General features: G+C 44.5%; 39 protein-coding genes and 2 tRNA genes (2 of these 41 cut by a window edge). 22 read left to right on the forward strand and 19 right to left on the reverse strand.

Annotation, left to right across the window (positions count from 1 at the left end; genetic code table 11):
* Both ACVBDY_RS00810 and ACVBDY_RS00815 read left to right on the forward strand, forming a co-directional pair.
* Nucleotides 1-3,061, forward strand: partial view of an alpha/beta fold hydrolase gene (locus tag ACVBDY_RS00810; protein WP_447173576.1) — the 3' portion only. 1,697 nt of this gene lie to the left of the window's left edge; only the last 3,061 of its 4,758 coding nucleotides appear in the window; its start codon lies off the left edge, out of view; it ends in the stop codon at nucleotides 3,059-3,061.
* Nucleotides 3,062-3,137: 76 nt separating this feature from the next.
* Nucleotides 3,138-3,584: a lipocalin-like domain-containing protein gene (locus ACVBDY_RS00815; RefSeq protein WP_447173577.1), complete on the forward strand. Its 447-nt coding sequence runs from the start codon at nucleotides 3,138-3,140 to the stop codon at nucleotides 3,582-3,584.
* A gap of 1,227 nt (nucleotides 3,585-4,811) precedes the next feature.
* Here ACVBDY_RS00815 and ACVBDY_RS00820 read toward each other — a convergent pair.
* From ACVBDY_RS00820 to mutS, 3 genes are all read right to left on the reverse strand, one after another.
* Nucleotides 4,812-4,897 (reverse strand) — tRNA-Leu (locus ACVBDY_RS00820).
* Between the two features lie 91 nt (nucleotides 4,898-4,988).
* Nucleotides 4,989-5,061 (reverse strand) — tRNA-Gly (locus ACVBDY_RS00825).
* Nucleotides 5,062-5,242: 181 nt separating this feature from the next.
* The gene (mutS, locus tag ACVBDY_RS00830) at nucleotides 5,243-7,813 is read right to left on the reverse strand and encodes a DNA mismatch repair protein MutS (protein ID WP_447173616.1); all 2,571 of its coding nucleotides are present in this window, start codon (nucleotides 7,811-7,813) and stop codon (nucleotides 5,243-5,245) included.
* Nucleotides 7,814-8,131: 318 nt separating this feature from the next.
* Between mutS and ACVBDY_RS00835 the strand changes: the two genes are divergently transcribed.
* Together ACVBDY_RS00835 and ACVBDY_RS00840 are read left to right on the forward strand one after the other, a co-directional pair.
* On the forward strand, nucleotides 8,132-8,671 hold the full coding sequence (locus ACVBDY_RS00835; RefSeq protein ID WP_447173578.1) for an RNA methyltransferase: 540 nt from the start codon (nucleotides 8,132-8,134) through the stop codon (nucleotides 8,669-8,671).
* 12 nt (nucleotides 8,672-8,683) lie between these two features.
* Nucleotides 8,684-9,247: a pentapeptide repeat-containing protein gene (locus tag ACVBDY_RS00840; RefSeq protein WP_447173579.1), complete on the forward strand. Its 564-nt coding sequence runs from the start codon at nucleotides 8,684-8,686 to the stop codon at nucleotides 9,245-9,247.
* Between the two features lie 9 nt (nucleotides 9,248-9,256).
* On the opposite strand, the gene ACVBDY_RS00845 is transcribed toward ACVBDY_RS00840, so the two are convergent.
* On the reverse strand, nucleotides 9,257-9,997 hold the full coding sequence (locus tag ACVBDY_RS00845; protein ID WP_447173580.1) for a DUF4488 domain-containing protein: 741 nt from the start codon (nucleotides 9,995-9,997) through the stop codon (nucleotides 9,257-9,259).
* 194 nt (nucleotides 9,998-10,191) lie between these two features.
* Between ACVBDY_RS00845 and ACVBDY_RS00850 the strand changes: the two genes are divergently transcribed.
* Together ACVBDY_RS00850 and ACVBDY_RS00855 are read left to right on the forward strand one after the other, a co-directional pair.
* Nucleotides 10,192-10,983, forward strand: a complete 792-nt coding sequence (locus ACVBDY_RS00850) for a HipA family kinase (protein WP_447173581.1) — start codon at nucleotides 10,192-10,194, stop codon at nucleotides 10,981-10,983.
* Entirely contained in the window at nucleotides 10,961-11,344 is a 384-nt protein-coding gene (locus ACVBDY_RS00855) for a DUF3037 domain-containing protein (RefSeq protein ID WP_447173582.1), read from the forward strand. Before ACVBDY_RS00850 ends, ACVBDY_RS00855 begins: the two co-directional genes overlap by 23 nt.
* 211 nt (nucleotides 11,345-11,555) lie before the next feature.
* On the opposite strand, the gene folK is transcribed toward ACVBDY_RS00855, so the two are convergent.
* Nucleotides 11,556-12,689: a 2-amino-4-hydroxy-6-hydroxymethyldihydropteridine diphosphokinase gene (gene folK, locus ACVBDY_RS00860; protein ID WP_447173583.1), complete on the reverse strand. Its 1,134-nt coding sequence runs from the start codon at nucleotides 12,687-12,689 to the stop codon at nucleotides 11,556-11,558.
* Nucleotides 12,690-12,935: 246 nt separating this feature from the next.
* On the opposite strand from folK, the gene sppA reads away from it, so the two are divergent.
* The 3 genes from sppA (at nucleotide 12,936) to ACVBDY_RS00875 (ending at nucleotide 18,266) form a co-directional block, all read left to right on the forward strand.
* A complete protein-coding gene (sppA, locus tag ACVBDY_RS00865; RefSeq protein ID WP_447173584.1) occupies nucleotides 12,936-14,699 on the forward strand; it encodes a signal peptide peptidase SppA in 1,764 nt (587 codons plus the stop codon).
* A 126-nt stretch (nucleotides 14,700-14,825) separates the two neighbouring features.
* Complete coding sequence (locus ACVBDY_RS00870; protein ID WP_447173585.1) at nucleotides 14,826-15,527, forward strand: queuosine precursor transporter; 702 nt, start codon at nucleotides 14,826-14,828, stop codon at nucleotides 15,525-15,527.
* A gap of 84 nt (nucleotides 15,528-15,611) precedes the next feature.
* A complete protein-coding gene (locus tag ACVBDY_RS00875) occupies nucleotides 15,612-18,266 on the forward strand; it encodes an AsmA family protein (protein WP_447173586.1) in 2,655 nt (884 codons plus the stop codon).
* A gap of 304 nt (nucleotides 18,267-18,570) precedes the next feature.
* On the opposite strand, the gene bamG is transcribed toward ACVBDY_RS00875, so the two are convergent.
* Both bamG and ACVBDY_RS00885 read right to left on the reverse strand, forming a co-directional pair.
* Nucleotides 18,571-19,815, reverse strand: coding sequence for a BamG family beta-barrel-assembly machinery protein (gene bamG / locus ACVBDY_RS00880; RefSeq protein WP_447173587.1), 1,245 nt, complete (start codon nucleotides 19,813-19,815; stop codon nucleotides 18,571-18,573).
* A gap of 49 nt (nucleotides 19,816-19,864) precedes the next feature.
* Nucleotides 19,865-21,193, reverse strand: coding sequence for a DUF4270 family protein (locus ACVBDY_RS00885; RefSeq protein WP_447173588.1), 1,329 nt, complete (start codon nucleotides 21,191-21,193; stop codon nucleotides 19,865-19,867).
* A 217-nt stretch (nucleotides 21,194-21,410) separates the two neighbouring features.
* Here ACVBDY_RS00885 and ACVBDY_RS00890 point away from each other — a divergent pair, with 217 nt between their 5' ends.
* The 5 genes from ACVBDY_RS00890 (at nucleotide 21,411) to ACVBDY_RS00910 (ending at nucleotide 25,787) form a co-directional block, all read left to right on the forward strand.
* Nucleotides 21,411-22,286, forward strand: a complete 876-nt coding sequence (locus tag ACVBDY_RS00890; protein WP_447173589.1) for a hypothetical protein — start codon at nucleotides 21,411-21,413, stop codon at nucleotides 22,284-22,286.
* A gap of 12 nt (nucleotides 22,287-22,298) precedes the next feature.
* Nucleotides 22,299-23,303 carry a Kelch repeat-containing protein gene (locus ACVBDY_RS00895; RefSeq protein ID WP_447173590.1) on the forward strand — a complete coding sequence of 335 codons (1,005 nt, stop codon included), beginning with the start codon at nucleotides 22,299-22,301 and terminating at the stop codon, nucleotides 23,301-23,303.
* 178 nt (nucleotides 23,304-23,481) lie between these two features.
* Nucleotides 23,482-23,817: a DUF4907 domain-containing protein gene (locus ACVBDY_RS00900; protein ID WP_447173591.1), complete on the forward strand. Its 336-nt coding sequence runs from the start codon at nucleotides 23,482-23,484 to the stop codon at nucleotides 23,815-23,817.
* A 12-nt stretch (nucleotides 23,818-23,829) separates the two neighbouring features.
* Nucleotides 23,830-25,056, forward strand: a complete 1,227-nt coding sequence (locus tag ACVBDY_RS00905) for a sensor histidine kinase (RefSeq protein ID WP_447173592.1) — start codon at nucleotides 23,830-23,832, stop codon at nucleotides 25,054-25,056.
* Nucleotides 25,053-25,787, forward strand: coding sequence for a LytR/AlgR family response regulator transcription factor (locus tag ACVBDY_RS00910; protein ID WP_447173593.1), 735 nt, complete (start codon nucleotides 25,053-25,055; stop codon nucleotides 25,785-25,787). The genes ACVBDY_RS00905 and ACVBDY_RS00910 overlap by 4 nt, the downstream gene beginning before the upstream one ends.
* A gap of 52 nt (nucleotides 25,788-25,839) precedes the next feature.
* Here ACVBDY_RS00910 and ACVBDY_RS00915 read toward each other — a convergent pair whose 3' ends face one another.
* Complete coding sequence (locus ACVBDY_RS00915; protein ID WP_447173594.1) at nucleotides 25,840-26,634, reverse strand: DUF2797 domain-containing protein; 795 nt, start codon at nucleotides 26,632-26,634, stop codon at nucleotides 25,840-25,842.
* A gap of 64 nt (nucleotides 26,635-26,698) precedes the next feature.
* On the opposite strand from ACVBDY_RS00915, the gene ACVBDY_RS00920 reads away from it, so the two are divergent.
* Nucleotides 26,699-28,255, forward strand: a complete 1,557-nt coding sequence (locus ACVBDY_RS00920) for a GH3 auxin-responsive promoter family protein (protein ID WP_447173595.1) — start codon at nucleotides 26,699-26,701, stop codon at nucleotides 28,253-28,255.
* Nucleotides 28,256-28,411: 156 nt separating this feature from the next.
* Here the strand turns inward: ACVBDY_RS00920 and clpX are convergent, their stop codons facing one another.
* The 11 genes from clpX to ACVBDY_RS00975 all read right to left on the reverse strand — a co-directional run bounded on the left by clpX (nucleotide 28,412) and on the right by ACVBDY_RS00975 (nucleotide 47,308).
* A complete protein-coding gene (gene clpX / locus ACVBDY_RS00925) occupies nucleotides 28,412-29,644 on the reverse strand; it encodes an ATP-dependent Clp protease ATP-binding subunit ClpX (protein WP_447173596.1) in 1,233 nt (410 codons plus the stop codon).
* Between the two features lie 157 nt (nucleotides 29,645-29,801).
* Nucleotides 29,802-30,476, reverse strand: coding sequence for an ATP-dependent Clp endopeptidase proteolytic subunit ClpP (gene clpP, locus ACVBDY_RS00930; protein ID WP_447173597.1), 675 nt, complete (start codon nucleotides 30,474-30,476; stop codon nucleotides 29,802-29,804).
* Between the two features lie 81 nt (nucleotides 30,477-30,557).
* Complete coding sequence (gene tig / locus ACVBDY_RS00935; protein WP_447173598.1) at nucleotides 30,558-31,880, reverse strand: trigger factor; 1,323 nt, start codon at nucleotides 31,878-31,880, stop codon at nucleotides 30,558-30,560.
* 387 nt (nucleotides 31,881-32,267) lie between these two features.
* The gene (locus ACVBDY_RS00940; protein WP_447173599.1) at nucleotides 32,268-32,624 is read right to left on the reverse strand and encodes a phage holin family protein; all 357 of its coding nucleotides are present in this window, start codon (nucleotides 32,622-32,624) and stop codon (nucleotides 32,268-32,270) included.
* A 208-nt stretch (nucleotides 32,625-32,832) separates the two neighbouring features.
* Nucleotides 32,833-34,917, reverse strand: a complete 2,085-nt coding sequence (locus ACVBDY_RS00945; RefSeq protein ID WP_447173600.1) for a TonB-dependent receptor family protein — start codon at nucleotides 34,915-34,917, stop codon at nucleotides 32,833-32,835.
* A gap of 125 nt (nucleotides 34,918-35,042) precedes the next feature.
* Nucleotides 35,043-36,560, reverse strand: coding sequence for a RagB/SusD family nutrient uptake outer membrane protein (locus ACVBDY_RS00950; RefSeq protein WP_447173601.1), 1,518 nt, complete (start codon nucleotides 36,558-36,560; stop codon nucleotides 35,043-35,045).
* Between the two features lie 10 nt (nucleotides 36,561-36,570).
* Nucleotides 36,571-39,654: a SusC/RagA family TonB-linked outer membrane protein gene (locus tag ACVBDY_RS00955; RefSeq protein WP_447173602.1), complete on the reverse strand. Its 3,084-nt coding sequence runs from the start codon at nucleotides 39,652-39,654 to the stop codon at nucleotides 36,571-36,573.
* Nucleotides 39,655-39,996: 342 nt separating this feature from the next.
* Nucleotides 39,997-41,430, reverse strand: coding sequence for an alpha-amylase (locus ACVBDY_RS00960; protein WP_447173617.1), 1,434 nt, complete (start codon nucleotides 41,428-41,430; stop codon nucleotides 39,997-39,999).
* A gap of 92 nt (nucleotides 41,431-41,522) precedes the next feature.
* Nucleotides 41,523-42,587: a SusE domain-containing protein gene (locus tag ACVBDY_RS00965; RefSeq protein WP_447173603.1), complete on the reverse strand. Its 1,065-nt coding sequence runs from the start codon at nucleotides 42,585-42,587 to the stop codon at nucleotides 41,523-41,525.
* 93 nt (nucleotides 42,588-42,680) lie between these two features.
* Entirely contained in the window at nucleotides 42,681-44,249 is a 1,569-nt protein-coding gene (locus ACVBDY_RS00970) for a RagB/SusD family nutrient uptake outer membrane protein (RefSeq protein ID WP_447173604.1), read from the reverse strand.
* A gap of 119 nt (nucleotides 44,250-44,368) precedes the next feature.
* Entirely contained in the window at nucleotides 44,369-47,308 is a 2,940-nt protein-coding gene (locus ACVBDY_RS00975; protein WP_447173605.1) for a SusC/RagA family TonB-linked outer membrane protein, read from the reverse strand.
* A gap of 524 nt (nucleotides 47,309-47,832) precedes the next feature.
* On the opposite strand from ACVBDY_RS00975, the gene ACVBDY_RS00980 reads away from it, so the two are divergent.
* From ACVBDY_RS00980 to ACVBDY_RS01010, 7 genes are all read left to right on the forward strand, one after another.
* The gene (locus tag ACVBDY_RS00980; RefSeq protein ID WP_447173606.1) at nucleotides 47,833-48,855 is read left to right on the forward strand and encodes a LacI family DNA-binding transcriptional regulator; all 1,023 of its coding nucleotides are present in this window, start codon (nucleotides 47,833-47,835) and stop codon (nucleotides 48,853-48,855) included.
* A gap of 202 nt (nucleotides 48,856-49,057) precedes the next feature.
* Nucleotides 49,058-50,407 carry an MFS transporter gene (locus ACVBDY_RS00985; RefSeq protein WP_447173607.1) on the forward strand — a complete coding sequence of 450 codons (1,350 nt, stop codon included), beginning with the start codon at nucleotides 49,058-49,060 and terminating at the stop codon, nucleotides 50,405-50,407.
* 22 nt (nucleotides 50,408-50,429) lie between these two features.
* Entirely contained in the window at nucleotides 50,430-51,080 is a 651-nt protein-coding gene (gene pgmB / locus ACVBDY_RS00990) for a beta-phosphoglucomutase (protein ID WP_447173608.1), read from the forward strand.
* 74 nt (nucleotides 51,081-51,154) lie between these two features.
* Nucleotides 51,155-53,464, forward strand: a complete 2,310-nt coding sequence (gene mdxK, locus ACVBDY_RS00995) for a maltose phosphorylase MdxK (RefSeq protein ID WP_447173609.1) — start codon at nucleotides 51,155-51,157, stop codon at nucleotides 53,462-53,464.
* Between the two features lie 32 nt (nucleotides 53,465-53,496).
* A complete protein-coding gene (locus ACVBDY_RS01000; RefSeq protein ID WP_447173610.1) occupies nucleotides 53,497-55,332 on the forward strand; it encodes a glycoside hydrolase family 13 protein in 1,836 nt (611 codons plus the stop codon).
* A 41-nt stretch (nucleotides 55,333-55,373) separates the two neighbouring features.
* Complete coding sequence (locus ACVBDY_RS01005) at nucleotides 55,374-56,762, forward strand: alpha-amylase family glycosyl hydrolase (protein WP_447173611.1); 1,389 nt, start codon at nucleotides 55,374-55,376, stop codon at nucleotides 56,760-56,762.
* A 292-nt stretch (nucleotides 56,763-57,054) separates the two neighbouring features.
* Nucleotides 57,055-57,671, forward strand: the 5' portion of a protein-coding gene (locus ACVBDY_RS01010) for a glycerophosphodiester phosphodiesterase (RefSeq protein WP_447173612.1). It continues 136 nt past the right edge of the window; only the first 617 of its 753 coding nucleotides appear in the window; the start codon lies at nucleotides 57,055-57,057; the stop codon falls past the right edge of the window.

Below are 57,671 nucleotides of genomic sequence, written 5' to 3' on the forward strand. Positions count from 1 at the left end.
AGAGCCGGTGTTTAAAGAGGTCATAGAAGCCTGTGCCCGGGCTTTCCGTTCCTACACGGACTGGAACCTGGTGGAGGTGCTGCAAGCTACTCCGGAGATCAACCGTTTACAGGAAATCGATGTCATCCAACCTGCCTTGTGCGCCATACAAATAGCGCTGGCCAGGCTTTGGATGTCCTGGGGCATATACCCGGATGGAGTGGTAGGACATAGTATGGGGGAGGTGGCAGCTGCACATATTGCGGGGATATTATCCCTGGATGATGCCGCCCGTATTATCTGTAAGCGTAGCGCCCTGATGAAAACAGTGAGTGGTAAGAGAGGGGCGATGATGGTCACGGAACTGTCCTATAAAGAAGCCAGTGGATGGATAGAAAGGGAATACCCGGAATTGTCCGTTGCCGTAAACAACAGTCCCAGGTCTACCGTATTGGCGGGAGACCAAAAAGTTATGGATAAGGTCAAATCCGTACTGGAGCAGCGGGATATTTTCTGTCGGCAGGTAAAAGTGGATGTGGCTTCCCACAGTAGGCAAATGGACCCGCTTACAGGAGAACTCAAGGAAGCACTACAGGATATTAAACCACAACCCGGAACGATCCCGGTTTTCTCTACTTGCCGGAATAAGATAGTAGACGGGGAGGAACTTCATGCAGATTACTGGGTGGATAACCTGCGAAATACGGTACAGTTCACTTCTGCTATGACATATTTGATGAATGAGGGATATACGATTTTTATGGAGATCGGACCCCATCCCGTGTTGTCGAACGCGATAAAGGAGTGTGCCGGAGATTTTAAAAAACAAATAATTACGGCAGCCTCGCTTTACCGGGAAGAACCGGAACTGCCATCACTGTACAGAAACCTGGGAAACTTATACGAACAGGGGTATACTATAGATTGGACCCGTTTTTACGGTACCACCAAGGCACCGGATGTGGTATTGCCGAATTATCCTTTTCAGCGCGAACATTTTGAGATCAAAGACAGGTCTCACCTGGTGACCGATACCGGAAAAAGTCCCCGGTTCCCGTTAGAGGGGAAGGCCATACCTCTTGCCGATTCCGAAGATACCCGCTACCTGGAAAGGCAAATCAGCCTGGAAATGTTATCTTTCCTAAAAGATTTCAGGATTAATGATGCTTTTGTCATCCCCGAATCGGTTTATATCGAAATGCTCTTACAGGTAGTAGGCAAAGAGAACACTACAGATGTTCCAGTTATTACCGGGCTACATTTTTTGAAATCCGTTATTTTACCACTAGAAGGATGTATAACCATACAATGCAAGTTAGATCGTCAGGATAAAGGTTTTTCGTTTAAATTCTTTGTAAAGGCCGATCATATATATGATGACGGTCAATGGGAACCGGTTGCTATGGGAAAGATTGTTTTCCGGTCACAGGCTGAATTACATTTCACAAAAATTGTAGAGCTCCTCCGGACGGATGAAATTCCCGAGGCATTATCTTATTACAATGCCCTTCGAACACTGGGATTAGATTATCAGGGTTCGTTCCTGGGACTTCGGGAGATCGGCAAGAATGACAGGTTCCCGGAAGAGGTACATTTTCGTATCCGGCCGGACAAGCACATCCTGGAGTCCGCAGATAGCTATCGGGTACATCCGGGATTACTGGATGCTTGTTTTCAGCCGATATACTATGCAGCCATAGAAAATACCGGAATACAACCCGGGCGGGCTGCATTTCTTACAGCTGCGGAAGAAATAACAATAGCCGGTATTCCGGATGGTGCCCAGGAGTTGTATGGAAGCATTGTATTCGGAATACTGAAAAATGAAGAAGGGGGAGGGACGACCATTTCCGCAGATATAGCTATTTATGATTATACCGGAAATCCGGTACTGAAAATAAAAAAACTGGAAGGAAAACTACTTGGAGAACAGCTTGCACAAGACCATTATTTAGGGACCTTTTCTCATCCGGAACAAGATGAAGAACAGGATAGTGAAGAATTCCTCTCCCGTTTTCAATCCCTTTCTTCCAGGGAGGAAAAGCAGGAAGCGGCAGAGCAGCTGTTGGTGAAGCATGTTGCGGGAATCACCAAAATACCCCCGGGCCGTATCCGCCCTTCCGTAACATTTAAAAATGTCGGCGTAGATTCGCTTATGACCCTACTGCTGCGCAATGACCTGGAGGAAGAACTTTCCTTGAAGTTACCGGTCTCCGCCTTCTGGTCTCATCCCAGCATAGCGGCTTATGCAGCACTGATTGTAGATACTATGGATAATCAGGAAGATAAGGAACATTCCGTAGCTGCAGGCACAAATAAGGCAGCTATGGATATTACGGATTGGTTTGTTATTTCCCGACCCCGGCCAGAAGCCAGGTATCGGTTGTTTTGCTTTCATGATGCCGGGGGGGATTCTTCTTTGTTTCAGGGATGGGAACACTTGTTAGGGACAGACATAGAACTGGTAGCTTTGGAACTGCCGGGGCGGGGAACGAGGTTAACTGAAAATACCTATACGGACATATATCGGCTTGTTACCGATATCATATCGGAACTTTTACCGATCCTGGATAAACCTTTCCTGTTTTTTGGTCACAGTATGGGGGGATTACTGGCATTTGAGATTGCAAGGGAACTTAGAATCTTACATTATAACTTGCCCGAAAAACTGATTCTTTCGGGAATGCCCGGGCCTGTGAATTATTTCCCCCGGGAAGTAATGAGTACATTTAACGATACAGAACTCACCGGGATATTTCCACATCTAGAAAAAATTCGACACCAGGATAAGGAATTGTTTCAATTGTTGATAAAACGCTTACGGGACGATTTGCTTCTACTGAATCGTTACCGTTATGTCCCGAAGCAAAAGTTGCCTGTTCCCCTGATAACCATTCATGGCAAGGAAGACCAGCGTGTTAACAGGGAACAGGTCGAAGAATGGCGTTTTGAAACCTCACAACCGGTTAAAGTGATTTCCAGGCCGGGAGGACACCGCTACCTGGAAAATGATCGTTTGTACCTAACCGCTATGATAGCGGAGGAAGTAAGAGCGCTGGTACCGGATAAAATAATATTATAAAGAATATGGCAACTATCGAAGCACATGTTTTTATTCAGGCATTTATTGAATGAATTATGTAAATAACTGACCAATTATGACAAATAGATTTATTAAGGAAGAAATTGTAGGTACCTGGAAACTGCTTTCATGGGTATATTACGATAATGATAACAAACCCGTTCACTATTTCGGAGAAAGTGTTGAGGGGATATTAATGTATGATAAGAGTGGCTTGATGAATGCGCAGTTAATGAGGCCGGAACGCCCTCTTTTCAATTCCACTTCAATCAATAGTGGTACTCAGGAGGAAATACGCATGGCTTTTGATGGCTACCTGGCTTATTACGGGAAGTATGAGGAAACACGCCCCGGTGAAATTGTACATACGGTTGAGGGCAGCCTGCTTCCCAATTGGATAGGAAGTAAGCAAGTGAGGTATGTCCGTGTTGAAGGGGAGGAACTTCTTATATGTACGCCTCCCATATCTTCCCAACAGGGAGAGGTTGTTTTTTACCTGAAATGGGTGAGGATTTCCGGGTAAGGTATTTGGAAATTAAGGGAGGCTTTTTATTGCGATCTATCGAGACCCATTGCTTCGAAGCAACAGGTATGCGGATAAGTTTAAAATCAGGGGTGACTTTATAATTTAACTGTTGGTCCCATAGTTGTTTGTGGTCATTCGAGCGTAGTGGTCATGAGGCGTTTGATTGATCTGCTGAACATTGAATTGGTCCGATCGTTCATGAAAATGCAAGATCAAAAATACCTGGACAATCTCAGGATAAAGACAGAAGACGGGAACCAACATAATAAAGGGCGTTTGCCAAATGAATGCTACGGGAGCACACCAAAATATCATTTTCAGTTTTAGTAGTTTCTTTTCTATAATGCTCAGACACCATGCAGACTATTTTAAAAAATATATAAGGTTGTGGGCACAATCGTTTATCTGAACTGTGTTTCCCGGAATCCCCAAATCCGAAAAATATCTTTAATAATTCTTATTTAAAATGATAGTTACTTATTGATCCCGAAAGCGAAGGGGCGATAAGAAGATGAAAGAGGAGAGGATTTGTCTTTTGGATAAGCTTATCTATACTTACTTTAAGAAGGGGGTCGGGAGCTATAAGGGGCGAAACATAGGCATGTCCGAAGTCCACCTGTTCCCAGGAAAGTTGTAGGTAATCTTCAGGACGTACAGTTGGTGGTGGCGATAATACTACTAGACCCTGGAGCCTTGGATGTTATGGAATAGGAGGCTTCCGATGGCCCTAATACCTTCATAAGGCCGGCCACACCTTCCGATAACTCACTACCTCTCTGGTCAAAGTCATAGCTATAATGAAGTTGCGGAGCTTTTCCTTTTAAAGGATAGCGGGTATATGTGGTGATGTAAACAGAAGGTATTCCCCCTTAATGGCGAAGGAATTTCATTTTTGGTATAGGTCCAACCTGCTTTGCTGAAGTCCGGCTGTAAATCATAGACTTCATTATCTTTCAAAGACAGTAATTCCAAGAGTTCCGGGTCCGTTTCTGTAATCTTTATTTGAACTCGTCTTGAGTTGTTGTATTTGAGCGAAAAGTCATGCTTTTGTTCACTAATGAAGTAATTTTGGATCCCGATTTTATCGGGAGCATAGCAGCGTTACGGTTCGAGAAAATTACGAAATTAGGGGAGGCAGGAACGTTAAGAAACTAATTCTGTCAGTGAAATTGTCAGTATAAAAACAAAAACCCTGTAAAATAAATACTTTACAAGGCTTTTCTGTACTCGGGGCGGGACTTGAACCCGCACGAACATTGCTGCTCATTGGATTTTAAGTCCAACGTGTCTACCAATTCCACCACCCGAGCGTGAAATTAAACTATTTCAACAACTCCGGTGATTGAGTTCTTTGACTGCGCTTAGTGCAGATGAACCTAGGGTAAACTGGAGCCGATATCGAGCGAAAAACGGGATTCGAACCCGCGACCTCCACCTTGGCAAGGTGGCGCTCTACCAACTGAGCTATTTTCGCGTTTTATAAGAACGTACCCTTCCGGGGATTATCGCGGATGCAAATTTAACGCTTTTCTATAAATAGCAAAGAATTTTTTTAAAAAAGACTGCTTTTTTAACCGTTGCTATCCCGCTTTTTTACACCAGATATACAAGACTGTTGAAAGTGAAATGATTATACTTCTACCCTGTACCTGTCATTATTTGGTTTTGATAAGCATACGTTTTATTTCGTTCAGTTTCATCAATGCTTCCACAGGGGTCAGCGTATCGATATCCGTATGCAATATTTCTTCGCGAATATCTTCGAGAAGGGGATCATCCAGGTTAAAGAAACTCAGTTGCATATCGTCGTGGGCCGATTTCAAGTTGTCGGACAATTCGCTTGCGGAATGCGATTTTTCCAATTTCTTAAGAATTTTATTTGCTTTCCGGATGACCTGTTGCGGCATTCCGGCCATTTTGGCTACGTGAATACCAAAGCTGTGTTCGCTACCTCCCGGAACCAGTTTGCGCAGGAAGAGTACCTTGTCTTTCAGTTCCTTTACCGATACGTTGTAATTTTTTATACGGGGGAAGGTCTCGCTCATTTCATTGAGCTCGTGATAATGCGTGGCAAAAAGTGTCTTCGCCTTTGAGGGATGTTCGTGCAGGTATTCGGAGATGGCCCATGCTATGGAAATTCCGTCATACGTACTGGTTCCCCGGCCTATCTCGTCCAGGAGTACCAGGCTGCGTTCCGAAATATTGTTCAGGATGGAAGCCGTTTCGTTCATCTCTACCATAAAAGTGGATTCTCCCATAGATATGTTATCGCTGGCACCGACACGGGTAAAGATCTTGTCTACAATACCAATACGGGCTTCATCGGCAGGGACAAAACTTCCCATCTGCGCGAGGAGAACAATAAGGGCGGTTTGCCGTAATATGGCCGATTTACCACTCATGTTGGGCCCTGTGATCATAATGATCTGCTGCTGTTCCCGGTCAAGGAAAACATCATTGGCTATATACGCTTCGCCTATGGGTAGTTGCTTTTCGATAACAGGATGCCTTCCGTTTTTTATCTGCAATTCGAAAGATTCCTCAATCTGCGGGCAGGCGTAATGGTTTTCCCCCGCAAGTCGGGCGAAGCCGCTGAGGCAATCCAGTTGCGCTATCAATGCTGCATTGGCCTGTACGGGAGAAATGAACTGTTTCATCCACTCCACCAGTTGTGCGAACAATTTTTGTTCCAACTGGAGTATTTTTTCTTCGGCTCCCAATATTTTCGCCTCGTATTCCTTAAGTTCTTCCGTGATGTAGCGTTCCGCGTTTACCAGTGTCTGTTTTCGGGTCCATTCTTCGGGAACTTTGTTTTTGTGTGCATTGCGGACTTCGATATAGTAGCCGAATACATTATTGGAATCGATTTTCAATGAAGGGATACCTGTCCTTTGTGATTCCCGTTCCAGCATCTGGTCGAGATAATCTTTGCCCGAAAAGGCGAGGCTTCGTAATTCGTCCAGTTCTGTGGAGAACCCGGAAGCTACGGCATTGCCTTTTTGGATGTTTACCGGTGCTTCTTCGTTCAGGGTCTCTTTGATCTTTGCACGCAGGGTATCGCATAAGTGTAGTTTGTCCCCCAACAATTTCAACGCTTCTTCCCCGCTTTCCGATGCCAGTGCCTTTATCGGTATGATGGCTTCGAGGGAGTTTTTGAGCTGAATGACTTCCCTCGGGTTGATCTTTCCCGTAGCTACTTTGGAAATAAGCCTTTCGATATCGCCGATCTGCTTCACCTGGTTTCGTATTTTCTGCAATACGACGTCGTTGTCCAGGAAATACCGGACCACGTGGTGTCGTTGTTTTATTTTTCCGGTATTTTTAAGCGGTAGGGCCAGCCATCGTTTCAACATACGGCCTCCCATGGGCGAAATGGTTTTGTCTATAATGTCAATGAGCGTTACGGCATTGGTGGCGGTGGAACTGTACAATTCCAGGTTACGCATCGTAAAGCGGTCCATCCACACATATTCGTCCTCCGCTATCCGGTTTACGGAAGTAATGTGCTGGAGCTGGTTGTGCTGGGTTTCCGAGAGGTAATGCAAAGCCGCACCAGAAGCAACGATGCCTTCTGTAAGGTGGTCTATTCCGAAACCCTTTAGCGAACTTGTTTTAAAATGGTTCATCAGGGTTTCCAGGGCGAAGTCTTCCTGGTATACCCAGTCTTCCATAAAAAAGGAATGAAAGTCGTTACCGAATACGGAAAGGAACTCCTGTTTGTTTTTCTTGGATACCAGGACCTCACTCGGATTGAAGTTCCGCAACAGCTTGTCCGCGTATTCCGTACTTCCGCGGGAGGTCAGAAACTCCCCCGTGGAAATATCCAAAAAAGCAAGCCCGATCTGTTTTTTACCAAAATGCAGGGCGCAGAGAAAATTGTTGGTCTTGGCATGTAAAATATCATCGTTCAGGGCCACACCCGGGGTTATGAGTTCGGTTACACCCCGTTTTACTATCTTTTTGGTGAGTTTGGGATCTTCCAGCTGGTCGCAGATAGCCACGCGCTCACCGGCTTTTACCAGTTTGGGCAGGTAAGTGTTGAGGGAATGGTGTGGAAAACCGGCCAGTTCACTACGATCCCCGCCATTGTTGCGATGTGTCAGTACAATGCCCAGTATGCCGGCGGCCTTTACGGCATCTGCCCCGAAGGTTTCGTAAAAATCTCCCACACGGAACAGGAGCAGGGCATCCGGATATTTTGCCTTGATCTGGTTGTACTGCTTCATTAACGGCGTTTCCTTCTTACTTTTTGTAGATGCCAAGCTGTTTATAGTTTATAGGTTTAATATACAAAGCTTAAGGTTTTTAACTTTTCTGCATTGATACTTTCTGTCCTCAACGATCTTAAAGTTGTGTGTCAAAATAAGGCCTGTCACCTTGTTTTCTCCTCACTCTATCTTCCCGTCACTTTGATAAGGGCGAATTTATGAATAATTTTATCCGTTTGAAATTTTTGTTCGGAGGAAAAGACCCCATCCCCGGGTTTTATATTGGATGACAAAAGATTAATTTTGCTTTGCATAGTGTAACGAAAAACAGGAAGTATGCGAAAACTGAAGAACAGCGAGCTGGGACGTTTACAGGTGGAAGAATTTAAAAGCACGGTAAAAACGCCTTTGATCATCATCCTTGACAATATAAGAAGCCTTAATAATACCGGGTCCGTATTCCGCACAGCCGATGCCTTCCGGATCGAAAAGATATATCTGTGCGGTATAACAGCCACCCCTCCGCATAAAGACATCCATAAAACCGCTCTTGGTGCTACGGACAGTGTAGATTGGGAATATGTGAAAGATACCCTTGCACTTGTGAACAAATTAAAAACGGAAGGTGTTGTTACTGTGGCTATAGAACAGGCGGAAAATGCGGTGCTACTTAACGATTTTGTTCCGGAAACCGGGAAAAAATATGCAGTGATCTTCGGGAATGAGGTAAAAGGGGTGGCGCAGGAAGTCGTGTCCGATTGCGATGAAGTTATAGAAATACCGCAATACGGCACCAAGCATTCCCTCAATATTTCGGTAAGCGCCGGGGTAGTGGTATGGGACCTTTTTAATAAGATGGAAACGGCACATAAATAACAGGAGGGAAGCATGGTCTTTTATGATAAAACTTTCGAGAATACGGATTTTTCCGTGAAGCCGCCGGAAAAGGGAGAATATGAGGACTGCTCGTTTGTACGCTGCAACTTTTCGCGTGCGGACCTGTCCGGGATCGATTTTTTCGAATGCCGTTTTTCGCATTGCGATCTCAGTATGGCAAAGCCGGTACATTCTGCCTTTCGGGATATTTGTTTTGAACATTGCAAGCTATTGGGAGTTTCTTTTGACCGATGTAACGACATACTGCTTGCTTTTCGCTTTGAAAATTCCGCTTTGGATTTTTCTTCTTTCCACCGTATGAAGTTAAAAGGGACTTACTTTAAAGACTGCAAACTTGAAGGTGTGGATTTCCGTGAATGTGATCTTCAAAACGCCATTTTTGAAAACTGTGATCTCACCGGGGCGGTTTTTGAGAACACCAACCTGGAAGGCGCCGATTTCCGGACCTCGTTCAATTTTTCGATAGACCCCGACGGGAACCGCCTTCGAAAAGCCAGGTTTTCTATGGATGGGGCAGCCGGGTTACTGAAGAAATACGGGGTTGTCCTGGAATAAAAGAGTTTCTTATTCTTCCGGTGTATAGGCCTCGTGGTATCCGGACCATATTTCGTAGATCGGTTTTCCGGCAGAGCTTTTTCCACTATGGTGCCATTTGCCGTCTTTAACTTCGTAATTGAATTCCAAAGAAGCGCCGACCCTGCTGTTATCCCTGGAAAAAAATGTGATCTGCTCCGTATACTTTCCGTCCCGGGCGGTGTAAGTACCACCACCGGTACCGTGGAATTCTTTGGTTTTGGAATTAAAGGCAATCCATTGAAACCTCGCGCCACTCAATATTTTTATCGTCCGGCGATCGCCAGGGGTCATTTCACTAACTTCTCCTTCCGGGTTGGCTCTTCCGGTAATGACCCAGTTCCCGGTAAGGTCGTCTTTCTGGTCGGAAACCCTGGTCCATGTTTCGGTGTCGCCGTTTGCCTGTTTCAAAACGATCTGCTTACCCGTACCGGCCAGTAAATAGGTTTGTTTCTTACCTATCTTTTCCGGATCGGCTGTATAAAAATCCGGTATTTCCATGTATTGGTCTCCTTTCAGGATATATTCGCCTCCACCGGTATCCGTAAACTCGTTGCCCTCCATTTTTTTGCCTCCGAAGGCAAAATATCCGTCCTGGTATATGCGGATGTATTCCATATCGTTGATTTCCGTTCCGTTTTTGTGGGTCAGTTTCCATGTACCCTCCAGTTTCTGGGCGTACAAGGTTCCGAGAGAAAAGAATATCAGTAGTAAAGTGGGTATATGTTTCATGTTTTCAGGTGTTTGCTGTGAAGAGTAAAGATACGTTTTTTTATTTTTTTTACTCATGATGAAAAATTAATCCTTAAGGAATTCCATTATTTTGACAGATGTCCTTGAGTAAACATCTAATTTCCGGGACATGATATGCTTTTCCGGATAAAGTTTGGAGAATACACTATTTTTGTCAGAGAAAACCGGAAAGAATGTCTTCTGTGGAAATTAGAAATGTAAAAGTCACCCGTTACGTCACTCCCCTGAGAGAGGGTGGGTCTCTGCCGGCAATTGCCGAGGCCGACGACGGATTTAAGTATGTGGTGAAATTCCGCGGTGCCGGTCACGGGGTGAAAGCCTTGATCGCGGAGTTGCTGGGGGGCGAAATTGCCCGGAAACTGGGATTTAAAGTTCCGGAGATAGTATTTGCGGAATTGGATGAAGCCTTTGGCCGAACCGAGGGAGATGAAGAGATCCAGGACCTGCTCCGTGAGAGCCACGGGCTTAACATAGGAATCCATTTTTTGTCCGGGGCCATTAACTTTGATCCCGTAGCCGTTAAGGTGGATGATGAACTGGCGTCGAAGATCGTCTGGCTCGATGCCTTTATTACCAATATAGACAGGACTTTCCGGAATACCAACATGTTGCTCTGGCACAAAGAAGTATGGCTTATAGACAACGGGGCCGCGTTTTATTTCCATCATTCCTGGAACAATTGGGAGCAACAGGCAAAGACGCCTTTTGTCTACATCAAAGATCATGTATTGCTTCCGCAGGCTGGTATGCTGAATGAAGTAGACGGAAGCTTCCGGGAAATACTTACGGATGAAATACTGAGGGAAATCGTGGACCTTATACCGGAAACGTGGTTGCTATGGGAACAATCGGAAGAAACACCGGAGCAGATACGCGAAATATACTTTCGCTTTTTAACAACGAGACTGGCCAATTCCGGAATTTTTATAAACGAAGCAAAGAATGCGAGAAATGCTGTTGTATGAATATGCGGTAATAAGACTGGTACCCCAGGTGGAGCGGGAAGAATTCCTCAATGTCGGGGTCATACTTTATTGCAAACAAAAGGCGTTCCTGAAAACGTTATACCATATTAATGAAGAGAAACTAAAGCTCTTTACGTGTGAAACAGCCGTAGAGCAACTGAAGGAAAATCTGGAATCCTTTGATAAGATAAGTGGGGGAAGTGAAGACGGCGGCCCGATAGCCCGGCTGGACCTGGCTTCACGTTTCCGATGGCTTACAGCAATGAGGAGTTCCGTTATCCAAACCTCAAGACCACATCCCGGTTTTAGCGCCGACCCGGAAGAAACCTTGCAACGATTGTTTGAAGAACTGGTGCTGTAAGGAAAGTAAAAGTTGCGGAGTTTTTAGTTCTGAGTTTCATCTTCTCCTCCATGACTCCAAAACTCCCAACTCCAAAACTAATAAAAAAAGGGACTCAATTGCTTGAATCCCGGGGGTTGGATTATGAAAAAGTTAGTTAGCTTCAATAGCGGTACTAATTTAAAATAACCTTTTTAAAAAATGCAAATAAAAGTTAAAAAAGTTGTAATTTTTACATTTCATCCTTGAAATTGTGTATTTTGTCGATAAGGTAATAGTAATCATTCTTGTTTTGAACAAAATCCAGTTCTGAAACATCCAGTATCAGTACATTTTGATACTGGTGGGTTTTAATAAAATCCAGGTAGCTTTTGTTTATGTTTTCCAGGTAATCGGGCGGAATGTTCTGCTCGTATTTTCTTCCCCTTTTTTTGATGTTCTGCAATAATTTGTCCGTGTTCTGATGGAGATAGACGTATATATCCGGTTTGGTAACCTCCCTGTACATGAGGTCGAATAATTTCCGGTACAACCGGAATTCGTCTTCGGCCAGGGTAACATTGGCAAAGATCAATGATTTGAAAATATCGTAATCGCTTACCATAAAGTTGGTAAACAGGTCGGGCTGTGAAGTATCGTCCGTGAATTGCTGGTAGCGATCGGCCAGGAAAGACATTTCGAGGGGAAAGGCATAACGGTTCCGGTCTTCGTAAAACTTTGGCAGGAACGGATTGTCCGCAAAGCGTTCCAGGATAAGCTTACCGTTAAAATCTTCTGCTATTTTAGTGGCCAGGGTAGTTTTTCCTGAGCCTATGTTGCCTTCGATAGCAATGTAATGAAGCGAAGCGAAAGGGGTTTTCTTTATCGGTTGCAAATCGTATGAAGTCCTGTCAATTTCACTGTTATCCGGGCATTCTTCCAGTAGCTGTGTCACTGTTTTTTGTAGTTTCGGGTGTATCTTTCCGGGGGCGATATCTACCAAAGGACGTAACACGAATCGTCGGTTGGGGATCTGTGGGTGGGGTATGATAAGATTATTTTGCTCTATAGTTTCGTCCTCGTAAAACAGAATGTCAATATCTATACTCCTGGGTTGGTACCCTTTTTCCCCGGAGCGGAGCCTTCCCAGCTTTTTTTCCGTTTCCAGGATGTGGAATAGCAATTCCTGAGGTCGTATGGAGGTTTCTACGGCAATACACGCATTCAGGAAATCTTCACCCGAAAAACCCCAGGCCGGTGTCTGGTACACTCCGGAACAGGCCGTGACTTTCAACTCATTGCCTTTTTCCAGGTACGTTACAGCGTTTTGAAGGTTTTGTATTTTATTCCCGAGATTACTTCCTATGGATAGATATGCGCGTTTCATTATGCAAAATAACTAAAAGAAACCAACATAAACGAGATAATAGTCGCGTAAAAAGTGGAAAACGATTTTGTTTATGAACCGGTTTTAAATACGGAATACAGTATACGAAGCCCTGTATTTGTCATAAGTATTAAATCCGCCCGTCCTTATCACAATTCATAAACCGAAAAGATTATCTTTGTGAAGCATAGTATGTAAGTACGGTGCCAAACAAGTTTTTTACTGCAAGTAATACGTGATTGAACAATGAAATTTTTAAGAAATCTTTTAGCGTCCATTTTGGGATGCATTATAGCTCTAGGTGTATTGTTTTTTATGTTCCTCATTTTTGTCAGTCTGGCCGGTAGCCAGGACAATACAATAACCGTGCGGGATAAATCCGTACTGGAAATAGGTATTGACCAGCCCCTGAAGGACTATGGCGGTAAATTTGATTTTACTGATTTCGGAATGAAATATGAGAAATACGACGGGTTGAACCATATGCTGGAAGCGATAGAACAGGCGAAAACCGATACTAAGATCCAGGGGATAAGTATTAACAGTAGTTATCTCCCCGCAGGTATGGCACAGGCCAGGGCCATACGAAACGCGCTGAACGATTTTAAGTCCTCCGGGAAATTTGTGTATGCCTACGGAGATTTTTATTCGCAGAAGGATTATTACCTGGCTTCTGTAGCCGATTCGGTTTTTGTTAACCCCGTGGGAGATATAGATTTTAAAGGACTCTCCTCCGAAGTGTTGTTCTTTAAAGACCTGCAGGAAAAAACCGGTGTAAAGCTGGAGGTGATCCGTCACGGTAAGTACAAAAGTGCTGTGGAGCCGTTCCTGGATAATAAAATGAGCCCGGAAAACAGGCACCAGATATCCGAATTGTTATTTTCCGTGTGGAATTCCATGTTGGAAGATATTTCCGATAGCAGGAGCATAGTTCCGGACAGCCTCAATAGCATAGCCGATGATCTTGCGGCAAGGACACCGATTATGGCGCTTAACGCGAAAATGATAGACAGGATCGCTTATTTTGATGAGTATGAATCTTCCCTGAAACTGGCAGGAGGTATAAAGGAGGATGAAAAACTGGAATATATAAGTATGCAGGAGTATGCCGAATATGCCGCAAAAAAGGTTAAAAAAACAGGAAAAGACAAGATCGCTGTGATCTATGCCGAGGGGGAAATTGTTTACGGTGAAGGCGGTAAGGATTATGTAGGGCAGGGGATTATTATAAAGGCCCTCAAAAAAGCCAGGAAAGACGATAAGGTGAAAGCCATCGTTCTCCGTATAAATTCACCCGGGGGAAGCGCACTGGCTTCGGATATCATATGGAGGGAAGTGGAGATCACGAAAAGGGATAAACCCGTTGTCGTATCTATGGGGAACCTCGCTGCCTCGGGAGGATATTACATCGCCTCCGGTGCGGATAAGATATTTGCCGAGCCCACCACCATAACCGGATCGATAGGGGTATTCGGTATGCTGCCCAATTTCAAGGAACTGGCAGACCGGATGGGTATACATGCGGAACATGTAGTTACCAACAACCAAGCTCTTGGGTATAGCGTTTTCCAGCCTTTGTCCGAAGAATACGCAGAAGTGACCAAAGAGAGTATCGAAAATATATACAGTACCTTTATTAACCACGTTGCCGATGGCAGGGAAATGACGGAAGAAGAAGTGGACTCCATTGCCCAGGGAAGGGTTTGGAGCGGGGCGGAAGCATTGGAAATAGGTCTTGTTGATGAAATAGGCGGACTGGAAAAAGCTGTAGAATATGCTGCGGAAGTTGGTGGAACAAAAGAATATACCGTACAGGATTTTCCGGTGTATACCACAAATATCCAGGATATTATGGATAAGTTTATCGGTGTTTCCATTGCTAAGAGCAAAGAAGATATCTTAAAAGAAGAAATAGGAGAACAGGCTTACCAGATATTGCAAAAGATAAAAGTATTGTCCAGGCAAAAAGGAGTACAGGCCAGGTTGCCGTTCGAACTTATCATGCATTAAGTTATTTAGGTAAAAAAACATCTTACGGCAAAGCCGGAAAACCTCCATAGGTTTTCCGGCTTTGAATAGTAGTTCAGATGGTATTACAGACACTTTTTTCGTGTTTCTCTCACAAAAATCATTTGCATGCAAAAACATAAAGCCGCATACCAGCTATATTTATATCTCGCTGCTTTGTTTATCACTTCCCTGGTGGTTTCCAATCTTATTTTTCAAAAATTCTTTTACTGGTACCCTTTCGGGGAAGTTAATATTTTCGGGTCCCGGATATTTGAGATTTCCGTAGGGATATTGCTGTATCCCGTTACTTTTTTGATCACTGACCTCATTTCGGAAATATTCGGTAAGAAAAAAGCGAACCAGGTGGTTACCGCAGGTATTTTCGCTTCGTTATTCTCCCTGCTTATCATTTATGTTTCCACAGCTGCCCCTGCAACGGACTGGTCGCCTATAGGAGATGAGCTGTTCCGTGATGTTTTCGGGCGCACTATACTGGCTGTAATGGCTTCTATGCTTGCTTACCTGGCGGCACAGTATGTGGATATCCATATATATCATTTCTGGAAAAACTACACCAAAGGGAGACATTTGTGGCTGCGGAACAATTGTTCGACCATTTTGTCGCAGTGTATTGATACCATGACCGTACTGCTCCTGCTTTGTTCTTTTGATGTCATTGCCTGGGAACGGTTTACCGGTCTACTGATAGGAGGGGTCTTGTTCAAAATGTTAATAGCCTTGCTGGATACTCCTCTTTTGTATTTTTTTGTATATCTTATCCGTAAGCGATTTGACCTGGAAAAAGGGGAGGAAATCCAGTTGCCCTGATCGGATCGTATTTATATATAAAGAAAGCCCTGAAAAGAAAAAATAAAACATACTCTAGTGTTAACTTAAACAAAAATAAAAGCAATGAAGATCAAAAAGGGATTAAAGATAGCCGGGATCACTCTGGGGATAATCATTATCCTGCTCGCGGTAACGCCACTTTTGTTCAAGGATAAAATAACGGCACTTATCAAGGACAGCATCAATAAGAATGTAAATGCTAAAGTCGATTTTAAAGATTTGGACATCAGTCTTTTGTCCGGATTCCCGAAAGCCAGGGTCGCCCTGAATGAAATATCCGTGATCAACCTGGCTCCTTTTGAAGGAGATACCCTGTTCTATGCCGATGAAGTTTCCATAAAAATGGGAATTGGAGAATTGTTTAAGGGAAGCGGAATGCAGATAAGCAGTTTTGCCGTAGACAAGGCTAATGTGAATATCCTGGTGAACAGCGAAGGGAAGGCCAACTATGATATAGCGAAGGAAAGTACAGATGATATCGGTGGAGAAGAAACTCGGGCAGAAGGAGAAGATTTCAGTTTCTCCGTGCAACAATACGACATCAGGGACAGCCGTATCTCTTACCTGGATGAAGAGGGGAAAATGCAGTTTGTTATGGACGAACTCAATCACTCCGGTAGCGGGGACCTTTCCCTGACCAAATCGGAACTAAAGACCAAAACAAATGCCCTGGTGTCTTTTATGATGGACAGTACGGCCTATGTCAGTAAAAACAGGGTGGATCTCGATGCGGTTATCGGCATAGACCTGGAGAAGAACCGCTATTCTTTCCTGGATAATACTTTATTGCTAAACCAGCTCCCCCTGGTGTTCGACGGCTATGTACAGCTCAACGAAGACAACCAGGAGATCGATATAACCTTCAATACCCCATCATCCGATTTTAAGAATTTCCTCGCGGTTATTCCCGAAGCTTATTCCAGCAATATAGAGAATGTACAGACGACCGGGAATTTTGAAGTAAAAGGAGAAGTGAAAGGCATTGTGGATGATACGCATATCCCCGCTTTTGATATAAAAATAGCTTCGGACAACGCCTCCTTCAAATATCCTGACCTGCCCAAATCGGTTTCAGATATAAAGCTGGCTACGGAAATAGTGAATAAAACCGGACTCACCAAAGATACCTATGTGGATATTCAAAAACTGTCTTTTCGTATAGACCAGGATGTGTTTAATGCCAATGCCCGGTTGAACAATGTAACCGAAAATATGCGTGTAAATGCCAGAATAGATGGAAAACTGAACCTGGCCAATCTTTCTAAAGCATATCCTTTTCCTATGGAGGAAGAACTCAGCGGTATTTTGGTAGCGGATATCACTACGGCTTTTGACATGGCCTCCATTGAAAACCAAAAGTATGAGAACACCAGGAATTCAGGAACGATGGATCTTACCGGGTTTACCTATGCCTCTTCGGAAATGGCTAACCCTGTTAGTATCAGCAAAGCCAATGTAACCTTTAATCCGGCAACAGTAAAGCTCAATACTTTTCAGGCAAAAACCGGGCAGACCGATCTGAACGCCACAGGGACCATTAACAACCTGATGGGCTTTATGTTCAATAAAGAGAAGATAGAGGGTAACTTTACACTGTCGTCCGATACCTTCTCCCTTAACGACTTTATGGTAGCTGAAGCAGAAGGCGAAGGAGCGCCGGAAGACGGAGCGGAAAAGCAGGGAACAGGAGAAAAAAGCGATGCGAAAACCGAAGAAAAGATCAAGATTCCTTCATTCCTGGATTGTACGGTGGATGCATCGGCCAATACGGTGATATACGATAACCTGAAACTAAAGGATGTAAAAGGAATCCTCATAATACAGGATGAAAAAGCTACCCTGAAAAACCTCAGATCCAATGTTTTCAACGGGCAACTGGCCATAAACGGGGATGTGTCCACAAAAGAGGCTACGCCTACCTTTAATATGAAGATGGATATCAGTAATTTTGATATCGCCGAGTCTTTCCAGGGACTGGACCTGCTGAAAGCCCTGACCCCTATTGCGGGTATATTGCAGGGTAAACTGAATACGGACCTGTCCCTTTCGGGTAACCTGAATGATGACCTGACGCCTGTGCTGACTTCTGTTTCGGGAGATGCCCTGGCCGAGGTGCTGACTTCGGGGATTGATACCAAGGATTCCAAATTACTCAACGGACTGACCAGTAACCTGAGCTTCCTGGATGCGAATAAATTAAATCTGAAAGATATTAAAACACATTTGTCCTTTGACAACGGAAAAGTAAATGTAAAACCGTTTCATGTAAAATACCAGGATATAGACATCGAGGTCGCGGGAAGTCATGGTTTTGATAAAACAATGGCCTATAAAGCCACGTTCAATGTTCCTGCAAAATATCTCGGGAAAGAAGCAAGCAACCTGCTCGCCCAACTGAATGAAACGGAAAAAGAGGAAATGACTGTTCCGGTTACGGCGACCATAGGCGGAACCTATACCAGTCCGTCCGTTTCTACCGATATGAAATCTGCCGTTACGGCATTGACACAACAGCTCATTGCCAAGCAAAAGGACAAACTGGTCGGCCAGGGCAAGGATGCGGTAGGTAATGCGCTGGGGAACCTTCTGGGAGGAAAAAGCAAGGACAGTACGGCAACGGATACTACGGCAGCCAAAAAGCAGGAATCCGTAAAAGAAACTGCGAAGGATGTTTTGCAGGGACTGTTCGGGAAAAAGAAAAAGGATACGACCAATTAAGGGCGGAAGTCAGAAGTACGAAGTTAGAAGTATGAAGCGTTTAAAATAACGTGAGTTTCGGTTTTTATTTGATAATCAAATATTTGACTTAATAAGTGAGATTTTATTTCCAAGCCCGTCCTGAATTTAACTAAGGATTTGCATCGGGAATGAATTAATGTTTTGTATCGTTTGATGCCTCGTGCCCCGATCCCGATAATTATCGGGATTATCGGAATGCCCCGAGGTAGCTGATAGTTGTTGTCTTTGAAATCGGATTTACATTAAAATCCTTCTAACTTCGTGCTTCTGACTTCGCGCTTTTTCAATCGTACTTCCTTTTTATAAACCACAGATCTTCCAGACTGATGTTCAGGCTGATAAAATGATAATTTTCCTTGATGAGAATGTTGGATAATTGCCCTTTTTGCCCGTAAGAATACGAGATGTTAAGCATGGAATTGGTGTTTGTGTTCAGGGGAAGTCCAAGTCCCGCCGTAATAGCATAACCGCCTACTTTTTTCTGATTGATGGAAAGGTAACCGTTATCTGAGGTAAAACCGCCACGAAACTGCACCCTGTCTATGTATTCCAACGACCTGGCGTTTTTCATGTATTCCACTCCCACACTGAAAATGTCCTGATCTTCGTATTGGCCGATATTGTCTGTCTGGTTGGTGGAACTCCAGAAATTTCTTTTATAGTCCGCATTTACGGAAAGCCCTTTGAAGGGAGTAAAATAAACACCGACCCCCAATTCTGTAGGTAGTTTGAAGTCGGAAATATTTTCACCTTCTTCATCCTCGACCGTTACACTGGTGCCGTCCAGGGTCTTCGTAACGATCCTGTCCATACTACCGTCAAGGGAAACCGGTAACTGTACGGTACCTCCGACAGAGAAATTCTTCAGGATGTCGTACTGGAAACCCAATCCCAGGCGTACACCGTGATAGAATGACGTCTCGTTCATGTCAAAATAACTGCTCCCGATATAAAAGAATTCATTTTCTTTAATACTTCCGAATAAATAAGAGGCATTTACCCCCAATCGTATTTTATCCGAAAGCAAATAGCCGTAGTTGACCTTGATATCATTCAGTCCGCCCGAGCCGTTGATCGTGCTCTCGAATTCCTGGTCCGATCCCTCTATGTTCGAAGTAACTCCCAGCAATGTATATCCCACATTGGTATACGGAGTAAGGGTAACTCCTATGCCCGATCTTTTTGAAAGGGAAAAAGCAAAAGCGAGGTTCGAAAAATTAAAACTCCATTTGTTCTCGTCGTTTATTTTATTTGAATAATGATTGTATTCCGATTGGAACCCTACATCAAAAAAGAATGATTTATCCTGTATGGAAGCATAGGATGCGGGGTTGAGGTTGTTTATTCCGGAGTTCCCGGGCATAGCGATTCCACCATGCCCCAGGGCGTTGTATTTCCCTACATTGGCCTGGTTGATTATACCAAGGCCGTACATGGAGTACGGAGAGCCGGTCAGACCTTCGGATTGGGCATTTGCAGCAAGAAAACAGCATGTAAAAACACATACGGAAAAAATGATCTTCTTCATACGAATAGTTGGTTTTTGACCTCCGGAATTGCGGAGTACTGTTCTGTGATTATTCCTGGTCTTCATCATAAATAGCATACAATACTTGCAGTGTGGCCTCATAATCCCCGTTGTTTTCCCCGTTGAGTACCATACGGTCTACAGAAGAACTGTATTGAGATGGTATAAGGATTAAAGAGCTCCGGTCTTCCCGGGTGGCTGTCATAAGGCGTTCTATATAGGTGCCTAGCGGTACTTCGAAATACAGTTCGTTAAATTCCTCGTTCTCCCGGTTCAGTACGGCCTGCAATGCAGTGGATTCGGAGGTAGTAAGCTGTTCGGTAATATCGTTGTTCTGATCTACGATATATATGTTGAGCGTATCCCTTAGCGGGAGGTGTTTGTCGTATGATGCATTGGTGGGTTTTATTCTGAGAAATGCATTTAGCACTGTTCCCGTACCTTCTATGTCGTAGAGGGTACGGATGGACGGGAAGCGTATCCTTGTGGTAATACCTGTTCCCGACTGTATGAAAACCCGGTTCCCGGTTTCTGTGCTCGGTAGTAATACTTTACGGGAGGTAAGCTGGCTGAACGGTGTTTCACTGTCCTCGGAAACTATACTGTTAAAAAAAGTTGCAGGGCTGTTTTCGGTAGTCATGGCGAAATCCATATACTGCACCGTAGGTTGTTCCGTTTCGTGTGTGGAATAGTAGATCCTCAAGTAGCTTTTATCCGATGAGGTATTAAATCCGAGAATGGCTCCATTATCGTTTTCCCCCGGTTGAAGACTGATCCCTTTGAAGTATTCCCGTAGCTGATCGTTGGTAGTAATGTTCTTTTGCTGTATTTGTTCGAACAGATCCTCGCCAAATTCGTCATTGAGTTTTATCTCTACGGAATCCGTCCCGCCCAAAGGCCTGGGCATAAAGGCAATTTCTCCCAGGCTTTCAGTTTCGTGCGCTATGGAGTGTTTGTTGTAAAAGGAATTTCCTTCAACCGGTTTTACCCGGGCTGTCAGTCTTTTTACATGTATTGAAGAAGTTTGAAGGGTATCGTTGTAGTAGTACCGATCGTATCCCAAAAAAAAGGAAATACTGTCGTATACGGCCTCATTATCTATAGTGTAACCTGAGGGTAATAATTCAAAATAACTCGAAGCCGTGGTTTTCCCGAAAACGGTATCGAGGTACTGGCCTATCAGTATGCGGGTGGCATCGGAGGTAACCAGGCTGTCGAATTTAATGGTAGACATTTCTACCGTAAGGGTATCGATAGAAAGTACCCGGGTATTACTGTCGGTAAAATCTTCGCCCGCGTCAAAGTCGGTATCATAGGCATTATCATCACCGCAGGACCATAACAGCACGGACAGGCAGAAAAATAGCATGTATCGCATAGAGAATGATTTTGGGCAAAAATAGCGGGGTTGACATAGGTGAAAAATGAAAATCGACCATTGCGGGTCCGGCCTATACCAATTGCCTCTATTTATCTATCAAACCACATAAACGGATTTAATCCGTAAAACTTCCCTTTTGGTATATAAATAAGGAAGGTTTATCTATTCTGTTTTTGCCCGGGAGGGGTGCTGTGTAGATTTGTTCAAAAAATTGGTGAGAGCAGTAATAATCATTGTATGTCTTTTCCTGGTAATTGCCAGGATTTCGGGGCAGGAGAAATTTCCGGAAATGATCCAATTGGAGTATAGTATAAATAAATCGGACGAAGGGGTGAATATTTACGAAACCCGGATCGGGGGAAGTAAAATCTTCTCTGCGGGAAGTTTTCGTATTGGTGTGGCTGCGGATGTCCGCAAGTTTGATATGGATTACACCTATACCTCCCGGGCAGCTGAAGACATGCATTTTACCGAAGTATTTACATTAAGGCCTGAGGTGTTTGTTTCTTATCTCCTGGATGATGCCTGGTCCTTTACCGCTTATGTTCAGCCGGAAATAGCATCCGATTTCCACGGAGACTGGACCGGGGAAGGGTTTAACCTGGGGTACGGGGCTTATTTTACCAGGCTGTGGAGGCAACCGGGAGGAGTTATTTCTTCCCTGGTTATAGGAGGTGAATATTCTACGGCTTTCGGAAAACTCCGGTTTGTTCCGGTGCTTAATTATAAAAGGAAAATCAATACACATTGGGAATATGCCCTGGGCTATCCATATACGTACCTGTCGTGGAACATTAGTTCGAAGCACACGATACGGCCTGTACTCGACCTGGATGCTTTCTATGCCGGGGTCAATGCCGTTACAGGGTATTTCGCGGAGGCCGAAAGCCTGTTGTATAAGTTGAGTTACCTGAATTTCAACGGAAGGGTAAACTATGAGTACTTTTTCAACCGGGGCTGGAATCTCGTTACCGGTATGGGATATTCCATATACAATGAGTTAGACCTTTACCGGGACGATACGAAAATCCATACATATGATATGGCATCCTCCCTTTATATATCTCTGGGAATCAAATATAAATTTTAAACTAAATAACAAATGAGAAGAACAAAGAAAAAAAATCTGGATTTTATCTTGTATAGCGCCTCTCTGTTTTTTTTCCTGGTGTTTCTGGCGAGCTGTTCCAGCGACGATGAGGAAGACATGGGGAACTGGCAGATCCGTTCTGTTTTTGACGGAAAACCGCGTAGTAGTTCCGCTTATTTTTCCATTGGAAACAAGGGGTATACCGGAACGGGGTACGACGGCGATGATTATCGTGTCGATTTCTGGGAATACGACATGGATGGGGATTACTGGATACAAAAAGCCGATTTTCCGGGAACGCCCAGAAGTGCGGCAGTAGGCTTCGCCATTGACGGAAAAGGTTACGTGGGGTCCGGTTATGACGGTGTTAACGAACTGGGAGATTTTTATGCCTACGATACGGGAGCCAATTCCTGGATGCCCATAGCCGATTTTCCGGAGAATCCCAGGAGAGAAGCCTTGGCTTTTGCTATCAACGGATACGGATATTTTGGCACGGGAACTGACGGGGATAACGACAGGAAAGATTTCTGGAAATACGATCCGTCTGCCGATACATGGACCGAGCTATTTGGTTTCGGAGGTGATAAAAGGAGAGGAGCCACAAGCTTTACTATAAATGATAAGGTATATATGGGAACAGGAGTATCCAACGGAGTTTATCTCAAAGACTTCTGGGTTTTTGACCCCCAGTCCGAAAGCTGGACCAAATTGCTTAACCTCGATGAGGAAGACGATTACAGTATAGTAAGGAGTAATGCAGCCGGTTTTTCTATAGGTAGTTACGGATATATTGCCTGTGGCACCGCTTCCGGGACCCTGAATTCCATTTGGGAATACGATCCGGCCTATGATATCTGGGAACGAAAGACCGGATATGAAGGTACTTCCAGACAAAGTCCTGTAGTTTTTTCTAACGAGGCAAGGGCTTTTATAGGTCTGGGGCGTTCCGGCAGCCTTTACCTGGACGATATCCAAGAGTTCCTGCCATGGGAAGAATATGATGAAGACGATTAATGATGCATACCGTTCCGGGGTCTGCAACCGGAAATTAATATTTGTCAAAAGTTAAAGTATAATCAGATGGTGAAAGCCACCGGAAGGGGTCTGGAGAGCCAGAAAGTTACATAAGATAAAGGCTTTACCGATCGGGAATATTTGTTGTCTGCCCGGGACCATAACAATGAGAATGCATATGAGAAAGAGAATCTTAGTCCTGCTGGGAATACTCCTCACAGGAATTGCGGTAATCTGCCTGTTTTATCCGCAAAAAAGTGATAAGATAACAACAGAAGTTGTTCAGGTTACGGGTGGATACGGATATTTGGTAAAAAGCGGAGATAAAATACTTGTCCGCCAGGAAATAATACCTACAGTACAAAAGACATCTCCTTTCTGTACCTATAACGACGCACAGGCCGTTGCTCACCTGGTCAAACAAAAAATGATGAAAAAGGAGATGCCGGCAATTACTAAGGAAGAGTTAAAAGCACTTCACGTTCGTTTAAATTGTTTAGATTTAGCCAATTAAAAGATAGTGAAGATGAGTGTTCTTGCCAGGGTACTAAACAGGAAAAACCTGAAGGAGGCGGCTATACATGTTGCCGTATGGACGTTTTTCTTTATCGTACTCAACTATCAGGTATACTCCGAAATACGATATATACCGAAAGAAATTCTTTACAGAACGTTATATCGTACCCTGTTGAATATAGGGCTGTTTTACCTTAATTATACCTATCTGGTTCCGAAATTTTTGTTAAAGAAAAAACTTCGGAAGTATATTTTCATATCGTTGTCTATTGTAGTGCTCAATGTGGTGTTGATCGGCGGGATAGATGCACCACCACCGGGTGCAGTAGTCTTAACCAAGAGATTTGACCCGACAGACGATCCTTTTGTGAGGGACAGCATTTTTCACTTTTCTCCCGTAGTAGAGGATTCGGTTCAGCCGGAAGTAAGTGAAAATGTAATGCCCCCGGATACACTTCATGCCGGGATAAGGAGGGGATTTCGCATGGCAACCCCGGCCATACATGCTGGGAGGACAGATATATGGCGGTTCCGGTTTTTAATGTCCCTCCGGGCAGCGGCAGTTGTCGGGATGTATTTTGTTATCGGTGCCGCTATTAAGATATATATAGAGTGGAAAAAAGGAGAAGCGATACGCAACCAGATCCAATCGGAAAAGATCACCTCGGAGCTGCAGTTTCTTAAGGCGCAGCTCAATCCGCATTTTCTGTTCAATTCCCTCAATAGTATTTATTCCCTTTCGGTTAAAAAATCCAACGACACGCCGGAAGCGGTAATCACCCTTTCGGATCTTATGCGTTATATGCTGTACGAGGCCAACAGGGATATGGTCCCTCTGGGCAAAGAACTCGACTATATTAAAAACTATATACAGTTGCAAAGGCTGCGACTGTCGGACGGTGAACGGGTAACACTTAATATTTACGGAAATGAGAGGGATAAAAAAATACAGCCGCTTTTGTTTATTTCCTTTATAGAAAACGCGTTTAAGTACGGCACCGACTACAGAGGAAGAACCGTAGTTAAGACCGTGATCTCCATAAAGGAAGATGCCATTCATTTTTACGTCCGGAATATTATCGGAAGGCATCAGAAGAACAGCAGGAGTTCCGGAGTAGGATTACAAAACATACGGAACAGGCTTAACCTGCTGTACCCGGATTCGCATACACTTGATATAGTGGATGACGGAGAGACTTTTACAGTGAGTCTAACTCTAAAATTTGACAAAAAATGAAATGTGTAATTATCGATGATGAGCCCCTGGCTATAGATGTGCTGAAGGACTATTGCGAAAAAATACAGTTTATGGAAGTTGTGGGTACTTATACGAATGCTCTCGATGCGATAGCGGTTATTAAAGAAAGGGAGGTGGACCTTATATTTTCGGATATAGAAATGCCACAGATCAGCGGCATCGATTTTATTCATTCTATGGACAATAAACCCCTGTTTATTTTTACTACGGCCTATTCCCAGTATGCTATTGAAGGATTTGAGCTGAACGCGGTAGATTATCTCGTAAAGCCTATTCCCTATCACCGGTTTGTCAAAGCAGTGGTTCGGGCTAAAGAATTGATGAGTTTTAAAGAAAAAGACAAAAACATGAGACTACCTAATATTTCACCTTCCTGCGGGCTCCAGGACGGGCAGACAGGATATATTTTTGTAAAAGCCGATTATGAAAATGTAAAGTTAAATATAGATGATATTGTTTATATACAGGGTCTTAAAGACTATCTTAAAATTCATATGGCTGGGGTTAACAAACCGGTTTTAACCTTGCTGAATTTTAAGGACTTTCTGGAAAAAGTTCCGGAAGGACAGTTTTTACGTATTCACAAGTCTTTTGTAGTCAATGTAAATTATATCCGTTCCGTTCAGAAAAATAAGGTCATCATAAACGATAACCGAATCCCTATAGGAGAAAGTTATAAGACCGAATTTATGGAACGACTGGGCCTCTAGAGGAATTTACGAATTATGATTTGCGATCAATCCCAAAATCGTAATTCGTAACTCAATTTACGGTCAGATTTACCACATATCCTTCACTTCCTCTTACATTGAATACCGTACTGTCTTCAAAGATGAGGTACTGTCCTTTAATCCCTTTTAGTTTTCCGGAGTATTCCGGAGTTTTATCCAGGTTGAGACTTTTTACCTTTTGCGGATACTGTAACACCGGATAATCCATGGTGTAGATCTTCTGATTGGTGCCCAGGTAGTATGGTTTTACTTCTTCCGGAAGAAAATCGTCGAGATGGTCCTTTTCAGTCACAAGATTGGCATCAGCCAGGGTGTTGGTGAGCATTTTCCTCCAGTTGGTTTTGTCGGTCATGTGCTCTTTCAGGGCAATTTCGGTTATTCCGGCAAGGTAGCGATTGGGCACTTCCACAACTTCAATGGCCTGGTGGGCTCCCTGGTCGATCCACCTGGTCGGTACCTGTGCTTTTCTGGTCACACCTACTTTTACTTCGCTGGACAGTGCCAGGTATACAACATGTGGCTGTAACTGTACCTGTTTCTCATAGTCCAGGTCCCTGTCCTCTTCGTCCAGATGGGCCTTGCTCAGTTCGGGTCGCATGATCCAGTCTCCCGCAGAAGGGGTTTCGTAAAAACAGCTTTTACAGAAGCCCTGGCGGTAAATGGGCTTGTCTAAATGGCAATTCAGGCATTCGTAAGAAACAAAAGAAAACTTTACTTCTTTGTCCAAAAGTTGATTCATATGGATAAAGTCATTTTTAAAAACCAGGTAGTAGTTTATGGGACTGGTAAATTCGGTCTTCATTTTTATAAGGACACCTTGGTACATGGTAAAGTTTTTTAGTATTTTTATTCCCTGTCAATATAGAAAAGGACTGTAAAAGTACGCAAAAATGTCGATTCCGTTGTTTAATTCCATAGCTTCCTGGTGGCTGAAAAAAAGGTTCTACCAGATGGAACTCTTCCTGAAATATCCGGAAGAGGTTCAGGTAGAGTTATTAAGTCAGTTACTTATAACCGCGAGAAACACGGATATAGGGAAGAAGTACGGGTTTGAGACCATAACCACTTACGAAAGTTTCAGGGAAAATGTCCCTATAAATAAATATGAGGATATAGAGCCGTATATAGAAAGGTCGAGAAGAGGAGAGCACAATGTTTTCTGGCCTACACCTATCCGGTGGTTTGCCAAAAGCAGCGGTACGACTAATGCGAAAAGCAAATTTATCCCGGTGAGTACGGAATCTCTTGAGGATTGTCATTTTAAAGCCGGAAAGGATATGCTTTCCCTTTACTTTAATAATAATGAGGATTCCAAACTGTTTACGGGGAAGAGCCTCAGACTGGGAGGAAGTAAGTCACTTTACGAAGATAACAATACCTTTTTTGGAGATCTGTCTGCCATTATTATAGATAACCTTCCTTTCTGGGCGGAAATGAGCAGTACACCGAGTAATAGGATTTCGTTGATGAACGAATGGGAAACGAAACTGGAGGCCATTATCAGTGAAACCGTTCAGGAAAACGTAACCAGCCTGGCCGGAGTGCCGTCCTGGATGCTGGTATTGCTCAACCGGGTGCTGGAAAAGACGGGAAAGGATAACCTCTTTGAGGTTTGGACTAACCTGGAGGTGTATTTTCACGGTGGTGTGAATTTTAATCCCTATCGCGATCAGTATGAAAGACTGCTTCCGAGAGATTCCTTTAAATACTATGAGATATATAACGCTTCGGAAGGGTTTTTTGCCATTCAGGACCGGAACAATTCCGATGAATTACTGCTGATGCTCGATTACGGGATCTTCTATGAATTTATCCTTATGGATACTTTTGGTACCGACCACCAGAAAGTTATCCCGTTGTGGGAAGTGGAAACCGGAAAAAACTACGCTATCGTAATAACGACCAATGCCGGGTTGTGGCGATATCTTATAGGCGATACCGTACGTTTTACCAGTACGGACCCCTACCGCATTAAGGTAACGGGACGTACCAAGCATTTTATCAATGTATTCGGAGAGGAACTGATTATAGAAAATACGGAAGAGGCCCTGAAAAAAGCATGTAAAGAAGCAGATTGTGAGATCGTAGATTATACTGTTGCTCCTGTATTTATGCAGGGAAAGGAAAAAGGAGGCCATGAATGGCTTATTGAATTCCGGAAGTATCCGAACAGTATGGAGCAATTTACGGTGTTGCTGGACGAAGGCCTGAAATCCCTGAATTCGGACTATGAAGCGAAGCGTTACAACAATATGACGCTTAATATGCCCAGGGTAAATATTGCCCGTCAAGGTTTGTTCTATGATTGGTTGAAAACATATAACAAGCTGGGCGGACAACATAAGGTGCCGAGACTGTCCAATAAAAGAAACTACCTGGAAGAAATGCTGGGAATGAATGGCTCTTTTACGGGACCGGTACCGGGAGATAACGGAATGAATATTTAAAAAAATAAAGGAACTGCCTGAAGATGTTGCTTTCTGTCACCCCGAGCGGAATCAGGGGGTATTTCGGAGTGATTGGTGTCTCGACTCCGTTCGAAATGACAGTGTTAATCTCAGGCAGCCCCTTTTCTATTTTGGACCGAAGCATGTTCGGTATTTTTAAGAAGCAGCTTTTAACTTACTTACTTTGGCCTTAGCGAGTTTTTCGCTGACATATTGGAGATCTACTTCCAGTGTTTTTTCGTCTGAGCTCGGCAGCTCAAACATGGCATCTGTAAGTATGGTTTCGCAAAGTGAACGCAATCCTCTTGCGCCCAGTTTGTACTCCATCGCTTTTTCCACGATAAAGTCAAGGGCATCGTTAGAGATACTGAGTTCTATATCATCCATGTCAAAGAGTTTACTGTATTGTTTTATAATAGCGTTCTTCGGCTCGGTGAGTATAGCTCTCAATACTTCGGCATCCAGAGGGTCCATGTAGGTAAGTACCGGAAGCCTCCCTATAATTTCGGGGATAAGTCCAAACTCTTTCAGGTCTTTCGGAATAATGTACTGTAACAGGTTTTCTTCGTCGATAACCTCTTCCTCCCTGGAAGCATTATATCCTATGGCCTGCATGTTCAGGCGTTTGGTGATCACTTTTTCTATACCGTCAAAAGCACCTCCTGCAATAAACAAGATATCCTCTGTATTTACTTCAATGAACTTCTGATCCGGGTGTTTTCTTCCCCCTTTCGGCGGTACGTTTACAACCGTTCCTTCCAGTAGTTTCAACAAAGCCTGTTGTACACCTTCTCCGGATACGTCCCGGGTAATGGACGGATTATCACTCTTTCGGGCGATCTTATCGATCTCATCAATAAATACAATACCTCTTTCGGCCTTTTCCAGGTTGTAATCTGCTGCCTGTAAGAGCCGGGTAAGGATACTTTCCACATCTTCTCCCACATATCCTGCTTCGGTGAGTACGGTGGCATCAACGATAGCAAGGGGTACGTTGAGCATCTTGGCAATGGTCCTCGCCATTAGGGTTTTTCCCGTACCGGTCTGTCCCACCATGATGATGTTGCTCTTTTGTATTTCGATGTCTTCTTTGGAAGTGGGCTGCAATAACCTTTTATAGTGGTTGTAAACCGCGACCGACATTACCTTCTTGGTAAAATCCTGACCTATGATATACTGGTCCAGGAAGGATTTTATTTCCTGCGGTTTTTTCAGTATGAGTTCCGCCGACAGTTCTTCCGACTGCGATTGTTTGATCTCTTCCAGAACAATGCTATGGGCCTGTTCAATACAACGGTCACATATATGCGCATCCAAGCCGGCAATGAGCAGGTTGGTTTCCGGTTTTTTCCTTCCGCAAAACGAGCATTCTAATTCTTCTTTAGCCATAACAATTTTTTTAGTGTGCAAACCCTGCTCCCGCAAAGGAACAGGGCTATAATTTATTGTAGGAAAACCGGGGGTATAAGTTTTCGCTTGTTCCGGTTCTCTTTACATTTTTGGCATTTTACTTTTTCTTACGGGACCGAAAAGAGATGTTACTCTTTTATTTTCGGGCCAGTATCTCGTCGATCATACCATATTCTTTGGCCTCGTCAGCTTTCATCCAGTAATCCCGGTCACTGTCTGTGTTGACTTTGTCATAAGGTTGCCCGGAGTGATTGGCAATGATCTTGTAGAGCTCATCTTTAAGTTTCAGGATTTCCCTTGCGGTGATCTCTATATCGCTGGCCTGGCCTTGTGCGCCTCCGAGAGGCTGATGTATCATCACCCTGGAGTGTGTAAGACCGCTCCTTTTTCCTTTTTCGCCCGCACAGAGCAATACAGCTGCCATAGAAGCTGCGATACCAGTGCAGATAGTGGCTACATCCGGCTTTATGAACTGCATGGTGTCATAAATACCTAAACCTGCATAAACACCTCCTCCGGGAGAATTGATATATATTTCGATATCCTTGGAAGAGTCTACACTGGAAAGGAACAATAACTGTGCCTGTATGATGTTGGCTATCTGGTCGTCTATAGCGGTTCCCAAAAATATGATCCTATCCATCATAAGACGTGAAAATACGTCCATTGCCACGGCGTTCATCTGGCGCTCTTCTATAATGTTCGGGGTCATACCCACCGGGGCCATTCTGCTTACGATCTTATCGTAATACATACTGTTTACCCCGTGATGCTGTATAGCGTATTTTTTAAATTCCTTTTTATAATCCATAGTTTTTCATTTTATATAATAAGGCGTTAAATCAAGTGAATTTAACGCCTTAAATATAGGTATTTTATTTTTCTTTGCAGACTATTGATATACCTCTTTAACGAAGTCCTCGTAAGTAACTTCCTTAGTTTTGAGGTTAGCCTTTTCTTTGTATAGGCTGAGCAGTTTTTTGCTCATCAGTTGCTCGGACAGGCGTTTTATTTCATCCTGGTTAGAAAGTATTCTGGCTGCAATGCTGTCCAGTTCTTCCTCGGAAGGATCGGTTTGCCCGAACTGTGCCATCTGTATTTTGATGAATTCCTTGGCAAAGTCTTTCAGCTCGTCAAACGTTACCTGCAAGTCATTATCGCGGATTATTTTGCCTTCGATAAGCTGGTATCTCAACCCTTTTTCCGACTTTTCATATTCTTCACTTGCCTGATCTTCCGTAAGTGGATTTTCACCGGTTTCTCGTATCCATTTTTTCAGGAATTCCGCGGGAAGATCAAATTTGGTGCTCTCTACAAGGTATTCTGTCACATCGTTCAACAACTTCTGGTCTGCCTGCTGTTCGAATTGTTTTTCAGCATCTTCTTTGATCCTGCTGCGCAGTTCTTCTTCGGAAGTTACCGTTCCGCCGGGGAAAAGCTTATCGAAGAGTTCCTGGTTGAGTTCTGCAGGTTCTCTTTTGTTTATTTCCTCGATGGTAAAGCTTATGGTAATATCCAGGTCGTGAACTTCATCGTGGCCTACTTTCAGGAAGTGCATCAGGTCGTGATCGTCCTGGAAGAGGCTTTTGGTTTTCAGTTCCAGGACATCCCCTGCTTTAGCTCCGGTAAATTTGCCGAGATTTCTCTTTCCCTTTATTTTGTCGAGTGAAAAAGTGGCTTTGTTTTCAATTTCCTTTTCTTCGCTGATAAAAGTCCCGGTAATTTCGTCACCTTCTTCAACCGTATCCTTGGATATGAGTTTTCCGTATTGTTTCTGAATTCGTTCTACCTGCTCGTCTAGCATTTTGTCATCCGCAACGATCTGATAACTGGTGATGGCTTTCTTTCCCTTAAGGGTTACCTCGAAGTCGGGAGCAAGTCCCAATTCGAATTCAAAAGAAAGGTCTTCTGCATCCCAGTCAAAATCCTCCTGTGCTTTGGGCAGGGGGTTGCCGAGTACATCCAGTTTTTCTTCGGTCAGATACTTATCAAGGGCATCTTGTAAAAGCTTGTTTACCTCATCTACCAAAACCGCTTTTCCGTATTGTTTCTTCACTAATCCCAATGGCACGTGTCCTTTTCTGAAACCTGGAATATTCGCTTTCCTGCGGTAATCATTGAGGACTGTAGCTACCTTGTCACTGTAATCGTCCTTTCCAATAGCAACTTTTACTATTGCATTCAATTCATCTATGTGCTCTCTTGTAATATCCATTTATTTGTTTTAATAAATTAACATGGCATATAAAAACAGGGTGCAAAATTAGAACATTTTGCAATGTTAACCAACTTTTTGAACGTCTGAATTTTAGAGCGGGTTTTTCCGGCGGGTGTGGCCCCTTTGGGAGGTAGCTTCTGGGTTTCAGAAGAGAAGGGTACAGACAGGTGAAACATGGGAATTCCGCACTGACTGATTAATATATTTTAAGGGGAAGAACAAAAACATGCGGAGAAAGGGAATAGTATTCCTGCCATCCCGGACAAGGAGGGGAAACCCGATAAATTCACGGATATTCCACCAATTCGTCCGAAATAATATGCATAAAAGAACCGAGGGATAAAGCTTAAAACAGTTTCTTAAGAATCTTTTACCCGGAATTGTTTACCTGGTTTCGTCCGTGTTTTCTTTTAGAAAAGAATGCAGTACAGATTGCAGGAACGACAATAGGAGACTGAACAACAATGCCCACCAGATATTGGTTACGTGAAATCCACCTACCAGACTGTCGGTGATCAAAATGACCACTGCATTGATTATGAGCAGGAACAACCCCAGTGTAATTATAGTAATAGGTAGGGTAAGGATGATGAGCACCGGTTTTACAATAAGGTTCAGCAGCGCCAATACAACGGCAACAAGGATAGCAGTGAGATAACTGTCTACACTAACCCCGGGAAGTATTTGCGCCAGGATCACCACGGCCAGGGCAGTCAGCAATACTCTTAAAATAATTTTCATATTTTTCTCGTTTTTCAGAAAACAGCCTTTTCCGGACTGTTTTTCCGTTGATTATTTTCTTTGAGCGTCTCGGATACTAAACAAAAATAAGTAATTTCTCTCGTTTTGTAACTATTAGGTATGAGGCAAGTGCTTAAGGTCACAGCTTGACTTAAGCCCATAACTTACATGTAACTTTGTAACTTGTTAATCTGAAACCTATAATTTTTTATAACATGTAGCGCAATTGAATTCCTCCGTAGAAATTTTGCGGAAGGCCGGGATAGTAGAAACGCGGCTCGGAATTTCCGAACCCCACGGCATTGATCAGTACGGACTGTGCATAATTTCTGTCGGCAATGTTATTGATGCCGCCGGAGATTTCCAGGATGAATTTTTCCAGAATCTCTTTTCTATACCCGGCTTTTGCGTTGGCAACCCCGTACGGATCCGTATAGAGGGAATTGGCATCGGTAAGGGGGATCTCCCCGACGTATTGGTAGTTGACATAAAAAAACAGCCCGCTTTGATGTACGATCCGTATTCCGGCATTCGTCTTGTTGTCCGGTACCCCGGTAAGATTATTACCGGAATAATTATTTTCCCCGTCGATAAAATGGATAAAACGATGATCGTTCACGGAAGTGTTTATAAACGGAATAAGTGCCAGGTTACGGGTAATGGGGAGATGGTATTCTGCAGTGATCTCTATACCCTTATGCTCGGTTTTCCCCGCATTTTGCCCGATATATTGATCTTCTCCCACACGCTGCGCCACCAAAAGGTCTTTAATGTTCATAATATATGCTGCTGCCGACAGGTGAAGACGATTTTTCAGTAACTTCAGTTTTACTCCGGCTTCGTAGTGCATTCCTCTTTCAGGACCCAGTTCCGGGTTTATGACACCTTCCGGGGTAAGGGTTTCCTCTGTGCTTGGGAAAGAAAATCCACGGCTTATATTAGCATAAAAACGGGTATGTGCATTATAGCGGTAATCTACATTTAGCGAAGGGGCCAGGATGGGATCGAAACGGCGGGAGGCGCTGGTGTTTTCCTCTCCGGGGTTGTAATAATCCAGGAAGTTATAGGAAGTGAAATTGGCATTTAACCCCAGTTGTGCCGTCAGGTCCCTGGCCAGGGGGAGCGTAAGGGAAGAGAAGATATTTAGCTGGTTCCGGTATTCTTTATTGTCACTTAGCTGTTTCCCTGCAAGGGTTCCCTGCCCGTTATTTTCCTGATACAGGTTTTCTATGGTCTGCCAGTTATAGACATCTTTGTACATTTCAGTGCCGAGACGTACTGTCGCTTTTTCCTCCCCGAAAGAAAAGTCCTGCCGGAATATGCTTCGTATCCCGTAACCATTCGTAAAACCGGCGAGGATATCGAACGGACGGGGCTCATAGTGGTCCAGATAAGTGTAAAAAACACTGGTGGTGTTTTGCAGACCGGGGTTGAAACGGTGTGTGTAACTCAATCCGGCGAGGGTAGACTTACTGTTTTTGTAACCTTTGGCTTCAAGCCAGTTCGAGGCGGCTTGCTCCGGATCTTCTTCCAGGGTAGTCTTACTTATAGAGCTGGGAATGTAGGCATTGTAATCTATTTGATTAAAGAGGATAGTAAGTGAATTGTTGTCGTTAAACCGATAAGAGGTATTCAATAACACTGCATTACGGCGATAAGCGCTGTTTTCCCGGTATCCGTCGGTTTCCAGGTGTTCGTAATTCAGGTTGACCGACAGTTTTTCTCCGGCATAGACGGCATTGGTGGTGTTTTTCAGTAATTGATATGAGCCGAAGGTAAAACTGTTCCGGACGTATGATTTTGAGGGGATCATGGATCGGATCAGAAGTGCCCCGCCGAGATTAGTACCGTAAGTAACGGCTTTCGGCCCCTGGATAACTTGAACCTGGCTTATGCTTTCGGGGTCGAATACTTCTATGGAAGTTTCTCCTATACCGTTGGTAATGGGAATATCGTCCAGGTAAGCCCTTACTTTATTGCTGCCGTAAGGTGTTCTGGCGCCAACCCCCCTTATGGTTATACGATTTACATTCATCCCTCCTGAAAGCATGTAAACCCCGGGGATCTGGTTTATAGCCCACGTTATGTCCATAGGCCCGTACTGTTCCAGTTGCTGACGGGTAGTAACCGGGACCGGAACGATCAGGGAACTGTCCTGTTGTATGGCAGAAAGGGAATCCGAACTGACAATGACCTCTTCGAGAAGGGTTGTTTGCTTGTCCTGTGCCCTGGAAATATAGGGGAGTGACCATACTACAACCAAGAGGAGCGCTGCTTTTATTTTCTTTTTCATTCAGGGGTTTTGCCATAAAAATAATAAAATAAAACAAGAATGGTATGAAACAAAAAGAGACTGCTCTTATGGCAATCTCTTTTTCAATTCAAAATAAATCAGTGGTAAAACAATACTTCCCGAAATTAATACCCGGTATTTTGGACAAGGTTCGGATTAGATACCAGTGCGGTGGCGGGGATGGGGTAGAGAACACGGAATTCTTCGGTGTTTTCCTTAAACTCCCAGGTGTCGGTAAATACGCCGAAGCGGATCATATCATTTCTCCTCCAGCCTTCTGTATAGAGTTCTCTTGCTCTTTCATCCAGTAATTGCGGCAGGTCCGCGGAACTGAATGCGGATGCCCCTCTTATAGTCCTGAGCTCATTAATCAGTGCCGTGGCATTTTCACCGGACGATCCGCCCCTGAGTATGGCCTCGGCTTTCATTAAATGAGCATCGGCATACCGGAAGATGATCATGCCGGTGGCTTCACCACCGTTATCAGGATGGTATTTGAGGATTCTTATTCCTGTTCTTTCATTATTACCCACCAATGCCGGGAAATCTCTGGTAAAGACCAACGGATTTCCTGCCCGGTCGTTCAGGGGAGTTCCATCTGCTGCATATTGCTGTCCTACAAGAAAACCATATCCTATGCCTTGAGAAGGCACATATCCTCTTCGTTCTTCCTGTCCGGAACCTTCTGCGTTGGTATCGGGCGGACCTTCAAAAAGATCAAAAAGCCCTGAAAGCGTGGAAAAACCATTCCATCCGCCCGAAGTATAGTCGGGTACGACCTGGTGGTAATGCAGACCGGGCCACATCCTGGTAGCTACCGAAGCGTCTGTATACCATATCGTCTCATTATCAGGGTCATTTTTAAAGATATCGAAAAAACCTTCCTGTAATTCAAAACCATCTGCAGCTATGGCATCGACCTCTTCTATTACCCTGGTCATATCCGCCGGATCGGGGCTTTCGGTACCTTTATAGATATGCTTGTTCAGATATAATTTGGCCAGAAGGAAATGAACTGATGCTTTGGAGGCTTTTATGGTCCCTGCACCGGGAGCGAGGGCAGGGAGATCGGGAAGTGCTTCATTGAGATCGTTGATAATAAAGTCAAAAGCTTCGCTTGCCGTAAATACCCTCGGATTCACATCCACGCCTTCGTCTGCTTCACGAAAAGGTACCTGGCCATAGAGATCCATAACATGGAACATGCTGAAAGCCCGGAGGAATTTACCTTCCGCCGCCTGTTGTGCACTGGCCTCGGATTGTGGGGCCAACAGTTGATTGATCCGATAAATATTGGAGTTAAGCCTGTTCCACGTATTTAATATATCACGGTGAGTGGGGTCCCATGTATGTTCATGGAGAAGTCTCCATACCCCGTTATCACCCCAGTCGGTACCTCTTGTCGGGACGAGGACCTCGTCTGTGGAAACTTCGGATAGGCCATATAAAGCTTCCTGTGTGTTAAAGGTATTACGGATATCAACGTATGCGGAATTCAATGTTTGTTCCGGGTTTACTCCTCCGAAGCCTTCACCGGTGTCGGGGATAACTATGGAATCTTTTTCGTCAACTTCGAGGTCGGTACAGGAAAAAGCGAGGATTATACAGCTTATAGTGAGAATGTTTCTGCTTATATTTTTCATGACAGCTTTTTTAGAATGTTACGTTTAGCCCTAAAGTGAATGTCCTCGGCCTTGGATAAGAGGTATAGTCTATTCCAAGTGAAGGGACACCATCCAGTTCCTTGTTCACATTGACTTCAGGGTCCAGTCCGGAATAATCAGTGATAACAAACAAGTTCTGGGCATTGGCATATACCCGGAAAGATTTGAACACATTCGAATCTTCGGCAAACTTGAAATTATGTCCTATGGTAATATTCTGTAACCGGAGAAAATCTCCTTTTTCCAGGAACCGGGTAGATACATCGGCAGCATTGAGATTGGATTCTTCACTGCTCAGTACATCATGGGTGACATTTCTTCCGTTTCCGATAGCTCCCGCAGTAAAAAATGCATTTCGAGTGTTATTGTAGATATAGTGACCGAACTGACCGGCAAAGAAAGCGGACAGGTCCCAGTTTTTATAGTTAAAGCTGGTTGATATACCGAGGTTGTATTTAGGCAGGGCGCTTTTGCCGACGAATTTCTGGAGGTCTCCGCCTTCATATACAGCCAAACCGTTTTCGTTATATCCGGCAAATTCCCTTAGAAAATAGGAGAACAAGGGCTGGCCATCCTGTATACGCTGGGCAAATGCCCCGGTAAGGCCCTGACCGTTTATACCTCCCGTATCTACGGTCCCGTCAAAGTTTTTTACCATATTGTCGTTATAAGACAGGTTAGTGCCTAAATCCCACGTAAAACTTTCGGTTTCTATGATGCCGTAGTTCAGTGTAATTTCAAAACCTTTGTTTATGACATCGGCGTCGAGGTTGCGGTAGACAAATTCCTGCGGAGCAGGTTGTGCAGACATGATCTGCATCAACAGGTCTGTAGTGTTTTTTCGATAAAGATCAACAGATCCGCTCAAACGATTGTCCAGAAAACCAAAGTCCAGACCGACATTAAACTGTTGGGTTTGTTCCCATTTCAGATCGGGATTAGCGAAGGCTACATTGTCTAGGCCAACTCGCTGTACTTCGCCACTATTGGCATTGATGCCGAGCCCGGCATATCGTTGCCTGGTCTGGTAACGGTTATGTGGTATTTCCTGGTTTCCGGTAACCCCGTAGCCAAGTCGCAATTTCAGATTGTAAAAAACATCGGGGATAAATTCTTCATCAGACAATATCCAGGCAAAGGCCCCGGAAGGGAAGTACCCGTATTTGTTGTTACCTCCGAAACGGGAGGAACCGTCTGCCCGGAGTGTAGCTGTAAACAGGTAGCGGTCTTTGAGTGTATAATTTAACCGGCCGAAGAATGATTGTAACTCATCGGTATAGTCGAACCAGTCCGAGATCGCTGCCCTGATAGGAACACCGGAGACGGTAATTTCTTCCGTAACATCTTCCGGGAATAAACGATTCACAAAAGCTTCCGTTGTGCCATAGCCATATTGCTGATATGATCCGGCAATGGAGTTTCTTATGCTCCTGTCCGTTGCCTTAAGGTCCCCGATCATGCCATCCATATTAGTGCCTGAGAATCCCCATCCCTGGTAATTTCTGCCTTCGTTCTTAAATTCCTGGTAGGAATATCCCAGCATCGCGGAAAATTTGGAATTTTGGAATTCCTTGCGATAATTGAACAATACCTCAAGCAATTGACTACTGTTATCCACTTCCGAGATAAAAGCCCGTCCGTTTTCGAATACTCCTCCCATAAACAATAAGGGAGAAAGTGCGCCTTCCCTTTTGGAAGATGAATTGTCAAAACCGGTATTGACCTTGACATTGAATTCATCGGTGAAATCATATTGGGCAGAGAGATTGATGAGGCTCCTGTTCGTATGTGTGTTGTCCTGATAATATTCCAGCAGTGCCAAAGGGTTGAGTGTGGAGGTGGAGAACTGGTATTCGGGATCGGCAGGCCAGGTAGGGTTGGCAGCATAAGTAGCACCCAGAAGGTCTCCTTCAAAACCTGCATTGTCGGTAATGAGGGGAGCCTCGTCATTTACCCGGGAAAAGGTGATCTGTGCCCCAAGCTTCAACTTATCATTGAAGAGACGTTGATTCAGATTGAGCCTTCCGTTAAGACGCTCCATAGAGGAGTTTTTTATAATTCCTTCCTGATCGGAATAGCTCAGCGACAGCCTGTAATTACCGGTGTCATAGCCGTTGGAGTAGGAGAGGTTGTGCGTATGTGAAAATGACGTACGGGATATTTCGTCCTGCCAGTCGGTGTTTGCTCCTTTATCCTGTTCACTTACAATTCCTCCGTATTTATCTATACCCTGAAGGAACTGTTCCCTGTTCAACAAATCGTAGGTGTTGGCGGGAGAAGAGACACTGGTCGTAGTCGAATATTCCAGGGTGCCTTCCTGGCCTTTTCCGCTTTTGGTGGTAATAATAACCACTCCATTAGCTCCCCTGGAACCGTAAATGGCTGTTGCGGAGGCATCTTTAAGTACATCAATACTGGCAATATCGTTGGGGTTAATAAAATTCAACGGATTTTTGGAAGACGAAGCCCCGCGTCCTATATCCGCACCTCCGGAGGAAGTATTATCGCCGGAAAGCGGAATACCGTCTACCACAAATAACGGATTATTATTGCTCCTTACGGAAGACGTACCCCGGATACGGATATTGATCCCTGCCCCGGGCTCACCACTGGAGGAAGTGATCTGTACCCCTGCACTTTTACCTTGTATCAGTTCTTCCGGTGCGGCAATAACCCCTTTGTTGAAATCTTCGGCTTTTACGGAGACCACAGATCCGGTAGCGTCTCTTCTCGTTGTTTCGCCATAACCTATAATAACCACTTCATCCAGTGCCTGGGCATCTTCGGACATGGTTATATTTATCGTTGATCGCCCGTTTACAGGGATTTCCTGGGTTTTGAATCCTACGTAACTAACAACCAGGATATCCTCTTCCCCCACATTGTCCAGGGAATAATTTCCGTCAAAGTCCGATTGAGTTCCGTTGGTCGTACCCTTTACCAGGATGTTAGCGCCCGGCAAAGGCCCCATGGCATCCGAGACTGTTCCGGATACGGTTATCTGTGCCTGAACACTACCATATGTGAATATGGTAAAAACCAGGGCCAGATTTTTAATGAAGTTAATTTTCATAAATAGTAATTTTGATGTGTTTTGGCAACGTGAAAAATCATTATAAAGTTAAATTTATGTGAAATTTTTAATACTGCCATAGCGTTGCTGTACGAAAACGTTGTAGTGTTGATAACTTTGAGTATTTTAACATATACTCAATTAATAAAATGTTTATTTGATTATGTGTGTAAAAAATATACTTATAAATTAATTTTCCCTAAAAATTTGATTTTGGGACGAGAGTGGAATTTTCGTTAAAAATGAAATAATCAGGTAGGTGGGTACTATATTTATGTCAAAAAGAAAAGAAAAAGACTATTATTTTGTTTTACAGGAATATGTGTCAAAACTTTAGAGAAATCACTCTCCGGAAACCGACCATATAGCAAAACCCCTGGCAGGGGCTTCTATGGTTACCTGTCCTTCGCTATCGGTAATCAGCCATGCACTGGTATTGCCGGAATAATCCACGAGTGTTTTCTCTTTCCAGTCGGATAAGACCGTTCTTTGCCGGTTACCGGTGCCAATGTTCATGTAGAGTATAAGTCCCGGATTATCATCGCTACCATTTCTTTTCATGATATATTCTTCCTCACTTTGATGCAGTATTTCCGTATCGCCTGAGGCAATACTATTGTGGATGCGGATCAGGTCTTTTAATCTGGATTTGTAGTTGTTGTTCTCGTAATCCCCGTAAAAAATGGTAGGGTAACCATCGTGGGTAAGAATATAGGCATACGCCAGCATTTTGTTGGTAGCACTGATGTTATTTTCCGGATTTTCGTCTTTTTCCGTATCGTGATTGGCTACAAAAGTAACAGCCTTCTCCGGGTGGGTCTTCCGAAGCATATCTCCATCCAGTATAGTGAGGTCATTATTTCGGTCGAGGGCTTCGTCTAGCTTATAGAAACAAGCAAAATCAAATGCAGTTGAGCCGGAGGCTTCCACCCATTCCACAAGATTAGGTGCATGGCCGTCCCAATACTCTCCTACGGAAAAACCGCCGACCTCGTCATTCCAGGCTTTTACCACCCACGCGCCGAAACCTTTTACATAATCGAAGCGCCAACCGTCAAATTTCATAGTACTTTTGTAGTATCGCGCAACAGAGTTCTCTCCTTTCCAAAGCCATTCCTGTACCCTGAGCTGATGATGACAAAGGTCCTGTTCCTCAAAGAAAAGGGCTTCTTCGTCATGTTCATGTACGCTGTTGGGATGAAAATCTTCGCGGTTCCGGTTAAATTTTCCGGAAGCGTTACCATTTATGGAATCAAAAAGCGTGTATGTGCTTTTATCCCGGTACAGATTAAATTCTTCCCCGCCACCGGAATTGTGATTAAGTACGATATCGGCGATTACTTCCAGTCCGTTATCATGGGCCTTTTGTATGAGGTTCTCCAGCTGTTTCCTGGTGCCGAAACGGGTAGGGATGGTGCCATGTTGATTAAATTCACCAAAATCAAAATAATCCGAAGGGTCATAACCCATGGAATATTCACCCGATTGCCCTTTAGTGGCTACGGGAATCCATATCCGGTCTATGCCCGTTGCAGCCCAGTCCTCTACTTTTTCAGACAGTATATTCCACCATTCGAACCGCGGTTCCGTATCCCAGTAAAATGCCTGCATCATTACCCGTTGGCCATTGTCGTATTGGCTCAGATCGGATTTTTCGGGAATAGTCTCCGGTGGATCTACAGTATAATTATTGTTATCGCTGCTGCATGCGAGGAGGATAAGGGCAAAAAAAGGAAAGACAAATATCTTTTTCGGAAAAGTGTGTGGTGTTTTCATCATTTTGGTTTGGTGGGTTATAAAAAAACGGAATGGGATTTGTTTGTATCCGCATTCCGTTCATATCATTAATTTAACAGGGATACGAAGGTTTATTTCGCGGTAATTGTGTATGTATATTCTCCCGGATTGCTTAAATTGAGAACCAGGGTGTAACTTCCGCCTGCATCTATTTTCATGTTAGTTCCCGCTTTTTCAAGGATACCGTCGCCTTCGTCATCTCCGTAATCCAGGTCCCAGTCATCATTGGCCCGGAATTTCAGTTCTCCGGGTTGCAGGTCCAGTTCGATAGTCCAGGTTTTCTTTGCTACATCATACGTCATATCCACATCGCTGTCCCATCCGGTTCCGGGAATGGCATCCCCGATGACACCCCAGTTGGTATCCAGCAGACTGTAAGTAAGTTTCTCCGTATCTACCTGAACCAGGTAATAACCTGCCGGGGCAGATAAATTGGGGCCGTCGTTTAGCAACAAGATGCCCGATCCGCCGTCTCCGTATTCTCCGTTGCCCCATTCCGGTGCTGCCGTAAATTTATATTCCGATGTATTGGCAAAATAGATATATCCTTCGTATTCCGTATCGGAAGAGGAAAGTGACCGGAGTTGAGGAGCTTCGGCCGGGGTCCAGTCCTGCCCGTAATTTCCGGCGGATTGATATCCTCCCGGGACCCACAGGAAAGACGGACCGGTATTACCAGAACCGTAAGGGGTAACACTAATATGTATAACCGGGGAAATCAGCATGTCAAAATCATCACTTACCGATGCTACGACCCGGACTTCCATTTCCGAAGCTTCTTCCGGTATCAAACCGAGGGCCAGGGCAGTGGTGTTGAGATGCTCTATGCTGACACTGAGTTGTGTAGCAGTGGTTTCCCCAAGCGTTTCGGGAGATTGAAAGTCATTACCCGGGATATCCGCTTGTAGGGTGTAGTTTATTTGTGTAGGCACATTAAAGTTAGCTTTGTTCCAGACAAAGCGATCTGCTTGTTCAGTGGCATTATCCGCCGTAAGTATATAACTGCTTCCAGATGTGGGAGCGATAATGGCCGGTTCATCGGAAGGGATAATCACCGGAGTGTTATCATCGTCCGAGCAGGACCAGAATAATCCGGCCGTAAGAACCAGTGTGGTTATGAAATTCGGTGTTTTCATTTTTTATCCTTTTAGGTTAGCGTTTAAGGTGTTGTTATGTCCGGAGATTTTGGGTATGCAAAGGAGATTCGCATACCCTTATTCCGGTATACATTAATATCCCGGATTTTGAACCAGGTTGGAATTTACGCTCAGGTCGGTCAGCGGAATGGGGAGCAACGTACGGAACGACTCAACGCCGGAACCGTTCAGGCTGCCGCCTTTCCATGGCCATACATAATTACTGCCCGTAAACCTTCCGAAACGTATGAGATCGGTCCTGCGGTGTCCTTCCCAGTACAGTTCTCTCCCTCTTTCATCCAGTATAAAATCAAGGGTGAGTTGTGAAGAGCTGATATTTCCGGAAGTATCACCATAGGCACGTTCTCTCAGGCGGTTTACCAAATTTGTTGCGGTGGCCATATCCCCGCCCGTACGTACCGCGGCTTCCGCATACATAAGGTAGGCATCCGCGAGACGGAACAAAGGATAATCCGTATCTACGAATTCCCCGCTTGTATCGGACCCGATATCGCCCGTAGAAGTGATATTTTTGTATTTGGCAATGGCATAACCGTTGTTAAACGCCGTATAATCGGTATTCTCCTTAATATGCCCTTCGGTGTGGAACAGTGCCCGTTGATCACTGTTGGTGTCCAGGTTGCCGAAAAGGTCTGCAAAAGATGAAGTAGTGCGGTTTCCTTCCCAGCCCCCGTTAACTCCGTAATCGGAAGGGTCCATCGTGGAATTGCTTATCCCGGCGTGGATGATGTAGGTAGTACCTCCGTAAGACTGGCTGCGCAATCCGTCCGAAGCCAGGGGCAGGATGATCTCCCCGGAATTATCATTGTCCGCAAGGAACAGGTTCTGATATTCCGGTTCCAGCGTATAACCACCTTCATTAACTATTTTATCCAGATAGGTCAGGGCTTCGCTGTATTTGGGCTCTCCAATATATACTTCTGCGTTCAGGTAGAGTTTGGCCAGCAACATCCATCCGGAAACCCTGTCAGCCCTTGCATATTCGTTAGATCGCGGTTCTTTCATCAAAGGAATGATCTCCAGGAGTTCGCTTTCCACATAGCCGAACAACTCTTCGCGGGTGTACCTCGGCGGCTCGAAGTTACCTACGGGATCGTTTTCCGTTACAAAAGGTACGTTACCGAACATGTCTATGGCATGCCAGTAGGCCAGGGCTCGTAAAAAACGGGCCTCGTTTCTGAAGTCCTGTATCTCCGTGTCTTCCAAACCGTCGGTTTCTCTCAGGAAATTGTTGGCCATGGCTATTTCCAGGTAAATACGGTCGTAAAGGATACGTACAAAGTTGTTCCCGGCAGTCCAGTTCAGCCGGTTCAGTGCATCCAGTCCGCCATCTCCCCAACGATTCAGGGCCTCATCTGTGGTGAGTTCCTGGAAGTTCCAGTAGTTTCGGATGTAGGAGGAAGCCCCGGCATCGGGAGCTACCACATCGGTCTGTCCGGAAGTTTCCTGGCCCGTGAGTATAAAGGCACTGTATATCTTGGCGAGCATTCCCTTGTAAGCATCCGGGTCTTCGTCCAGAATGTTGTCTTTGGTTTGCTCGACCCGCGGATCTGTGTCCAGGTCGCCGGTACAGGAAGTTATCAGGACTGTCATGAGTCCCAGTATACCTGCGTATATATATTTAAACTTTATTTTTTTCATGTCGAATATCTTAGGATTTACTCACTAAGTGAGATTTAAAATGCTCTGACGCTTGCGCCGAAATTTTTTTTCGGGATTTTCCGATTTATGCCTAGCGGATTCGCCCCGAGATTGTTGACTTAAAAGTCCAGGCTCAATCCCAGGAGGAATGTCCTCGGACGGGGATATATGTTGTAATCGTTTCCGTTCTGTACTTCCGGATCGAGTCCGTCATACCCGGTAACGGTAAATACGTTCTGTACGGAACCGTAAATCCTTGCGGACAGACTGTTTCCGAGGAATTTCCCGGCATTATAGCCCAGGGTGATGTTGTCCAGTCTCAGGAAAGATGCATTCTGAATGTAGTAGTCGGAAAGCCTTACCTGGTCCGTTGCCTGAACAAAGCCGGTTTCGTTGTAGTTGTCCACAATGTTGGTAAGGAAGGTAGAACTTGTAAACACCCCGTTTCGGATACCTACGTTGGAATCTATGTTGTTATACACGTAATTTCCGGCCTGTCCGCGGAACACCATGTTCAAATCCCATTTTTTGTACCGGAACTGCGAGGTAAAGCCGTAGTAAACATCGGGCAGGGCAGATTTGTGAATATAACGGTCGTTGTCATCCACTACTCCGTCACCGTTGCGGTCAACGAATACGTTTTCCACAGGCTTTCCGTTTTCGTCATATACCTGTTCGTATATGTAAAAACTATATGGTGTTTCCCCGATGGCGTGTACCTGGTTAAAGAGACCGGTACCCCCGGAGATATTCCTGTCCTGTACGGAGATAAAGCCGGTGTCGGCATTGAGCCCGGTTACTTCCGAACTGTTCCAGGTAAAGTTAGCGCCCAGGTTCCAGCTGAAGTTATCCGTCTGAATGGGGGTAGCATTAATTTCGAATTCCACACCTTTATTTTCCATAGTCCCTACGTTATCTACAAAAACATTGGAAAGGTTACTTCCTGCAGGAGTGGATACCTCACTGAGCAGGTCTTTGGTTTTCCTGTAATACACGTCTACAGCTCCTGTAATGCGGTTGTCAAGGAAACCGTAATCGAGTCCGGCGTTATAAGTGGTCGTCTCTTCCCAGGTGAGGCTTGTACTATATGGGTTGGGACGATAAGTTGTGTAATAGTTATCACCGAAAGGATACTGTACCTGCGGTGTCCCGGCCAGGTATACGGACAAGTACGGGAAATATCTTCCCGGGAGGTCTTGTTGCCCGGTAATACCCCATCCCATGCGGAGTTTAAGATTGCTGAGGGTATTGGAATTTTCCAGCCACGGTTCGTCATATATATTCCATGCAAATGCCGCCGAAGGGAAATTACCCCAGCGAACGTCCGGGTCGAACCGTGAAGATCCGTCCCTTCGAAGGGTGGCTGTAAAGAGGTATTTGTTTTTTATGGAAACGTTAGCCCTTCCGAAAAAAGAAGCGATCACAACAGGGTTATAATACCGGGTAACAATAACCTGGTCATTGATATAATCATGGTTGTTCTTGTACCCGTTATTGGTAAAGGATTGGTAGGAGTGTCCTGCCGTGATATCCAGGTTGGTAATAAATCTATCCTCAAATGATTTGGAATAGTTCAGGTAAAAATCCATCAGGAGGTTCCTCTTGTTCTGAGATTCGGTTTCCAGGTGGCCGTAGCCGGTACCGTTCCGGTAATAATTGGCAGATTCCTCAAAGACCCTGTCATTCCGTTCTCCGGTAGAAACATCATACCCCAGGTTTAAATTGGCGCGAAGCTCAGGAAGAAAGTGGAATTTATAATCCAGTTCTATATTTCCCACACTTCGTTTTACATCCCCGGTATTATCCCTTTGCTTCAGAAGGGCAAGAGGGTTTCGCGGGGCCAGGGTTTCTACATTGCCGTTGGTGAACTCTTCATAATATCCTCCAAAGGGCATGCTGCTGTCATAAACCGGGTTGGTAGGGTTCATCAATATGGCGCTGCCTATAGCCCCCGTATCCCCGAAGCGGCTTTCGCTCATAATACCTTTTACGTTGATATCCACTTTCAGGTGATTGTCAAAAAATCGCGGTGTAACCCCGAAGGAACCTGTCCATCGTTCGAGCGAAGAAGTCATTAATATACCATCCTGTTCCGTATATCCCACGGAAGCGCGGAATGGGGTGTCGCCGAATAATTGTCCCTTGACGCTGAAATTCTGGTCAAAGCTGATGGCATCCCTGAAAATGATATCCTGCCAGTTGGTATTGCTCTCTCCCAACAAAGCCTGTTGTGCATCCGAGCCGTAGGTTTGTACGAGATCACGGAAGGCATTTGCGGAAAAAGCATCGACGGTGCGGGTTACAGTGCTCACAGAAGTTTTGGCGTTGTAGTTGAACTGCAGTTCGCCACTGCTTCCTTTTTTGGTAGTAATGATGATGACCCCGTTGGAAGCCCTGGAACCGTAGATAGCGGCAGCAGAAGCATCTTTGAGTACGGTAAAGCTCTCAATGTCGTTGGGATTTACAATGTTGAGCGGGTTACTTATTCCGGCAACACCTTCTTTGTCTACCGGAACCCCGTCAATTACGATCAGGGGGTCGTTGCTTGCGTTGAGGGAAGCCCCTCCCCGGATGCGGATGTTGGCCCCCGCCCCGGGCTCCCCGCCACTGGTAGTAATCTGCACTCCCGCGGTTTTTCCGGCGATCAGCTGATCGGGAGATACTACCATACCATTGTTGAAGTCATCACTTTTTACGGTAGTGACAGATCCGGTGGCATCTTTCTTTTTAACCTGCCCGTATCCGATAAGCACCACTTCGTCGAGTTGCTGGGTGTCTTCCTCCAGTACTATATCCAGAGTAGTCCCGGAAACAGTCTTCTCCAGGGTCCGGTAGCCGATATAAGAAAAGACAAGTATGTCGCCTGAAGAGGCATCTATACTATAATTACCGTCAAAATCGGTGGTGGTTCCCACAGTTGTACCTTTTACAACTACGTTTACACCGGGTAACGGACCGGAATTGTCGGTTACGGTGCCACTTACTGCCGTTTGCGCATGCGCTCCGAAAGGAATACATAAGAGAAACAACAGCAAGGTGGAAATATAAAATGTTTTCATGCTGTAGATAGATTTGATTTTAAAGCATACATGAAATACACACTGCGTATTTTTCATGCCATTTTTTTGTTGATTTAATTAAAAATCAGGCTTATAATTTTACTTCTCGGAGCTAAAACTATGTAAATTTTGTGTTAAGTAAATGAGTGAAAAGTTATTACAACGTTTTCGTGTGAAAAACTTTTGGTAAAATCAGGTTTTTATGCAGTTTTTTCGTGTTAAAATTGAAGTATTTTGAATATGAGGTATATAAAATTAGAGGATATTTAAAAAAAGACGCTCCCGGGTGATGTTGGTTGAAATATTATGACCCTTTTTTACCGTGGATTTTCGTTTTTTTAATGTAGCCCTGACTATTAGAAAAGAAGGGGTATCTTTGTGAAGAAGGATTTATATGCAGCATAGAAAATGTGCTGAAAAGAACCAAAGAACATAGATTGTCCTTCTGCATAACCGGGTAACAGAACAAAAAGAGACATAGGTGCCTTTACACTTTGCGGTTATCCGTTTCACCTGAATTAAAAATGAAAAAGAAAGTAACTATAAAACAAATTGCCCGCGAACTGGATGTATCTGTTTCTACAGTATCCAAAGCCTTGCGGGACAGTAAGGAAATTAGCCTGGACACAAGACAAAAGGTACAGGCATTCGCAAAATTACTCAATTACAGGCCTAACAATATAGCAGTTAGCCTTAAGAACAGGAAGACCAAAAACATAGGGGTTATCATTCCGGAGATCGTACACCATTTTTTTACCACGGTTATCAGCGGTATTGAAAGGGAAGCGAACAAGGCGGGCTATAATGTTATAGTGTGCCTTTCTGACGAATCTTTTGATAAGGAAGTGATCAATATGGAAACCCTGGCCAATGGAAGTATTGACGGTTTTATCCTGTCTCTCTCCAAGGAAACCCAGTCTAAAAAAGATTTTCATCATTTACATGAGGTTATCGACCAGGGCATGCCGCTGGTGATGTTCGACCGGGTATCGGATGAAATTCCCGGGGATAAAGTGGTGATCGATGATGTGGAAGGCGCTGCGAATGCGGTGAACTATTTGTTGAATGGCGGTTGCAACAGGATAGCCCTTCTGACTACGGTAGATTATGTAAGTGTGGGGAAGCTACGTACAGAAGGCTATACCCATGCTTTACAGGATGCAGGCATAAAGGTGGACGATTCTCTTATAATAAAGATTGAAGACATAGATAATTGTAAAAAACAGATAGCAGGTCTTTTTGATTCCGAAAAATTTGACGCGGTTTTTGCCGTTAACGAACTGTTTGCGGTAACGGCCATGAAGGAAGCGCAGCGAAGAGGATTTAAAATCCCGGAAGATATCTCCTTTATGGGGTTCACGGACGGAATTTTGTCGCAATACGCTTTTCCGACCCTTACTACCGTAGACCAGCACGGACTGGAAATGGGAGGGATGGCGGCAAAAATGCTGATACAAAGACTGGAAAACGACGATATGGATGATGAATCGTACATAACCGAGGTGATACCGACATCCATCAAAGAACGCGAGAGTACCCGTAAATAAAGGTATTTTCATGTCTTTACAGAACATTTTTCAATAGGATGTACTACAACGTTGTAGTAGAAAAAACTTGTAAATTAACGACTTACCAGTAAAAAATATTTTATATTTACACCCGTCAGGACTTATAGTTTTACTTCTCAACCCGATATAAAGTCTTGATAAGTCATAGCGCTTATCGTAGTAATAAACGAAAATTACGATAATGAAAAAGCGTAAACTGAGTTTTCTGGAGATCTGGAACATGAGTTTCGGTTTTCTGGGAATACAAATGGGTTTTGCTCTCCAGAATGCGAATGCCAGTAGAATTTTACAGATATTCGGTGCGGATGTGCACGAGTTGTCCTGGTTTTGGCTGGTAGCCCCGCTTACCGGGCTCATTGTTCAACCCATCATAGGGCATTACAGTGACAGGACCTGGACCCGGCTCGGGCGTAGACGACCTTTCTTTTTAGCTGGTGCCATACTGGCTTCCATAGGTTTGGTGCTCATGCCCAAAGCAGACATGTTCGTAGCTTTTTTGCCTGCCCTTTGGGTCGGAGCGGGAATGCTGATGATCATGGATGCCTCTTTTAATGTGGCGATGGAACCTTTTCGGGCACTCGTGGCCGATAAACTTCCTTCCGATCAGCGGACTCTCGGGTTCAGTATACAAACCGTGCTTATAGGTATCGGTGCCGTAGTGGGGTCCTGGTTGCCCTATGTGCTGGCCAACTGGATAGGCGTTTCCAACGAAGCCGTACTGGGGAAAGTTCCGTTAAACCTTCTGGTTTCCTTTATTATCGGTGCCCTGATCCTTTTGGTGAGTATCCTGGTTACCGTTATTACCACAAAAGAATACACCCCTGAAGAACTTGAATTGATGGAACCGGAAGACCCGGCGGAACCGGAGGAAACAGCAGGACTGTTAACCATATTTTCCGACTTTGTAAAAATGCCGAAAACCATGCGGCAGCTTAGCTGGGTACAGTTCTTTTCCTGGTTTGGCCTGTTTGGTATGTGGGTGTTTTCTACCCCGGCCATTGCACATCATATTTACGGTCTCCCCCTGGAGGACTCTCAAAGCAGGGCCTATCAGGATGCAGGGGACTGGGTAGGGGTACTGTTTGGTGTCTACAATGCGGTTTCTGCCGTGTTTGCATTTTTTCTTCCGGTAATAGCTAAAAAATTCGGAAGGAAGACCACGCATGTTATATCTCTTGTCGTAGGAGGCCTGGGGCTTATTTCCGTTTATTTTGCCCCCAACCAGTACTGGCTGATAGCTTCCATGCTGGCTGTAGGGATCGCCTGGGCCAGTATACTGGCTATGCCATATGCTATTCTGGCCGGGTCTATACCTGTTAGAAAAATGGGGGTCTATATGGGGATATTTAACTTCTTCATCGTTATTCCGCAGATCATCAATGCCCTCATTGGCGGACCTATGGTAAAATATCTCTACGGAGGTAATGCCATTTATGCCATTGTAATAAGCGGAATATCTTTTCTGCTGGCTGCTGCTCTGGTCTTCAGGGTAGATGATGTTGACGAAACACAAGACAAAACAATACGATAATTTTAATTAGAGAAATACCGACATGGAAGGATTTATTTTTGACCTGGACGGGGTCATTGTAGACACGGCCAAATATCATTTTCTGGCTTGGAAAAAACTTGCGGAAGAACTCGGGGTTGATTTTACGGTTGAAGACAACGAAAGGTTAAAAGGCGTAAGCAGGGCCCGTTCCCTGGAAATCATCCTGGAACTGGGAAATATCCGGGCTACGGAAGCAGAAAAACAAGTATGGATGCGGCAGAAAAACGACGATTATCTGGAGTACGTTTCCCGTATGGATCAGAAAGAAGTACTCCCGGGAGTGCTTTCCACATTACTTTTTTTAAGAGAAAAAGGAAGGAAGATCGCCCTTGGGTCCGCAAGCAAAAATGCGAGGCTTATTCTGGAAAAAACGGATATCATGCACCTGTTTGATGCTGTGGTGGACGGAAATGATGTTTCCAAAGCCAAACCGGACCCGGAAGTATTTGTTCTCGCAGCGCAACAAATAAATGTAAATGCCGCCGATTGTGTTGTTTTTGAAGACTCCGTTGCCGGTATACAAGCCGCTAATATGGCAGGGATGACCAGTATCGGGATCGGAGATAGCGCCACATTACAGGAAGCCGATCTGGTTTTTCCGGATTTTACCCGGATCGATGCCGGACAACTGTTGACAAAAAGCACAAGGTAAAGTCGTGCGGCTGTGCGCCTTCACCAGGATCATATCACAGATATACAGATTATAATAAAACTTAACAGAAGAAAATGAACCAAGATTATATAATTCCCGATGAATGGTCGATCGTAGAAGAAGGATTTGACAAAGACAGGGTAAAGTCGTCCGAAAGCCTGTTCAGCATAGGTAACGGAGCCATGGGACAACGTGCTAATTTTGAAGAAAATTATTCAGGCCCTGCTTTTCAGGGTAGTTATATTGCCGGAGTATATTATCCGGATAAGACCAAGGTAGGCTGGTGGAAAAACGGCTATCCGGAATATTTTGCGAAAGTGTTGAACGCTCCCAACTGGATAGGGATAGATGTAGAGATAAACGGAGAAAAGCTGGATCTCGCCAGGTGCACTGAGGTTCGTAAGTTTCGCCGGGAACTCAACATGAAAGAAGGATGGTATCATCGTTCGTTTGAAGCTGTTTTGAAAAATGGAACAGAGGTACGGGTAGATGCCAGGCGATTCCTTTCTCTGGAAACAGACGAACTGGGAGTCATAAAATATGAAGTGACACCGCTGAACAGGGATGCCAGGGTGATATTTCTCCCCTATGTGGATGCCGGAATTACCAACGAAGATGCCAACTGGGACGAAAAGTTCTGGGAACCGCTGGAGACCAGGCACTCCGCCCGTGAGGCCTTTGTAGTAGCTCGTACATTCAAAACACACTTTAAGGTCGCTACCTTTATGCATAACACCCTCTTCCGTAACGGAGAAGAACTTCATGCCAAACCCCTGGCCACACAGGCGGGAGACGACAGAATATGTCTTGCGTACGAAGTTGCCGTATCCAAAGGAGAGCAAGCGATACTACAAAAACTTGGCGGGTATACGGTATCCACGAACCACCATGAAGACAAGCTGGTAACTGCCGCACAGGAGGTTATCCGTAAAGGAGTGAAAAAAGGATATGAAACCCTTTTGGAAGAACAGAAAAAAGCCTGGGCCGATATATGGGAAATGGCAGATATTACCATTCAGGGCGATGTAAAGGCCCAGCAAGGTATACGTTTCAATATTTTTCAGCTAAACCAGACGTATCTCGGAAAAGATGCGCGCCTGAATATAGGGCCCAAAGGATTTACCGGGGAAAAATACGGGGGAAGTACGTATTGGGATACCGAGGCGTATTGCCTGCCCTTTTACATGTCTACCAAAAACCAGCAGGTAGCGCGTAATCTCCTGGCTTATCGTTATAACCAATTGGACAAGGCCATAGAAAATGCGGAGAAGCTCGGTTTTACGGGAGGTGCGGCCCTGTACCCGATGGTGACTATGAACGGGGAAGAATGCCATAATGAATGGGAGATCACTTTCGAAGAAATTCACCGTAACGGGGCCATAGCTTTTGCCATATATAATTATTACCGTTTCACCGGAGATTATAGCTATATCCCCGAAAAAGGATTGGAAGTGCTTATAGGTATCGCCCGTTTCTGGAAACAGAGAGCGACGTACTCTACGGCAAAGAACAAATATGTTATTCTTGGTGTGACCGGGCCTAACGAGTATGAAAATAATGTTCATAACAACTGGTATACCAACTATATTGCCCAATGGTGCCTGGAATACGCCGCGGAACAGGTACGTAAAGTAAAAACAGAATATGCCCCTGATTATGTCCGTATCACGGAAAAAACAGGGGTGAAAGATGCCGAAATCCGGCAATGGGAAGAAGTTGCCGGAGCGATGTATTTCCCTTATGCTGAGGAACACGGCGTATACCTGCAACAGGACGGTTTCCTGGATAAAGAGCTTATAAAAGTATCCGATCTCGATCGTTCCCAGAGACCGCTCAATCAAAAATGGTCCTGGGACCGTATCCTGCGTTCTCCTTACATAAAGCAGGCAGACGTTTTACAGGGGTTTTACTTCTTTGAAGACCATTTTACCAGGGAAGAACTGGAAAAACACTTCGATTTTTACGAGCCTTTTACCGTTCACGAATCCTCCCTGTCCCCCTGTGTACATTCCATACAGGCAGCATTGCTCGGAAGGATGGAACAGGCTTATGAGTTTTACCTGAGGACCTCCCGTCTCGACCTGGATGATTATAATAAGGAAGTGAAAGAAGGATGCCATATAACTTCCATGGCCGGGACCTGGATGAGTATAGTGGAAGGTTTCGGAGGGATGCGTGTAAAAGACAACATACTGCATTTCAATCCGAAAATACCTGCGCAATGGGAAGCCTACTCCTTTAAGATCAACTTCAGGGGACAGGTACTGAAGATAAATGTAAAAGCTACCGGAACCGAATTTACACTGGAGGGAGATACTGCACTCATCGTGATGGTAAACGGAAAACAGGTAACAGTAAAACCCGGTAACCTGGTTGCGGTTTAGGAAACTCACAAATGATCAGAAAGAGAATAACCATGAAAAAGATACTCTATACATTAGTTTTATTGAACACTTTCCTTCTTACCGCCCAGGGCCTGGAAAGAGTGGAACCACCGTTCTGGTGGAGCGGTATGCAAAGCGATGTATTGCAACTAATGCTCTACGGAAAGGATATTGCCCGTTATACTCCCGAAATGGAGGGGATAACCATTAACAATGTCCGCAAAACGGAAAATCCCAATTACCTGTTTGTTACTATTAATACAGAGGATGTTCCGGAAGGAAAGTATGTTCTCCGGTTAAAGAACGGTAAAAAGGAAGTATCGCGCTACACCTACGAGTTCAGGAAGAGGGAAGAAGGATCGGCATTGCGGAAAGGTTTCGACAGCTCCGATGTGATGTATCTCATTATGCCCGACAGGTTTGCCAACGGAGATCCGGATAACGATTCATCTCCGGAAATGACCGAGAAGGCCGATCGCAGTAAGCAAGGAGGACGCCACGGAGGAGATATACAGGGAATAATAGATCATATAGATTATATCCGCGAACTTGGGGCTACCACAGTGTGGAGTACCCCCTTGCTGGAAGATAACGATCCGGCATATTCCTATCACACCTATGCCCAGAGCAATGTATATCGCATAGACCCGCGTTATGGAACCAATGAAGATTACAGGCGCCTGGCGGATGAACTTCATAAAAAGGATATGAAGCTGGTCATGGATTATGTGACTAATCACTGGGGTGCGGAGCACTGGATGATAAAAGATCTGCCTACCTATGATTGGATTCACCAGTTCCCTGGTTATGCCAATTCCAATTACAGGATGGAAACACAGTACGACCCGAATGCTTCCGAGATAGACAAAAAGTATTGTGTAGACGGCTGGTTTACCTCCACTATGCCCGATCTCAATCAGAGTAATCCGCTGGTGCTCAATTACCTCGTTCAGAATGCTATATGGTGGATTGAATATGCCGGGCTGGACGGTTTCAGGGTAGACACCTATTCATATAACGATAAGGAAGCTATTGCACAGTGGACAAAAGCCATCATGGACGAATATCCTTATTTTAATATTGTGGGCGAGGTATGGTTGCACGACCAGGCACAGATTGCCTATTGGCAGAAAGATAGTAAAATAGGGGCTTTGCAGGACTTTAATTCGAATCTGCCGAGCGTTATGGACTTTACCCTGCACGATGCCATCGGAACGGTGTTTAATGAGGACGAAGCTACGTGGGACCGGGGAATTATAAAGGTACATGGCAATTTTGTCAATGATTTTTTATACCCCGATATAAATAACCTTCTGGTGTTTGCGGAAAATCACGATACACAACGGTTCAATCATATATATGAGGGAAACCCGGAGAAGTATAAAATGGCGATGGCTATTCTGGCTACGGTACGGGGCATTCCACAACTGTATTACGGAAGCGAGATAGGAATGGCCGGTAACAAAGACAAGGGAGACGGAGATATACGAAGAGATTTTCCCGGCGGATGGAAAGGAGATGAACATAACGCTTTTACTGCTACCGGACGTACCGCAGAAGAACAAGAGTATTTCGATTTTACCTCAAAATTGTTCCGCTGGCGAAAAGATGCCCGGGTAATTCACAATGGAAAGACAAAACATTACCTACCCGAAAACAACGTCTACGTATATTTCCGGTATAACGACACGGATACCGTAATGGTAGTGGTAAACAACAGTAAAGAAGCCCGGACGCTGAAAACGGAACGGTTTCAGGAAAGTACCGGCAGTTTTACAAAAGGAAAAGAAGTGATCGGTGGAAAAACCATATCTCTGGGGGAAATGACCTTAGAGCCCAAAACCGTGTTGGTACTGGAACTGGAATAATAACGAATCAAGTAAAACAACACTATAAATACGATATCCGAATGAAAAAGATATTCATTGTCACGGTGGCGGTCTGTGGCCTCATCGCATGTAAGAACGAATCGAAAAAGCAGGAAAAGAAAGAAGAACCACGGTCAGAACAGCCGGTTCCCATCTCGGATGATGTACTGGAAACAGCCGTGATCTACGAAGCCAATATCCGGCAGTATTCCGAAGAAGGAAGCTTTAATGCATTTGCCGAAGATATCCCGAAGCTGAAAGAACTCGGGGTAAAAGTGATCTGGTTGATGCCCGTCTATCCCATATCCTCTACAAAGAGTAAAGGATCTTTGGGGAGCTATTACGCGATTACCGATTATACGAAGGTAAATCCGGAATTTGGTACCCCGGAGGATTTCAGAAACCTGGTGAAAACCGCCCACGATAATGATATGTACATTATTCTCGACTGGGTGGCCAACCACACCGGGTGGGATCATGTTTGGATAAAAGAACATCCGGAGTACTACACCCGGGATAAAGAAGGGAATATCATAGACCCTGTCAATCCCGAAACCGGGGAATCCTGGGACTGGACCGATGTGGCCGACCTCAATTACGACAATGAGGAAATGCGGCAGGAAATGATAAAAGATATGCTGTATTGGGTAGAAAAAGAAGGCATAGATGGCTATCGTTGCGATGTGGCGCACCAGGTCCCGGTGGATTTCTGGGAAGATGCAGCGGCCAGGCTTCGCGAAGTAAAACCCGTATTTATGCTTGCCGAAGCAGAACAACCCGAATTACTGGAAAATGCCTTCGATATGCAATATGCCTGGGAAGGACATCATATTATGAACGAAATTGCACAAGGAAAAAAGAATGTGGCAGACTGGGATAAATACATTGCCAAAAATGATACCTTGCTGGAAGCGGATGATATTTTTATGAATTTCACTTCTAACCATGATGAGAATTCCTGGAACGGCACGGTTTTCGAACGTATGGGGGATGCCGCAGAGACTTTTGCAGTAATGAGTTACACCATTCCCGGAATGCCTTTGATATACAGCGGACAGGAATACGATATGGAGAAAAGGCTCCTTTTCTTCGAAAAAGATACGATTTTGAAGAATAAAGGGAGATTTTATCCTTTATATGAAAAACTAGGGAAGCTTAAAAATGAAAATCGGGCGGTTAACGGAGGTAAGAAGGCAGCTTCCTATAAAAGGCTGTCTACTTCCGAAGATAAAAAAGTCCTGGCTTTCACAAGGGAAAAAGAAGGAGATAAGGTGGTATTTATTGCCAACCTTACTGACAAACCGTTACAGTTTACCGTAGAGACCGAAGGGAGTTATACCGATTATATGAGTGGGGAGAATATGGAAATAAATGCCGGTACTTCCTACGACTTTAAACCCTGGGAGTATATTCTTCTTACAGTAAACTAGATCCGGACAGGATATAAATTTCAAAACCCGCGTCTATAAGAGTTTGCGGGTTTTTTGTTGGCCTGTATGGGCAAGCACGCTAAAAATAAGAAGAGCCTGATATTTTTGTGTCCCTTTGTGCTTCTCCGTGAAACTCTGTGTCATAGCTATAACGCGGAGATACAGAGAAATATTAAAATTTCATATAATTAGCATTTTAAGTTCTTAATGCACTTGCCTTAGTTGATTTACCGCTGTTTTAAGGATGATGGAATTTTTATGTATCTTGAAGCGTCAAAAAATAGAATGATTTATGCATCGGTTTGCTTTCTTTTTTCTGTGCGCCCTTTTGGTGTTTTTGGGTTGTGATACCCCGGGAGACAGTGTATTGATTATAGGACATCGGGGTGCTAAAGGGTATGAAACCGAAAATACCCTGGCATCCGTACAAAAAGCCCTGGACCTGGAGGTGGATATGGTACACATAGACCTGTTTCGCATAAAAAGCGGGGAACTGGTGGTTTTTCATGACAGACGTGTTGATGAACTGACCAATGGTGCCGGGGCTATCGAAGAATATAATATACTGGATATAAAATCGCTTTTGCTCGATGGAAATCACAGGATACCCACCTTACAGGATGTCTTGAAACTCATAGACCGTCGCAGCAGGTTAAATATCGAACTGAGAGGAGCGGGGATGGCAGGTAAAGTAGATTATGTGTTACGCTATTATATAGAAAAGGAAGGATGGCAGGCTGATGATTTTCTGGTTTCCGGATCAGACCGCCATGAACTTGGAGAACTGCGAAAATTAAATCAGGAGATGCCGATTGCCTTCATCACCGAAAAAGATCCTTCGGAGGTTGTGGAAACTGCAGGACTTTTGGGGGCTGTAGCCATTGATGCCGAGTACGTCACCCTGACCGA

The sequence above is a fragment of the Sinomicrobium halophytocola genome (assembly GCF_052983395.1).

Bases quoted from the DNA above. Each gene is read 5' to 3' on its own strand.
- folK (WP_447173583.1), bottom strand. From the start codon at position 12,689: ATGAAACGCGCATATCTATCCATAGGAAGTAATCTCGGGAATAAAATA.
- ACVBDY_RS00885 (WP_447173588.1), bottom strand. From the start codon at position 21,193: ATGCGATACATGCTATTTTTCTGCCTGTCCGTGCTGTTATGGTCCTGC.
- ACVBDY_RS00835 (WP_447173578.1), top strand. From the start codon at position 8,132: ATGCGAAAACTGAAGAACAGCGAGCTGGGACGTTTACAGGTGGAAGAA.
- ACVBDY_RS00815 (WP_447173577.1), top strand. From the start codon at position 3,138: ATGACAAATAGATTTATTAAGGAAGAAATTGTAGGTACCTGGAAACTG.
- ACVBDY_RS00945 (WP_447173600.1), bottom strand. From the start codon at position 34,917: ATGAAAAAGAAAATAAAAGCAGCGCTCCTCTTGGTTGTAGTATGGTCA.
- ACVBDY_RS00855 (WP_447173582.1), top strand. From the start codon at position 10,961: ATGCGAGAAATGCTGTTGTATGAATATGCGGTAATAAGACTGGTACCC.
- ACVBDY_RS00845 (WP_447173580.1), bottom strand. From the start codon at position 9,997: ATGAAACATATACCCACTTTACTACTGATATTCTTTTCTCTCGGAACC.
- ACVBDY_RS00940 (WP_447173599.1), bottom strand. From the start codon at position 32,624: ATGAAAATTATTTTAAGAGTATTGCTGACTGCCCTGGCCGTGGTGATC.
- ACVBDY_RS00975 (WP_447173605.1), bottom strand. From the start codon at position 47,308: ATGAAAACATTTTATATTTCCACCTTGCTGTTGTTTCTCTTATGTATT.
- ACVBDY_RS00950 (WP_447173601.1), bottom strand. From the start codon at position 36,560: ATGAAAAATATAAGCAGAAACATTCTCACTATAAGCTGTATAATCCTC.
- ACVBDY_RS00985 (WP_447173607.1), top strand. From the start codon at position 49,058: ATGAAAAAGCGTAAACTGAGTTTTCTGGAGATCTGGAACATGAGTTTC.
- ACVBDY_RS00915 (WP_447173594.1), bottom strand. From the start codon at position 26,634: ATGTACCAAGGTGTCCTTATAAAAATGAAGACCGAATTTACCAGTCCC.
- pgmB (WP_447173608.1), top strand. From the start codon at position 50,430: ATGGAAGGATTTATTTTTGACCTGGACGGGGTCATTGTAGACACGGCC.
- ACVBDY_RS00980 (WP_447173606.1), top strand. From the start codon at position 47,833: ATGAAAAAGAAAGTAACTATAAAACAAATTGCCCGCGAACTGGATGTA.
- tig (WP_447173598.1), bottom strand. From the start codon at position 31,880: ATGGATATTACAAGAGAGCACATAGATGAATTGAATGCAATAGTAAAA.
- ACVBDY_RS00850 (WP_447173581.1), top strand. From the start codon at position 10,192: ATGTCTTCTGTGGAAATTAGAAATGTAAAAGTCACCCGTTACGTCACT.
- ACVBDY_RS00970 (WP_447173604.1), bottom strand. From the start codon at position 44,249: ATGAAAAAAATAAAGTTTAAATATATATACGCAGGTATACTGGGACTC.
- mutS (WP_447173616.1), bottom strand. From the start codon at position 7,813: ATGAAGCAGTACAACCAGATCAAGGCAAAATATCCGGATGCCCTGCTC.
- mdxK (WP_447173609.1), top strand. From the start codon at position 51,155: ATGAACCAAGATTATATAATTCCCGATGAATGGTCGATCGTAGAAGAA.
- ACVBDY_RS00895 (WP_447173590.1), top strand. From the start codon at position 22,299: ATGAGAAGAACAAAGAAAAAAAATCTGGATTTTATCTTGTATAGCGCC.
- ACVBDY_RS00905 (WP_447173592.1), top strand. From the start codon at position 23,830: ATGAGTGTTCTTGCCAGGGTACTAAACAGGAAAAACCTGAAGGAGGCG.
- ACVBDY_RS00900 (WP_447173591.1), top strand. From the start codon at position 23,482: ATGAGAAAGAGAATCTTAGTCCTGCTGGGAATACTCCTCACAGGAATT.
- ACVBDY_RS00875 (WP_447173586.1), top strand. From the start codon at position 15,612: ATGAAGATCAAAAAGGGATTAAAGATAGCCGGGATCACTCTGGGGATA.
- ACVBDY_RS00965 (WP_447173603.1), bottom strand. From the start codon at position 42,587: ATGAAAACACCGAATTTCATAACCACACTGGTTCTTACGGCCGGATTA.
- clpP (WP_447173597.1), bottom strand. From the start codon at position 30,476: ATGGATTATAAAAAGGAATTTAAAAAATACGCTATACAGCATCACGGG.
- ACVBDY_RS00960 (WP_447173617.1), bottom strand. From the start codon at position 41,430: ATGAAAACACCACACACTTTTCCGAAAAAGATATTTGTCTTTCCTTTT.
- sppA (WP_447173584.1), top strand. From the start codon at position 12,936: ATGAAATTTTTAAGAAATCTTTTAGCGTCCATTTTGGGATGCATTATA.
- clpX (WP_447173596.1), bottom strand. From the start codon at position 29,644: ATGGCTAAAGAAGAATTAGAATGCTCGTTTTGCGGAAGGAAAAAACCG.
- bamG (WP_447173587.1), bottom strand. From the start codon at position 19,815: ATGAAGAAGATCATTTTTTCCGTATGTGTTTTTACATGCTGTTTTCTT.
- ACVBDY_RS00840 (WP_447173579.1), top strand. From the start codon at position 8,684: ATGGTCTTTTATGATAAAACTTTCGAGAATACGGATTTTTCCGTGAAG.
- ACVBDY_RS01000 (WP_447173610.1), top strand. From the start codon at position 53,497: ATGAAAAAGATACTCTATACATTAGTTTTATTGAACACTTTCCTTCTT.
- ACVBDY_RS00920 (WP_447173595.1), top strand. From the start codon at position 26,699: ATGTCGATTCCGTTGTTTAATTCCATAGCTTCCTGGTGGCTGAAAAAA.
- ACVBDY_RS01005 (WP_447173611.1), top strand. From the start codon at position 55,374: ATGAAAAAGATATTCATTGTCACGGTGGCGGTCTGTGGCCTCATCGCA.
- ACVBDY_RS00910 (WP_447173593.1), top strand. From the start codon at position 25,053: ATGAAATGTGTAATTATCGATGATGAGCCCCTGGCTATAGATGTGCTG.
- ACVBDY_RS00955 (WP_447173602.1), bottom strand. From the start codon at position 39,654: ATGAAAATTAACTTCATTAAAAATCTGGCCCTGGTTTTTACCATATTC.
- ACVBDY_RS00870 (WP_447173585.1), top strand. From the start codon at position 14,826: ATGCAAAAACATAAAGCCGCATACCAGCTATATTTATATCTCGCTGCT.